Origin of the sequence: Microbacterium sp. Be9 (assembly GCF_011754135.1) — a bacterium.
In the GTDB taxonomy this organism is placed as follows: domain Bacteria; phylum Actinomycetota; class Actinomycetes; order Actinomycetales; family Microbacteriaceae; genus Microbacterium; species Microbacterium maritypicum_A.
Genome location: NZ_WNWT01000006.1, coordinates 224,259 through 279,865, shown reverse-complemented (window position 1 = coordinate 279,865; position 55,607 = coordinate 224,259). Strand labels below are relative to the sequence as shown.

Here is a 55,607-nt window from a genome sequence, read left to right as displayed (position 1 = left end):
ATGTTGAGGCACAGCACCGTGAGCATGATGAGGATGCCGGGGAAGAAGGTCGCCCACCACGCGCCGCTCATCAGCAGATTGCGGCCGGCGGCGATCACGTTACCCCACGACGGCTCGGGGTCGGGAACCCCGGCCTGCAGGAACGACAGCGAAGCCTCGAACACGATCGCGTCGGCGACGAGCACGGTCGCGAACACCAGCACGGGGGCCATGGCGTTGCGCGCCACGTGGCGGACGATGATGCGCGGGGTGCCCGCGCCCATCACGCGCACGGCCGAGACGTAGTCCTCGCCGTACTGGTCGAGGATGTTGGCGCGGACGATGCGGGTGAGCTGCGGCACATAGAGGAACGCGATCGTGAGCACGAGCACGGGGAGCGACTTGCCGAACACCGCCACGAAGACGGCGGCGAGCGCGATGCCGGGGAACGACATCACGACGTCCATGACGCGCATGAGCGTCTCGGAGATCCACCTCGGGGCCGTGGCGGCGATCGTCCCGAGCACGCAGGCAGCCAGCAGCGCGACGAGTGTCGCGCCGATGCCGATCACGAGCGAGTAGCGGGCACCGAAGACGAGACGGGAGAAGATGTCGCGGCCCTGACGGTCGGTGCCGAACCAGTGCTCCGCGCTCGGCGGCTGCACCGGAGTCCCGGACGCCAGCGGGTCGAAGGGCGCGATGAGCGGTGCGAAGATCGCCGCCAGCCCGATGATCGCCAGCACGGCGATGCAGATGATCGATCCAAGGGACAGCCGGCCCCAGCGGAGACCGGGAACGGAGAGACGTTTCGTGAGTTTGCGTCGCATGTCACACCGCCCGGATTCGAGGATTGATGAGCACGTACAGGAGGTCGACGATGATGTTGATCACGACGAAGGCGAGCGCCACGGCGAGCGTCACACCCTGCACGAGGTTGGGTTCGTTGTTGGTGACGCCGTTGAGGATGAGCGTTCCCATTCCCGGGATGGCGAAGATGATCTCGATCACGACCGCACCGCCGAGCAGGTAGCCGATGCGGAGTCCGAGCACGGTGACCGGGGTGATCAGGGCGTTGCGCAGCACATTGCGACCGACGACGATCACTCGCGGGATGCCGGCGCCCAGGGCGGTGCGCACGTAGTCGCGGTCGAGCTCCTCGACCATCGAGGTGCGCACGACGCGGGAGAGCTGACCGATCACCGGCACGGCGAGCGCGATGGCGGGGAGGGTCATGCGGGCGAGCCATCCGGAGGGGTCGCTCCAGAAATCCGGGAGCGGCCCGGAGGCCGGCAGCAGGTTCAGCCCCAGGGTGAAGACCTGGATGAGCAGGATGGCGAGCCAGAACGACGGCGTGGAGAGCGCCGCGACGCCGAACACGCGGATCACCTGATCGGGCCAGCGGTCGCGGTAGACGGCGGCGAGGACGCCGATCACGAAGGCGACGATCACCGCGATGAGGAGCCCGAGGAAGGTGAGGGCCAAGGTCACCGGGAAGGCGCGGGCGACCTCGTCGATCACCGGGAGACTGCGTGCGGAGTAGGTGCCGAGGTCGCCCTGCACGAGTCCGAGCAGGAAGTTCACGTAGCGGACGAACAGCGGGAGGTCGAGGCCGTGGTCCTCGCGGTACGCCTCGAGGGCTTCGGGCGACGCCGTCTCGCCGAGCGCGGTGCGCGCCGGGTCTACGGGGGAGAACGACATCACGAAGAACACGAGGAACGTGATGCCGAGGATCATCAGCGGCAGCTGCAGCAGTCGCCGGCCGATGAGGCGGAGCGTGTGGGACACGTGCCGCTCCTTCCGGGGGTATGGGAGAGACAGGGGGCGCACTCGTCGGGTGAGCGCGCCCCCTGGTGCGGGCTACTTCGCCGCCACGCCGACGTCGAGGAACGACAGTCCGGTGGTGGGGACGGGCTGGAATCCGACCAGCTCCTGGCTGCTCCATGCGGTCGGCAGCTTGCGGTGGAACAGCGGGTAGAGCACGGCCTGGTCGGAGAGCAGGTCGTAGGCCTCGTCCCAGGTCTTCTGCTGCTCCTCGCCCTCCTGCTGGACGGCGGTGTCGAGGAGCGTGCGCAGCTGGGCGTACTCGGGAGAGTCGGCCCAGTTGGTGCGGGTCTGAGTCCAGACGTTCTCGCCGTACCACCAGTTCATGAGCAGGTCGGGGTCGACGCCGAAGACCGAGGGGTCGCCGGGGGCCACGGCCACCGTGTAGTCGCCGGAGTCGACCTTCTCGTACATCGACGCGGACTGCCCGATGTCGAGCGTCGTGTCGATGCCGATCGCGTCGAGGGACTCCTTGATCAGCGGGGCGACCTCCTTGACCCATCCGGTGTCGGTGGTGAGCAGGGTGATGGACAGGTCGGAGACGCCCGCGTCGGCGAGCAGTTCCTTCGCCTTCTCGGGGTCGTAGGTGTAGACCGTGGAGGCCTCGTGGTAGTTCGGGTAGGTCTCGGGCAGGAACGAGGTCGCGGGCGTGGCGTTGCCGAGCATGCCGGTGCCGATGATCTTGTCCATGTCGAGGGCGTAGTGCAGGGCCTGGCGCACGCGGACGTCGTCGAACGGCGCCGCCTTGGTGTTGAACATCATGAACAGCAGGCCGAACGACTGCACGCTGTCGACGTCGGCCGAGGAGGCGAGCGCGTCGACGTCGATGTACGGCACGTCCTCGATCGCCTGCACGGTGCCCGTGGACATCGCGGTGACGCGAGCGGAGGCGTCGGAGAGCAGGTTCCAGTTCATGCCGGCGGCGAGCGCGGGGCGCGGCCCGTTGTAGTCGTCGTAGCGCTCGAAGACGAGCTTGTCCTCGGGAACGGCCGACACCAGCGAGTACGGGCCGGAACCGACGGGGTTGGTGGCGAAGCCCTCGGGGTCGGCTTCGACGACCGACTTCGGGACGATCTTGACGACACCGAGGCGGTCGTTGATCAGCGAGAACGGGTAGTCGGTGGTGATCCGCACGGTGTCGTCGTCGACCGCGGTGACGGTGTCGATGAAGTCGACGAACGACAGGAAGAGCGAGTTGTTGTTCGGGTCGAGCACGCGGTCGTAGCTGAAGACCACGTCGTCGGCGGTGACCGGATCGCCGTTCTGGAAGGTGGCGCCTTCGCGGAGGTCGATCTCGTAGGTCGTGTCGTCGATCTTCGTCGGGAGGTCGGCGGCGAGGGCGGGGGCAGATTTCTGGGTGACGGGGTCGAGGTCGACCAGCCCCTCGAAGATGTGCCAGTTCGCCGAGACCGTGACGGCGCCCGACGCGACCATCGGGTCGAAGCTGCCGTTCAGCGTGTACGAGATGCCCGCTTCGATGATGCCGTCGGGGTCGATCTCGCTCGCGGCTGCGCTCTCGTCGGGAGTGCTGGTGGTGCCCGCGCCGCAGCCGGCGAGGGCGACGGACGCGGCGACTGTGCCGGCGACCGCCATCGCGAATCGACCCGCGCGGCGGCGGGTGATGTGTCGGTTCATGTGTGCTCCAGGGTGGTGGGGGGAACATCTTGAGGACATCTGATGTCTGATGTACTCTAAACACAGGTTCGATCAGATCACAAGAGTGAGATGATCGGAGCGTTTCTGCCAGGCACGAGAGGGAGCCCCATGAAGTCCACCACGAGTAGGGCGTCACGCATGCGGCGCTCGACCACGGCGGATCAGATCAAGCAGCTCATCCTGACCCGGGGGCTCACGCCGGGCGACCCGCTGCCGACCGAGGCGGAGCTCTGCGAGGAGCTCGACGTCTCGCGATCCTCCGTGCGCGAGGCGATCCGCACGCTCTCGACCCTCGACATCGTCGATGTGCGTCACGGCCACGGCACGTATGTCGGACCGATGTCGCTGGACCCGATGGTCGAAGCCCTCGTGTTCCGCGGGGTGCTGTCGCCGGAGGGATCCCTGCAGGCGCTGCGGGAGGTCGTCGAAGTGCGCCTGGCGCTGGATCTGTCGATGGCCGAACGCGTGGTGGCCGCCGCTCAGGACGACCCCGACCCCGAGCTCGACGCCCTGGTGGCCGACATGGTCGCCAAGGCCGAGCGCGGGGAGCACTTCCTCGACGAGGACCGCGCGTTCCACACCCGCCTCTTCGGCGCGATCGGCAACCGCCTGGTCGGTCAGCTGGTCGGCGCCTTCTGGGATGTGCACACGGCCGTGCTCCCCCAGCTGGGCATCCCTCAGCCCGACGACATCCACAAGACGGCGAAGGCGCACGGCGACATGCTCGACGCCGCACGTTCGGGTGATGTCGAACGCTATCGGCAGGCCGTCATCGAGCACTATCAGCCGCTGCAGCGTGTGCTCGCGAGCGCGGCGGAGGAATCCCAGGGCTGAGGTCGCCGGCCGGATCCCTCCTCCGACTCGACAGCCGTGCCCCTCCGACTCGATAGAGTTGCCTCCGCACTGCACACCACGAGGGGGATCCGCCCATGTCCGTTGGACTTCTGGCCGTCGTCGACGACATCCTGAGCGCAGCGATGAAGGCGTCGGCCAAGGCGGCCGGCGTCGTGATCGACGACGCCGCGGTGACTCCGCAGTACGTGCAGGGCCTCACGCCCGCGAGGGAGCTGCCCGTCGTCGGCAAGATCGCCCTCGGGTCGCTGGCGAACAAGTTCGTGATCATCATCCCGGCGGCGCTGCTGCTGACCGCGTTCGCGCCGTGGGTGCTGCCGTATCTGCTGATCCTGGGCGGGGCGTACCTGTGCTTCGAGGGCGCCGAGAAGGTGCTCGAGTGGTTCGGCGTGCAGCACGGTCACGCCGACGAGGGTGCGCGTGATGAGAGGAAGCTCGTGCTCGGCGCGGTGCGCACCGACCTGATCCTCTCGACCGAGATCATGCTCATCTCGCTCGCGAGCCTCGAGAAGGGGCTCGACGTCTGGGCGACGCTGGCGATCCTCGCTGTGATCGCCCTCCTCATGACGGGTGTCGTCTACGGCGCTGTCGCACTGCTGGTGAAGATCGACGACATCGGCCTGAAGATGGCGAAGAACCCGGTGCAGCGTGTGCGCCACACCGGCACCAGGATCGTGCGCTCGATGCCCGCGGTGTTCCGCTTCATCAGCATCCTCGGCACGGTCGCGATGCTCTGGGTCGGCGGCCATCTCGTGCTGGTGAACCTCGGCGAGGTGGGGTGGCATTTCCCGGTCGACGTGCTGCACGCCGTCGAGGAAGCGCTCCATGGCCTCGGTCCGGTCGTTGTCTGGATCGTGGACACCATCATCTCCGCGATCGCCGGTCTCATCCTGGGGCTGCTCGTCGTCGGGATCGTGCTCGGCATCGCCCGCCTGTTCGGCAAGACCCCCAGCTTCCACGAGGGCGAGGCATCCCCCGCCGACGTGCACGTCTGAACATCGAGACACGACTGTCCGCACAGGCCAGAACACGAATCCACGCCGGCGCACTCACGCCGCGATGTCGTACCGGGCTCGGCCGCCGAGCCTCGGCCTGCGCTCGGGGTCGACGTGCAGCGGCGGAATGAGCCACACCCGCGCCGCGAACCCCCGTCCCTCGATCCTGATCTCCCAGTCGTTGTCGTGGATGCGATGATGGCAGCTCTCGCAGAGCAGCACTCCGTTGTCGAGATCGGTCGGTCCGGCATCCCGCTGCCACCAGCGCAGGTGATGCGCCCTGGTGAGTTGCGGGGGCAGCCCGCACATCACGCAACCGCCGTCGCGTTCTACGAGCGCGAGTCTCTGGGCGGGGGTGAACAGCCGCTTCTCACGCCCCCAGTCGAGGATCTCGCCCTCACCGCCGAGCACGACGGGGATGATGCCCCCACCCGCCGCCATCCGACGACATGAGGCGATGCTGACCGGCCCATCGAGGCCGTCGACCGTCGCGAATCCGGTGCCGGCGGTCAGGTCGTCGAGCCCCACGCGGACGACGACGGTCGCACCGAATACCGGAAGCCCGCCGTTGTCGCATCCGCTCGCATGCGCGCAGATCTCGACGAGCGCATCGGCCTGGATCATCGCGACCGTACGACGGTCGGCATCGGGCGCTTCGGGGTCGAGCACGTGCGCCCGCGCCTGGAACGTGGCGGTTACGTATGCCTGGATCGCCGCCTTCACGGGAGTGCCGGACGCGATGTCGGTCTGCAGGGTCAGGTGCAGCGACCCGTCGCGCTCGAACATCGTCAGCGAGCGCCGCGACCGGGCCTCACCTTCGCGCGGAGCCACGCCGTCGGGGTCGAGCCAGGCCTCGGCGTGCACGACGAGCTTGCGCACGTCATCGAGCGACAGCCCTGCCGCACGTTCGACGAGCAGTCGCTCGGCATCGACGATCCGCTCGATCCCGGCCTTCACACGCGCCCGGTCGAGCAGGGCAACGATCAGCGCCACGGCCGCCGCACTGAGCTCGCCGGCACCGATCGCCCGCTGCACCTCGGGGTACCGCGGGGGCAGCTTCTCGCCGATGAGGTTCGCCCGCGGCGCGGTCGCCTCCCCCACCTTCACGAGCCGCACCGCATCGCCCGTCGATCCGCCGGTCGTGGCGGCGATCATGGTCGCCGAGTTGCGGAATCCCTGCTGCTTCGCGAGACCCGCAGACCCCAGTTCCGGACGCGATTCCCGCGCGATGCCCGCCGCGATCTCGGCATGGATGCCGTCGAGCCGACGCTGTACCAGTCCCATCGCCCGGTGCGCATCGAGCAGCTGCGCGCGGCTCAGATCGGCCGCGTTCGTCGCATCGCCCCACGCGTCTTCGAGGTACGTCATCGCCTCGAGGAGCGGGTTCAGATGCGGGTTCGCCATACCTCCATCTTAGAAGATATGTTCGAATCTCAGGAAAGCCTGTGGATAACTCCGCGCCTCGTCATTGCCGTAGTCTCATCGCCATGTCCGCGTCCCCGAAGCTGCGCAGCACGAAGCGCGATGCCGACCGCTGGTTCCGTGAACAGGGCCTTCCGACGTTCGTTCCGCTGCGCCGCTGGTTCACCGACCTCCCCCGCCGTGTCGCGCCACTGATCGCGTGGGTCGCGGTGGCCGCGTACCTCTTCCAGGACGGGCTCGAGGTCGTCTTCGACTTCGCCCTCGACGACGACTCCACGGAGTGGGAGATCCTGCTCGTCCTCTTCGCCGTCGTGATCTTCCTGCTCGCGATCGGGCTCGCGTGGGCCGCCTACTACCTCGTGCGCACCCTGCTGCGTCGCCTCCCGGTGGGCATCGGCACCGCGGTCGCGCTCGTCCTGATCGCCTCGTGCCTCGCCTTCACGATCGCCTACGGCTACATCGCCCAGCCCGACGCGACCGTCGGGCCGGTCCTCCGCACGATCCTGGTGCTCGGCCTCTGCATCCTGGTGACCGGCATGGGCGGTGGCGCGATGATCTCCTGGGCCTCCCGCCTCGCGGTGCGCAACGCCTCGGCGATCGGCCACATGGCATCGATCGCCCTCCCGGTGATCCTCATGCTCGTCGTGTTCTCGTTCTTCTCTGCCGAGGTCTGGCAGATGGCGTCCGCCCTCTCCTGGGGATCCATCGCCCTGCTCGGCCTGGTCGTCGCAGTGCTCGCGGGGATCGTCGTGCTGCGGGTCAGCGCCTCCGAGATCGACGATGACGCTCAGGCGCCGAGCGCCGAACAGCGCGCCACCCTGCTCATCGGCACGCCCGCCGAAGGCCGCCCCGCCACCCCCGGCACTCCGGGACGGCTGCGCGCACCGCAGCGCATCAACATCCTGCTCGCGATGACCGTGGCGCAGCTGGTGCAGGCCCTGTTCTTCGCCGGGCTCCTCGCGGCGCTGCTGATCGTGATCGGAGGCATCGCCGTCCCCACGGGCGTCGTCGGCATCTGGCTCGGACCCGGCAGCACCGCACAGCCCCTCGCGGTGCAGCCGCTGGAGTTCTTCGGGGCGAAGCTGCCGCTCACGGTCAACCTGCTCAAGGCGGCCACCCTGCTCTCGGTGATCGCCGCCCTCCCCTTCGTGTTCTCCGCCGTGAGCGAGGCCCGCTACCGGGAGCGCTTCTTCGACCCGATCATGGCCGACATGCGGCGTGCGATCCTCGTGCGCGAAGCCGTGAGCACGACGACTGCGCGCTGAGCTCTGTAACTGTTCGGTCGCAGCACGCCCGGACGGCGTCCAGCGAGGATGTCAGCTGCGGAGGTTCTCCGCGGGGCGCAGACGCGCGGCGCGGATGGAGGCCAGTCCGCCTCCCCCGGCACCGACGATCAGGCCGACAGCGATGGCGATCGGAAGCAGCACGATGTCGAACACGGGGGCCCATCGTTGGCTCACGGTGGCGACGAGGATTGCCGCCATGCCGAGCACGAGACCTGCAGCCCCTCCGACGACACCGACGATTGCGGATTCGAGGGTGATGAGTTCCCCGATCTGTCGGTCTCGGGCTCCGAGCGCTTTGCGCATGCCGATCTCACCCCGGCGTGCGTTGACAGCGAGGAGCGTGGCGTTCATGAGTGCGGCGATCGCGACGATCAGCGCGAGCAGCGTGAACGCGGTGAGGGTGGCCTGCACCCCTTGTTCGACCTGTCCTCTCAACTGTGCAGAATCGGTCGGCGCAGCGACGACGATCCGGTCCGGCTCGTACGGGTTCAGTGCCGAAGGCAACTGCTTGGCGACCTGCTGCGCTGCGCCGGAGGAAGTCACGGCCAACATCGTCACGTCGACGGCCCCTTTCGCCGTGATGTCGTCGCGGGGTCCGACGACCACTTCACCGCGGAGCAGGGGGAGGCGCGCGGACGTGGTGATGATGCCGGCGACGACATAGGTGATGCCATCAACCGAGATCGTGGGGGCGCCGTCGATGCTGCTGAGTTGCATGTCCTTCGCGAGAAGATCTCCGACGTAGGCCTCACCGGCAGCCAGAGGTCCCTCATGCCACGGTGCCTCGTCGACCGTGAGACGCGCAGCACCGACGATATCTCCGATGGCGACGTGCGGCCGGATCTGGCGTGCCTCCGCGAACGTCGAGACCGTGCTGACGTTGAGATCGATGACGACCGCAGCCGCATCCACTCCGCTGAGTCGCTCGATCGCCTGCGGAACCTCCTCGGGCGGAAGCGAGTTCTTGGCCCCCGTCGACCACGTCGCCGAGACCTCACGATTCAGGTGGGCATCGAATGTGGCGGATACCTGCGCTCGCGCCGATGCCGCAAGCCCGAGAGTGGTGATCGTCAATGCCACGGCGATGGCGACGGCGAGCCCCTGTCCGATCGATTGATACCTTCTCGACGTCACGGATGCCCAGGCGTCGCGAAGCATGTCGGCGAACCGGATGCGCCCGGTGAGCCGCGCCCGCTCATCTTCTCTCGTGCGGGACGTGCGGGCATCATTCGAAGGAGAAGCCGGCGGCCCGTCCGCAGGGGCTTTCGATGCCGTACTCGCTCCGCTGCCGGACTGTCGCTCGTCGGACACGATCGCACCGTCGGCGATGTGGACCACACGACGCGCCCGTGCCGCGACCTCGGCCGAATGAGTGACGACGACGACCGTCGCCCCATCGCGATTGATACGTTCGAGCTCATCGAGAACCCGAGCGGCGTTGACCGAGTCGAGGTTACCGGTCGGCTCGTCGGCGAGAATCAGCTTCGCATCCCCGGCGATCGCACGGGCGATGGCGATGCGTTGACGCTGCCCGCCCGACAGTGTCGAGGTGCTTTGGAAGGCGCGGTCTGCGAGGCCGACAGAGTCGATGGCGCCGAGAACGCTCTCACGCCGCTCCACACGGGGCACGCCCCGGTAGAGCAGGTTCAACTCGACACTGTCGACGGCCGGCCTGGCCTCGAGAAGGTGGAAGGCCTGGAACACGAATCCGATCTTCCGTGCGCGCACGCTCGCCGCGCGGCGACCGTCGCCGGCACGAGCTTCCTCGCCGTCGAGAACATAACTACCCGCCGTCGGGTCGTCGAGAAGCCCCAGGATGTTCATCAGCGTCGTCTTGCCACCGCCCGATGGCCCGACGATCGCAACGAACTCCCCCTGGTCGATTTCCAGGTCGATGCCGCGAAGCGCATCGACCTCGGGCCGACCCGCCGAGGAGTACGTCCGACGCACTCCCCGCAACTGAATCAGCGACACGTCAACCGACTCGAACCAGTTCGCCGGCCTTCAGGGCACCTTCGTCGCGCGGCTCGACGGCTACCTCGCCCTGCAGTGTGCCCAGGACTGTGACCGGCACCTCGAGGAGCGTTCCGTCGGCCTGCTGCTTCGTCAGAACGTTCTTGTCGGGCCCTCGATCCGACACCGCGAGAACCGGGACGATCAGCGCGTCCTCGGCCACGATCTGCTTGATCACCGCCACCCGCGCCCGCCCCGACGACCCCGGCAGCGCTGTTTTCGGAACCACGGCGAAAGTGACCTCGGGTGCGGCCTGTTCCGCATCACCGTTCGAGCCCGATCCCTCTGAGTCTTCGGCCGAGTCAGAGGGGCGGATGTCTCCCACGATGCCCTCGACCTCAGTGCCACCGATCGAGATCACCGCCGCGTCTCCTGCGACCACATCCCCGAGATCGGTGACGGGAACCGTGATCGTGACCACCAGATCCGCCGACCCGAGGATGAAGTCCGGCACACCCTCCGCCGCCACACGCTGCCCGACCTGAACACCTTTCACGACCTGCGCGGACGCAGAAGGCATCGCCAGAATTTCGGCGACAGGAACATACCCCTCGGCAGCCGGCGCCTTCTCGCTCGGATCCGCCGCCTTCTCGCCCCCCTCCGAGCTCGTCTTCTCCGCCGCGGCACTGCGAGTGGGGGCCTCATAGCCATTGTCCTGATACCAGCGCTTCACCGCCGCAGCCGTCTCGCCTCCGAACCGCCCATCGGCGTTGAGCTGGTACGACCGCGCCACGAGTGCAGCCTGCAATGCCTCGACATCCGGGCCACGATCCCCGACGCCCATGTCGCGGTAGAAGGAGAAGGCCGACTGCACACCGAAGAGAGGGCGCCCGTTGACCTCGGTGAGAACCTGCCCCGAAGAAGCGGTCGCACCCGTTGCCAGTGGGCGTCCGGTGACGACGGTGAGCGACGCTTCCGCGACAGGGAGCACCGTCACCGGAGTCTGCGTCGACGGCCCCGCCTGCCCAGTGAAGCCAACCTCTCCAGCCAGCGAACCCTGCGTGACCTCCGCGAAGACCGGCCCGGGGGCGGGCGCCTTGGCGTTGGCCTCCTGCTGCGCCGAAGACTGGAACTGCGCAGCAAACCAGAATCCCGCCCCAATCAGCGCCACGATCAGCACCACAGCGATCACGGCCATCCAACGGGACCGTCTCGCCGTCTCCGGCACACCTACTTCATCCATCGGACTCTCATCACTCACTGATCGGCCAAGGCTCGTTACCGAGCCAACTCTCGCGCCGCCTCTCTAGGGCGCGGCTGGCGCGTTCTCCGCCACGATCGTCAACAGCTTCTTCTTCCGTTCGATCGCGTCCGCACGGATCCGATCGAGCTTGTCCCTGTTCTCCGCGACGAGCTTCTCCTGCTCCTCCCAATTCCGCTCATACCAGAGCGAGGCCCACCCACTCGACTCCTGGCACTCCGCATCAGCAACAGCCGCAGCAAGCTCCTCCGCCGAAGGCGCGGACGACGACCCGGTCACCGCACCCCACACCTCTGCCACCTCATAAGGAGCTCCTTCCCAAGGTTGCTCTTGAGTCACCGCGTAATCCACCCGTGGGGTCAGACACTCCCGCCAGGCTTTCACCGCCTTGACCACATCCGGATCCTGCTCCACGATGTCCCAAGCCTGGGCGGATAGCTCAGCGTTGTAGTTCAGCCCGTCGGCGGTGGATGCGAAGTCCTTGTCTTTCGCGCGGATCTTGTCAGTGCAGGCCACGAGCGCGTCATCCAGTTCCTGATTCGGAAAGTACGAATCCACTGTCTCTGTGTATGTCAACCACAGCTCAGCGCTCTCCGGATCATCCAGCCGCGCGAAATGGTAACCCCACTTCTTTGCCAGTTCCAGATTGAACAGCCGCAGACCCACCCGGTTGAAGTCTTCCGCACGGGGGAAGTCGGTATCCTGCCACGGCACCGGCCACTCATACCCCTGCGCACCCAGACAATCCGAGATCAACAACTGCTCCGCATAGTTGTCCAGGTCCGGGGAATACACGACGAACTCATCAAGAGGCATCTTCCAAGCCGCTTGATTCCTCACCCCCGCATCCGCCTCACTGTCGGACGCGGTACACCCCACCAGACCCCCGGCAACCGTGACCGCAAGGACGGTCGCCATGACCAGGCGGCCACCTACGCGCGGAGAAGTCACCGGCATAGAGCCGAACCAACGCTACTGAGGGTGCCGCTGAAGTATCCCGACTCGATCTCGTCGTTGTAGCTACCCACATTGCCGAAGCCCTGCCCCCGGAGGATAAGGAGGCCCTTCCCTCCTGTCTGGTTCTGTCCTTTGTAGAGGTAGGAGTTCTGGGAGCGACCGTTGTTGAAGGTGGAGGAGATGACGTCTCCGTAGGACCTCCAGCCGATGGTCATGACGTCCACGCAGTTCGCGAACTTGTGCGTAGACGGCTGCTGCCAAGCATCATTCCCATAGTTGTAACCCGAGTAACTGCACGTGTAACCGGATGGGCAATCACCCGGCGCGGCTGCGGCAGGGCCCGCCAAGGCGAGAACTCCCGCAGCGGACAGGACGAGTGCCATCAGCGCGCTGGCTGCTCTTCTGCGCCGGGTTGGGCGACGCGCGAGTTCCACGTGAGATCCTCCGATGCATCCGCCTACTAAAACAATACCTTCTACACAGTAGACATGGTTCGTGTGCGCGTCTGTAGGCCGTTCGGGGGACAAGCGCGGTGCCCGCACGTCGCCCCCGTAACTGTTCGGCCGCAGCACGCCCAGCGCCCGTTCCTCCTGCTAGCGTCGGCGATGCGCACCCGAAGCGCCGAAGAAGGATGCGCACCCGAAGCGCAGAAGAAGAGAGAACGCCCGCCGATGACAGCCGTGCGAATCAGGGACGCCGAGACCGCCGATCTCGAGATCATCACCGCGATCCACAACCATGCCGTGCTGCACACCACCGCGATCTGGAACGAAGAGGCGGTCGACCTCGCCGACCGCGTCGCCTGGCTCGCCGATCGCACCGCCCGCGGCTACCCGGTCATCGTCGCCGTCGACGACACGGGGGTGCTGGGCTACGCGTCGTACGCGCAATGGCGTCCGCACAGCGGCTATCGCCACACGGTCGAGCACTCGGTCTACGTCCTCGACGGCCAGCACGGTCGCGGCATCGGCACCGCCCTCATGTCGGCGCTCGTCGATCGTGCGCGGGACGCGGGGATGCACGTGATGATCGCCGGGATCGAAAGCGGGAACGCCGCCTCCATCGCCCTGCACGAGCGCCTGGGCTTCGTCGAGGTCGGACGCATGCCGCAGGTCGGTGCCAAGTTCGGACGCTGGCTCGACCTGAGCATGCTGCAGCGGGTGCTCGACGACCGCCCCGAACCCGACGCCGGATCCCGACCATGAACCTGCTGCAGTGGTTCGTCGACGCCTTCAACTCGCAGTGGATGCTGCCCGGCGGGCAGACACTCCTGGTGCGGGAGGTCGTGGGCAACGCGTTCGGTCTCGCCAGCGCGCTCGGCGGCATGCGACGCAAGGTGTGGGCATGGCCGGTCGGCATCATCGGCAACCTGCTGCTGCTCACCGTCTTCCTCGGCTCCGCTCTCAGCCCCGATCCGTCACTGCCGCACCTGCTCGGCCAGGCCGGGCGGCAGATCATGTTCATCGCGGTCGCCATCTACGGATGGGTGCGCTGGCGGAACCTCGACGGCGGACGCGTGGTCCCGCGCTGGGCGCCGACGAGCGCCCGCATCGGCATGGTGCTGGTGATGATCGTCGGCACGGTCGCCCTGACCCCGCTGTTCCGCCTGCTGGGATCGTGGGAGCCGGTGTGGGCCGACGCCTGGACGTTCGTCGGCTCGCTGCTGGCCACCTACGGCATGGCGAAGGGCTGGACCGAGTTCTGGCTGGTCTGGATCGCTGTCGACGTCGTCGGGGTGCCGCTGCTGTTCAGCTCCGGCTACTACGCCACCGGCTTCATGTACGTCTTCTACGGCGTCTTCACCGCGATCGGCTTTGTGATCTGGTGGCGGGCGCAGCGCACCGCCGCGCATCCGATCGAGATCCTGCCGCCCGACCCGAGCCCGCGACGGCCGGAGGAGGAAGAGCTCGCCTGAGCTCCCCTCCCCCCGGACGCCCCCCTCCGCCGCCTCGATGTCGCCCCTCCTCGACACGAGGCCGTCTTCAGTCCCGGCGCTTCGCCGTGCGCGTCGTCTTCGCTGTCAGCGCCATGGCGTCGGCCGCCCACGCCGTGAGTCGTTCGAGCGGCCCCTTGCCGACCGTGCGCGTCCAGATGAGCGCGCCGGCCATCATGAGCAGTGAGAGCGCGATCCACGGCAGCACCGGGTTGGGCAGCCAGGTCGCCGCCCCCGCCAGGATGAGGATCGCCTGGACGACGTAGCCGGTGAGCGGAACCGCGCCATAGGCCGCCAGCGGGAGAACGGCCCACCGCGCATACCGGGTCACCAGCAGGCACAGGCCGAGGACGGCCACCGCGAAGCCGCCGGATGCCAGCACCTCCAGCACGCCGCCGGAGTGCGCCGAGACGCTGATGACCGCTTCGAGCATCTTCGCGGGCGGGTCCTCCGAAGCCACGCGATCGATGTACGACTGCCCCTCTTCGATGCCGGCGCCGTCGTCCGTGAACAGCGAGGCCTTCTCGGGCGAGAAGCAGACGACGACGCCGTCACTGGTCTGGCACGCCAGTCCGGAGACGTCGACCTCGTCCCCGGGGATCATGCTCATCGAACCCGAACCCGAACCCGAACCGGACGTGGAGCTCGACGACGCGACTTCCTGCGGCGGCGACGTGAGGAGCGCACCCAGCGCGTAACCGCCGATCGCGATCAGTCCTCCGCAGACGAGCATGACGACTGCCGTCTTCACCCGGGTCAGGTCGAGGCGTCCGATCACGAGACCAGCGCAGAGCAGCGCAGCCCAGACCGTGATCGGGTAGGTGCCGAACAGCACCAGCGACAGCCCCGGGCCGCCCAGATCCGGCGAGAGCGTGCCGATCAGGGCGAGCAGCGGCGGACCGAGGATGGCGAGCGCCGCCCCCGCGATCACCAGCACTCTGGTGCGCAGGTGCACCGTGAACGCCGCCAGGATGTACAGCACGCCGTAGAGCGTGAGGATCACGGCGATTCCCGAGCCCAGCAGCTCGACCACGAGCCCGATCACGAAGATCGCCGCCCCGCGACCGACCAGGCGCAACCGGATCTTCCGGAGCTCGTCCGGTGACGCGGTACGGGCACCGCCCGTCATCAGCGCGAGCGAGACCCCGGCCAGCAGGGCGAACAGGATCGAGGAGCGACCGTTGACGATGTCCAGCCATGTCGACGGGTCGGTCAGGGTCAGGTCGGGACCGCTCGCGACCATCAGATGTGCGCCGAACATCCCCACCAGGGCGAGTCCGCGCGCGACGTCGACGCCGACGATGCGGCGCCGACGTGTGGAGGCGCCTCCGCCGCGGCGTGGGCCGTCGCCGGAGTCGGCCGCGGAGGCGTCGGCCGTCGGCGCGGCGGAAGACGGGATGATGTGGGGCGTGCTCACGTGGGACCTCTCGAGGAATCGGCGGAGACCTCAAGCTCAGCACGCGCCTCCGAGGGCGCGCATCCACCCTCAGTACCGCTTCGATCCGTCGAGCGGATGAGCGTCGACGCCGCGCGCTTCCCGCCGGGCGTCAGTGCTGCACGCGCGCCAGGAACTCCGCGGTGGCCGCCTGCTGCGGGGCATCGAACACCTGGGAGGGCGGTCCCTGCTCGACGACGACACCGTGCTCGAGGAACACGATGCGGTCGGCGACCTCACGCGCGAACGACATCTCGTGGGTCGCCATCACGATCGTGGCGCCCTGCTGCTTCAGCTGTCGCACCAGATCGAGCACCTCGCCCACCAGTTGCGGGTCGAGGGCGCTGGTGATCTCGTCGAGCAGCAGCACCTCGGGCTGCGTGAGCACCGCGCGCACGATCGCCACGCGCTGCTGCTGTCCGCCGGAGAGCCGGTCGGGGTACTCGTCGGCCTTGGCGCCGAGGCCGAGCGTGTCGAGCAACGCGCGTGCCTGGGCGCGCGCCTCCGTCTTGCGCATGCCGTGCACGCGCACGGCGGCGAGCGTGACGTTGTCGAGCACGGTCAGGTGCGGGAACAGGTTGAAGTGCTGGAACACGACCCCGATCCGGGCCCGCACCGCGTCGGCGTCCACCCGCGGGTCGGTGATGTCCTCGCCGGAGAGGAAGATCTGCCCGTCGTCGATGCCCTCGATGAGGTTCATGGTCTTGAGGAGGGTCGACTTGCCCGAGCCGGACGCGCCGATCAGCACGACCACCTCGTGCGTGCCGACCGCGAGGTCGATGCCGCGCAGCACGTCATGATCGCCGAAGCGCTTGCGCACACCCCTGGCCTCGATCACGGGCACGCTCATACGACTCCTCCGGCTTGCTCGCGCTTGTTCAGACGCGCGGTGACGACATCGGTCAGGCGGATCATCGGCCAGCTGAGCACGATGAACATGAGGCCGGCGACGACGTACGGTGTGAAGTTGTAGGTCTCGGCGACCATCAGCTGTGCCGCACGGACCGCATCGACGGCGCCGAGCACCGAGATCAGCCCCACGTCCTTCTGCATCGAGACGAAGTCGTTCATGAGGGCGGGGACGACCTTGCGCACGCCCTGCGGGATCACGACGATCCGGAGCGTCTGCCCGTGGGTCAGCCCGAGCGACCGCGCGGCGATGCGCTGCGAGGGATGCACGGCCTCCATGCCTGCACGGAGCACCTCGGCGACATAGGCGGAGTAGGTGAGGACCAGCGCGATCGTGCCCCAGAACATCGGGGGCATGCGCGGGAAGATCATCAGTGCGGGGATGCCGAACCCCACGAGGTACAGCACGATCAGCAGCGGGATGCCACGGAAGAAGTCGGTGTAGGCCGCGGCGATCGCGCGCAGAGGGAAGAACACCGGGCCGCGCAGCGAGCGCATGGTAGCCAGGAGCGTGCCGAGGATCGCGACGCACACCACGGCGATGACGAGCACCAGGAGGTTGACGAGCAGTCCCTGGAAGATCGGACCGATGCTCTCCAGCGCGACCTGCGGATCGAAGAACGTCTGGCTGACGATCGCCCAGCCGGGGGTGTTGACGACGACGACGACGAGCACCGCCAACAGGGCGATGCTGCTGCCGAACGCGATCAGGATGGATCGGGTGGTCGCCCGACGCCGCAGAGCGCGGCGTGACAGCTCGAGTTCGCTCGGCTGCCACTCCGCGTCGACGGAGGTCGAGGTCATTTCAGGACGGGGACGTCGACCGCGTCGCTGAGCCACTTCTGCTGCAGCTCGTCGAGCGTGCCATCGTCGCGCAGGGCGTCGACGGCCTTGGTGACGTCGGCCGTGAGCGCGGAGCCCTTGGGAAGGACGATGCCGAAGTCGTCGCCGCCGTTCGCGTCGGCGAACTGACCGGTCACCACGCCGTCGTCGAGCTGGGCACCGACGACGTAGAAGGCGCCGGGGAGGTCGGTGATCATGGCGTCGATCTGCCCGCCCTTGAGCGCGAGCACCACGTCGTCGACCGAGTTGAAGACGTTGAGGTTCGCTTCGCCGAGCTGGGCCTTGGCGACCGTGTAGCTGGTGGTCCCGCTGGCCACGCCGACCTTGGTGGCCTTGAGCTCGTCGATCGTGGTCGCCGATGCCGCGGGCGAGCCGCCGACCGCGACGACGGCCTGCGTGGTCGTGTAGTACGGCGACGAGAAGTCGACGGCCTTCTTGCGGTCATCCGTGATGGAGAACTGCTGCAGGTTGATGTCCCAGTCCTTGGGGCCCGGTGCGATGGCGCCGTCGAAGGTGGTGCGCACCCAGACGATGTCGTCGGCCGTGTAGCCGAGCTGCTCGGCGACGGCGTTGGCGACGGCGCCTTCGAAGCCCTCACCGTTGGAGGGGTCGTCGTCGACGAACCACGGCTCGTAGTTGGGCTCGCCGGTCGCGATCGTGAGCTTGCCCTCGGTCACGGTCGGAAGGCCCGAGCCGTCTCCGCTGCCGGAGCCGGTGGACGGCGAGCTGCAGGCGGAGAGGGTGAGGGCGACGGCTGCGGCAGCAGCGGCGACGGCTGCAGCGCGGCGGAGGGCGGGAGCGAAGGGCACGATGACTCCAGGGCGAGAAAGGGTATGGAGAAGACGGCGAGGCAGGACGGGTCTGCCTCTGCAGACACGGTCTGCCTCTACAGAGTAGGCGATGCGGCGAGTCGCCAATCGGCGAAGTCGAAACCTGGGGACACGAAGCACGACACCAGCACCTCGTCGGCGTCGAGCGGCCTCGCGGCCTGCCAGACACCGGCCGGCACACGCACCTGCGCCGCCTCTCCGGGGCCGAGCACGATCGCCGTCCCCTCGCCCGGTTCCGCACCGTCTCCGCCGAGGCGGAGTTCGAGTCGGCCCGGCCCGTGCCACAGCCACAGCTCGTCGCTGGTCACGACGTGCCATTCGCTCTTCTCCGATGGCAGGAGGAGGTAGTGGATGCAGGTGGCCGCCGGCCGCTGACCGTTCGGCGTCTCGACGGGAAGCGGGCTCGTCCAGGTGCGGCGGAACCAGCCGCCTTCCGGATGCGGGGCGAGGTCGAGCCGCTCGGCGGTCGCGGGGCGCTGCGTCATGCGGGTGCTCCGGTTTCGGGGAAGGAGTCGACGGCGTAGCGGACCTCGCCGGAGATGATGGTGGCGGCCGTGCGACCCGCCCCGTGCTCGACGAGTTCGACCACGGCATCGGGGCCGGACGGGACGTCGAAGAACGTGAGGTCGGCGAGTGCCCCCACCGCGAGGTACCCGGTGCGGTCGGGACCGACGTCGATCCCCATGGCGTGCGCACCGCCGAGGGTCGCGGCGCCGAGCAGCCGCGCGTGCAGGTCGCGGTCGGTGTACCCCTGCGAGCGGGCGATGCGCGCGAGCTCCGCCACGTCGGCCAGCACGTCGAGCGACGGGCTCGACGACAGCGAGTCGGTGCCGACGGCGATCGGGCTGCCCTCGCGCAGGTACGCGGCGATCGGCGGCTCCTCGAGTCCGATGACGGCGTTCGACCGCGGGCACAGGGCCACCGTCGTGCGACGCTCCCGCAGGATGGCGCGGTCCCTGGCGCTCATGTAGACGCCGTGCGCGATGTGGCAGTCAGGCCCGAGCACGCCGAGCTGATCGACGAACTCGGTGGCGCTGGTGCCGAATCCCGCCTTGCGCAGTTCCTGGAAGCTGGCGAGCCCCGCGGTGTGCCACGCCTGCGGGTGCTCGTGCGCGAACTCGCTCTCGAACGCGGCCTCGCCGAGGTGGATGTGGATGCGTCCGCCGCGCTCGCGCACGATGTCGGGGATCTCCAGCAGCGGCTCGATGTCGAGCGAGTAGGGGGCGTGGGGTGAAAGGCCCGTCCCCGGCGGGGTCGGCAGGGCGTCGAGCGCCTGCTCCACCTGCGCACGCCCGGTACGGGCCCAGTCGGCGTTGGTCCAGCTCATCACCTCCCAGTAGGTGATGCCGTGCAGTCGGGCATCGTGCAGCGCGGTCGCCGCCGCACGATCGGTCACGACATCGGCCACGGCCGTCGTGCCGGAACGCAGCGCCTGCATCGCACCGTCGGCCGCATCCGCCGCCCAGTCGCGACCGCCTTCGTACACCGGGTCGAAAGCGCGCACCCAGTCGTCGAAGCCGTCGTACTGCCCGCGCCCGACCGAGGCCATGCCGGTGTACTGCAGGTGCGTGTGCGCGTTCACGAGCCCGGGGGTCAGGACGCCGGGCCAGTGCACCTCGTCGGCGGCGATGCCTCGTTCGGACAGCGACCGCAGCACCCACTCGCGCTCTCCGACGTGCATGATGCGGCCGTCGCGCACCGCGACCGCGCCGTCGACGATCGGCGGCGCGGTGATCGGCACGACGAGCCCTGCGGAGTAGACGGTCACGGCGGTCATGCGGATTCTCCTCGGAATCGCGGCGAGCGCCATTCGCGCAGCGCGTCGATCTGGGCGGCGCTGCGCAGGTCGATGCGCTCTCCGCGCAGGGCGAGAGCGGCCGTGCCGATGACGGTGTCGGTCTCGGGCGGCAGCGCATGCACCCCGGCGGGCAGACCGTGCGTGAGGAGGTGCTCGACGGCGAAGAGCTGCACCGAGAACGAGAGGTCCATGATCTCGATCGGGTTGCCTTCGCCGGCAGACAGGTTCACGCACCCGCCTCGGGCGATCACGAGCGCACCTTCGCCGGCGCGCTCGACGAACGGAGAGGATGCGCCGCTCTCGCCCGCGAACGGTCGCAGCGTCGCAGGATCGAGGTCGACCTCGTGTGGAACCCCGCCCGCGACCGCGACGATCGCCGCCGCTCGCAGCACCACGGCGTCGACCGTGTGCGGCGCACCGGTGGCCGAGACGACGAGCGCTCCGGGGGCGAGGTCGTGCAGACGCCCGATGCGGTAGCCGTCGTGCGTGGCGCGAAGTGCGCGCACCGGGTCGGTCTCGGTGACGCCGACCTGCACGCCCAGCGCCCGCAGGTGGGCGGCGACGCCCTCTCCTACGGGCCCGTAGCCCACGACCACGGCCGGCTGGTCGCGAAGGTCGATGCCGGCGTCGTCCAGGGCGTCGGCGACCGCGAACACGCAGGACTGCCCGGTGCCGTAGCGGTTGTCGAAGGAGGTCTTGGTGAGGGCGTCGTTCACCGCGATCACGGGGATCTCGAGCAGCCCCTCGCGCTCCATGAGCCGCAGCGGCGTGAGTCCGCTCGTCGTCTCCTCCGCCGCACCCCGCAGCTGCCGTGCGAGACCCTCTTCATGAGCGAGGCGGATCAGGTGCGAGCCGTCGTCGAGCAGCAGGTCGAAGCCGCGGCGCAGGAACGACACCGCGGCAGCGCGCTCCGCAGCACCGGAGAGCGAAGGATCACCGTCGACGGGGATGCCGCGGGAGCGCAGCACCTGGGCGACCTCGACGTCGATCTCATCGGGGTGGGCGTACACGGCGACCGCAGCACCGGCATCCCGCAGCAGCAGGGCGAGCTGGGCGGTTTTGGGCTCGAGCACCATCGCGATGCCGATGCGCACACCCTTCACCGTGCCGGCCTCGCGCAGGCGTCGCGCGCGATCGGTGGCGACGGGCATGTGACGTCCGGCCGCATCGACACGGTCGTGAGCCGTCTCACGCGCCGGGAGAGCCTTGCCGTCGAGCAGGATCTCGGGCGTCGCACCCGGTGCGAAGACGACTCCGTGGCCGACCGTGCCGGTGCTTCCGAGATGCGCACCGAAAGCGGGCAGCAGTCGACGCAGCTCGTCGGCCACGGCATCCGTTCCCACGACGGAGAAGTCGCGACCGGCCACGAGCAGGTTGGTCTCGCGGGCGAAGCGCCGCACCAGACGCTGGGCTGTCGCGGTCTCGTCGGTCACCAGTCAAGGGTAGAGCCCGCCGGGTGTGCCGACTGCCAGAGCGGAGGCTGTCGCACCCGAATGTGTCGGCGCGTGTCGGCGACCCTGGATTCCCCGGCGCCCTTCGCCTTTCATGGAGCCCATGACCCGTCAGATCCGCTTCAACGCCTTCGACATGAACTGCGTCGCCCACCAGTCGTCCGGCCTGTGGCGGCACCCCGACGACCGGTCGCGGCAGTACAACACCATCTCGTACTGGACCGATCTGGCGAAGCTGCTGGAGAGCGCGACCTTCGACGGCATCTTCATCGCCGACGTGCTCGGCACCTACGACGTGTACGGCGGCACGAACGAGGCCGCGATCCGCAACGGCGCGCAGGTGCCGGTGAACGACCCGATCCTGCTGGTGAGCGCGATGGCGGCCGTCACCGAGAACCTGGGCTTCGGCATCACGGCGGGCACCGCGTTCGAGCACCCCTATCCGTTCGCCCGTCGCCTCAGCACACTCGACCACCTCACGCAGGGCCGTGTCGGCTGGAACGTCGTGACCGGTTACCTGCCCAGCGCCGCGCGCAACATGGGCCAGGAAGACCAGCTCGCCCACGACGACCGCTACGACCACGCGGACGAATACGTCGAGGTGCTCTACAAGCTCTGGGAGGGCTCGTGGGAAGACGACGCCGTTGTCGAAGACCGGGAGCGCGGCATCTTCACCGACCCGGGCAAAGTGCACCCGATCGGGCATGAGGGCAAGCACTTCAGCGTTCCCGGCATCCACATCTCCGAGCCGTCGCCGCAGCGCACGCCGGTGATCTACCAGGCCGGCGCGAGCCCGCGGGGCGTGAAGTTCGCGGCCGAGAACGCCGAGGCGATCTTCGTCGCCGCGCCCTCGAAGGAGGTGCTCGCCGGCACCGTGAAGCGCATCCGCGATGCCCTCGAAGCGGCGGGCCGCGACCGGTACGACGCCCGCATCTACACGCTTCTCACCGTGATCACCGCCGCGACGAGCGAGGAGGCGACGGCGAAGCACGCCGAGTACCTCTCCTACGCGAGCCCCGAGGGCGCGCTCACGTTCATGTCGGGATGGATGGGCGTCGACCTGTCGCAGTACGCCGAGGACGAGCCGGTCGGGAACGTCGAGTCCAACGCGATCCAGTCCGTGCTGCAGCACCTCAAGGAAGAGGCCGACCTCGGTCGCGAGTGGACGGTCGGCGACTTCGGACGCCACAACGCGATCGGCGGCCTCGGGCCCACGATCGTCGGATCCGGCACTGAAATCGCCGACGAGCTGCAGTCCTGGGTCGACGAGACCGACATCGACGGCTTCAATCTCGCCTACGCGGTCACCCCCGGCACCTGGCAGGACATCATCGAGCACGTGATCCCGGTGCTGCGCGAGCGCGGCGCCTACCCCGAGGAATACGCACCCGGGACGCTCCGCAACAAGCTCCACGGCCGTGGCGACCGCGTGCAGGACACGCACCGCGCCGCGAAATACCGGGTCGGCACGTTCGCCAAGGCGTAGCCGCTCTCGAATCGCGCACGTGGTCGCTTCCGCGGCGAATCGGCGACCAGGTGCGCGATTCGACGGCCGTGGGTCAGTCGTCGCTGCGGGCGAAGATCCCACGCAGGACGAGGAAGACCACCACGGCCACGACCGCGACGATCGCGAGCTTGAAGATGAACGCGAGGACCGAGAACAGGGCGCTCACGATCCACCACGCGATCACGACGGCGAGGATGACGCCGAGGATGGTCCAGAGGTTCTTGGTCATACCTCCAGCCTACGGAATCACCGCCGGGGGATCTCCTCGAGGGAGCGGTAGACCGGCAGCCCGCGCTGCTGCGCGATCTCGACGTCCTTGTCGGCACCGGACGACTCCCCCGGCAGGCGCAGCACGGCGTCGCAGTGCTGCAGCAGGCGGTGCGCGGTCTCGTACATGACGTCACCGGCATCGGCATCGGCATCGGAGTCGGCCGGCTCGAGCGTGCGCAGGATCGGCAGCGCGACCCACTCCCCGATCATCGGCACGTGGCCGAGGCGGAAGATCGGGCCCGAGACCTCCTCCAGGCGCGCGAGGTTCCGGGCGATGAGGTCGGGGTCGCCGTTCGTCCCGGAGCGATAGGGGCCGGCGATGAGGATCAGGAGTGGCTTCGTCATGGAGATGACTGTAGTCTGAATCATGCACAATCGTGCAACTTCGTGAGGGAACAAATGCTCGCTGCGCAACGCAAGGACCACCTGCTCGACCTTCTCGCCCGCGACGGACGCGTCGTCGCGAAAGCGGTGGCCGACGAGCTCGGAGTGTCGGAAGACGCCATCCGCCGAGATCTCCGCGAACTCGCCGAGGAGGGGAAGCTCCAGCGGGTGTACGGCGGCGCCCTGCCGATCCCCGAGCCCGAACGACCGGTGCGCGACCGGCACGGCCTCGCGACCGAGAGCAAGGAGCGGGTGGCACGTGCGGCCGTCGCGCGCATCCGTCCCGGAGCGACGATCGTGCTGGACGCCGGGACCACGACCCTCGCGATGGCTCGGCTGCTCCCCTCCGGCGCCGGCATCACGGTCATCACCCCGAGTCCGGTCGTCGCGCTCTCCGTGGCCGAACACTCCGACGCCCGTGTGGTCATGATCGGCGGGGAACTCACCCGGCACTCCCTGGTCACCGGCGGAGGACTCGCGATGGAGGCCATCCAGCACCTCGCCGCCGATGTGTTCTTCCTCGGCGTGACCGGCGTCGATCCCGTGCACGGTCTCACGACGGGTGAGCTCGACGACGCGGTGACGAAGCGGGCACTCGCTTCGCGGTGCACGGAGACCGTGGTGCTGGCCAGCGAAGAGAAGGTCGGTGCCGCCGCTCGCTTTCCTGTCCTCCCGTTCGAGGCGATCACCGCGATCATCACCGATCCGCTCGACGCGAATCCGATCGTCGAGCGGCTCGCCGCACTGATCAGCGCTCGGGAGTGACCGACGATCCCGCCCCGGGGAGACGGTCGGCGAGCAGGTCGTGCAGGTGCCCCGCGGTACCGAGCAGGGCGACGCTACGGCGCGTGAGGTCGGCCAGCCTCTCCGTGAGGATCCGCTGGACTTCGGAGGTGCGACCGTGCGTGCGCACCTCGTCGAGGATGCGGGCGATCGCCGGGATGCCGTAGCCGCCGGAGCGAAGGGCGGCTGCGACTCGCGCCTCGGTGATCGCGGCGGAGCCGTACGAACGCGTCGACGCGGTGCCACGAAGCGGATGCACGAGCCCCTCGCGCTCCCAGTGACGCAAGGCCGACGGACGGATGCCCAGCGCCTGGGCGAGTTCGCCGATCGTCATCGCGTCCTCCTCGGCGAACACGTCGTCGGCCTCGGCCACGGCGACATCGAGTCCGCTCAGCGCCTCCCGCACCCGAGAACGCTCACGGGAGAGGTTCGCGTGCAGATCGTCGATCCGCTCGGCGGCTCGCTCGAGCGTCCCCTCGATCAGGTCCGGCATGAGCCGGCGGGCGGGCACCGGGCCGAGCGCGGCTGCCATCGCGCGGTACGCCTGCAGGGCCGTGACATGCGGCATCCGATACCGGCGATACCCGTTCGCACCGCGCTCTGCCGCGGGGATGACGCCGAGGCGCTCGAGATCGCGCACCTGCTGGGTCGAGTAGCCGACCAGCCGTCCGAGCTGCACCGTCGTGAATGTCGCCTCTTGAGGGTTCTGCACCTTTTCCCCCTTCGCTTACGGACAGAAGTCCACATAAGCACTTCCACCTCACCATTGAAGGATGGAAATGCAGAAGATCATCGAGACGGTCCGTGGCTTCGACGGTGTCCTCGTCGTCGCGCCCGGGCCCGGCAGCGACTTTCCGGAGCTGTCATGGGGAGACGCCTACCTCTATTACGCACCCGATGGGCGGATGCCGGAGCGCACCCAGCCATACGGGACGATCATCACGAAGGACTACCCGGAAGACACCTCGTCCGCCTTGGACGCTCCAGGACGCTTCCGGGTGAACATCCACGTCGGGCGCGCACAGACCGAGTCGATCGTGGATGCTGACGCCGATCCGACCGAGGCCGACGTGTTCCACCGGCATCCGCTCTACGGCACGTCCGGTTGGGTGTGCGTGATCAACCCTGCGGAACGGACGGCGGATGCGGTGCTCACCCTTCTTCGCGAGGCGCACGAGGCCGCACGATCACGCATCGAACGCCGAGCGAGGTGAGCATGACGACCCCACAGGGCATGACCGACGCAGACCGCCGCACCGTCGCGGTGTGGGCCGCTGACTGCGCAGAGCGGGTGCTGCCCTTGTTCGAGGCCGAGGCGCCCGACGACGCTCGGGCCCGGGACGCCATCGCCAGGGCACGGGCGTTCGCGCGGGGCGAGCTCACGGCTGCGGGCGAGATCCGTCGACGTTTCGTCGCCGGCCGGGCTGCCCACAGCGCCACATCGCCCGCCGGAGTCGCCGCGGCCCGCTCGGCAGCCCAGGCCGCAGGAGTCGCACACATGGGCGCGCACGCGCTCGGAGCAGCCGCCTACGCCGCGAAGGCCGTCGAGCTGGCCCACCCGAATGCTCGCGGAGCACGTGTCGAAGAGGTGCGATGGCAGCTCCGCATGCTCTCCGTCGACGCCGCCACCGCACTCCGACGCCTGCCGCCCCTCGGCACCGACTCCGCCGGCCCGCTCGGCCCCGGGCTGCTCGACTCCGGCACCCTCGGCGAAGTGATCCGTGAGATCCAGGCTGCTCTCGCCGACTGACTTCTTCGAGTCGGAGTATGGCGAGGCGACCGCTTCAGCCCGGATTCAGCGTGGAGCCACCACACTGGAGGGATGCGGATCCTGGTGGTGGACGACGAGGTGCGTCTCGCCGAGGGCGTACGCCGCGGCCTCGAGGCCGAGGGCTTCGCCGTCGACGTGGCACACAACGGCGTCGACGGACTCTGGCGCGCACGCGAGACGCGGTACGACGCGATCGTGCTCGACCTCATGATGCCCGGCATGAGCGGCTGGAAGGTGTGCGAGGCGCTTCGGGCCGAGGAGAACTGGACGCCCGTGCTGATGCTCACGGCGAAGGACGGCGAGTGGGATCAGGTGGAGGCGCTCGAGACCGGCGCCGACGACTACGTCACCAAGCCGTTCTCGTTCGCGATCCTCGTCGCACGCCTGCGGGCCCTCGTGCGCCGCGGTGCCGTCGCCCGTCCGGCCGTTCTGGAAGCCGGCGATCTCCGACTCGACCCCGCCGCGCACCGCGTCTGGCGCGGGGAGACGCCCGTGACCCTGACCGCACGGGAGTTCTCGGTGCTCGAGTACCTCATGCGTCATCGCGGCCAGGTGCTGTCGAAGCGGGCTCTCATCGACGGCGTCTGGGACGACGACTTCGACGGCGACCCCAATATCGTCGAGGTCTACGTCGGACACCTGCGCCGCAAGCTCGACAAACCGTTCGGGCGCGAGGCCATCGAGACCATCCGCGGGGCGGGCTATCGGCTGGCGGCTGACGGTGGCTAGCCGCGGCTGGCGCTCAGTGCGCGGCAGGACGACGCTCGGCGCCACCGTCGTCGTCGCCGTCGCCCTGCTCATCGGCGCCTTCTCGTTCTACGGCGTGCTGAGCGCGAGCATCCACGGCAGCACCGAACGCGCCGCGGAGCAGCGGCTCAGCGAGCTCGCCGAACGTGCCGGTGGGCCGGGCGGCAAGGGCGTGGACGCGCTCGACGACGAGATCCTGCAGATCCTCGGTCCGGACGGGTCGGTACGCGCGGCGAGCGAGGAGGCTCGCGACAAGCTGGGTTCGACGCCGCTCCCCGCCGATGACGACCCGCAAACGACCACCGTCGACGGCGACACCGTCGTGGTGGTCTCGGAAGACATCGACGGCGATCAGACGCTCGTGCTCGCCGTCTCGATGGATGACGATGCCGAGACCCTCGCGACGGTCGCGACGCTGCTCGCCGTCGCGGTCCCCCTGCTGCTGCTGCTCGTGGCCGTGACCACCTGGCTCGTGGTCGGTCGCGCGCTCCGCCCGGTCGAGCGCATCCGCGAAGAGGTCGACGGCATCACCGCCGAGCGCCTGCACCAGCGGGTGCCGGTGCCGGAGACCGCGGATGAGATCGCCGCACTCGCGACCACCATGAACGGCATGCTCGACCGACTCGACGCGGCGGCCACCGCGCAACGGCGCTTCGTCTCGGACGCCTCGCACGAACTGCGATCCCCGCTCGCGACGATCCGTCAACACGCCGAGCTCGCCCAGGCCCACCCCGACGTGACGAGCATCGGCGAACTCGCCGATGTCGTGTCGGAGGAAGGGCTGCGTCTGCAGGGGATCGTCGAATCGCTGTTGCTGCTCGCCCGTCTCGACGAAGGCGCGGGCACGCTTGACGAAGCGGTCGACCTCGACGACATCGCTCTCGGGGAAGTGCGTCGGCTCCGCGCAGCGGGGATCGACGTCGACGGCTCGGGCATCCACGCCGCGCGCGTGCACGGCGACCCGCGGCTGCTCGGCCAACTGATGCGCAACCTCGCCGACAACGCTGCGCGCCACAGCCGAGGACGCATCGCGATCGGGGTGATCCCGTCCGACGGCCACGTGTTCGTCACGGTCGAGGACGACGGCACCGGGGTGCCGGCCGAGGAACGCGAGCGCATCTTCGAGCGCTTCGTGCGCCTCGACGAAGCCCGCAGCCGCGACGCCGGAGGCAGCGGACTGGGGCTCGCGATCGCCCGCGGCATCGCCACCCGCAGTCGGGGAACCCTCACGGTCGACGACTCCCGTTGGGGCGGCGCACGCTTCGTCCTCACCCTCCCCCTCAGCACCTGACCGGCCGGAAGTCCGGTTCCTGAAGAGGTCTTCAGGACGCTTCAGGATGGCTTCAGCGCCTGCGCGGCACCATCGAGACATGGACGACAAAACACCCACTCCCGACCAGACGCCAGCTTCCGACCAGACCGCACAGGGCACCCCGGATGCGCAGACCGTACCGGTGACCCCGACTCCGGATGCGGCTGCCACGGCAGCAGGTTCCGGGCAGCACCCGACGTTCCCCACCGCCGAGCCCGCTCCCGCGGCTCCCGCGCCGAAGCCCGGGCGCAAGCGCGCACTGCTCATCGGCGGGGGCATCGCGGCAGCCGTGGTCCTGGCGGGCGGCGGCATCGCGGTCGGTGCCGCGATCGGCGACGAGTTCGGCGACGACGACCGCTCCTCCATGTCCGACGGTCCCCGCCACGACGACGCGGATGACCACGCCCCGCGTGAGGGCAACCGCGGCGACGACCGCGGCGACGCCCCCTCGAACGGCCGCGGCCCGGTGACAGGCATCGGCACGGCATCCGCCGACGAACTCATCGCGATCGCGGATGCGGCACGCGGAGCCGCCGACGGCGAGGTCACCTCGATCGATGCGAAGCGCGACGGCACATGGGAGGTGCAGCTCACGACGACCGCGGGCGATGAGACCGAGGTCCGTGTCGACAAGGACCTCGCCGCATCCGTCATCTCGACCGATGTGGCCGACGGCGATGACACCGGCCCCGCGCTCACGCTCGACGACGAGACGATCCGCGCCCTCGTCTCGGCGGCACTCGCCGAGGCCGAAGGCATGATCACCGACCTCGATGTCGACGGCGACGACGTGAGCCCCTACGACGCCTCCGTCCTCACGTCGGACAACCGTTCGATCGACATCGACTTCGGCGTCGACTTCGCGGTCGTCGGAACCGACACCGACTGAGCTGTTCGAGGGGGGGGGACCGAGTCGTTCGAGGAGCAGCCCCCTGCGGCCTGTCGGGCGAACCCGATGCGCCCGACTCGAGATGATGCCGCCGCCCCGCCCGAGCGGCGGCATCGTCGCATCCGGACTTGGTCGAAGCCGATTAGCATTCAAGGATGACGAACTCCGCACCGATCGACGACATCTCCATCGGCGGTGAGGTGATCCGCCTCGGGCAGTTCCTCAAATTCGCCGGCCTCCTCGATTCCGGCGGCGACGCCAAAGAGGTGATCATCGACGGATACGTCACCGTGAACGGCGAGGTCGATCGCCGACGCGGGCGTCAGCTGCGCGACGGCGACCTGGTGACCTTCGAGGGACGCACGGTCCGCGTCCGCCCCTGACCGAACAGCGAAATGCGGTGGATTCCGAAGAACCCACCGCACGTGTCAGCGGCCGATTCAGCCGATGACGGTGTTCGTGTCGCTGATCTGCGACATCGGACCCGAGAGGTCCTGATAGACGTAGGCGCGGGTCTGCAGAGTGGTTCCGGGGGCGACGTCACCGACCTCGGCCGTGATGACCGCCGTGCCGGTCTCGCCCGGCTCCAGCTCGCCGAAGGAGGCGAAGACATGGCTGCTGCTGACGATTGGCTCGCCGAGGGACGATTCGGCACCGGTCACGGTCAGACCGTAGGCCGTCGGGATCGCCGTGGAGATCAGGCGAGTGAAGCTGGAGCGGTTGGTCGCGGTGACCGTGATGCGCACCTTCTCTCCGGCCTGGACCACATCGACGTTGTCGTCGAGAGTGACCTTCGCGGCCGATCCGAAGGTCTGCTCGGACTCCTGGCCCAGCGTGCCGTCGGCAAGTCGCACCCAGCCGATTCCCGCCTGGCCGACGCTCGTGTCATCGCTCGGCGCGAAGGGGTAGTTCACGGCTCCGTAGTTGTCGACCTGGGCTTCGGCAGCGTTGGCGGCCGGTGCGCCGATGAGCGCGACACCCGCGGCCACGGCGATGGTGATGCCGGTAGCGGCGATTCGGTTCTTCAGTTTCATGGTGTTCCTCCGGTTGATGTCCGGCCAGGATCCGGCCGGCAACATTCAACATTTCACTGCCGTGATGGAGGTGGCCGCGTTCAGGGAATCTGTATGCCGATAGATCGGAATGCGTGGGCTTTCGGAAGAGGTGCGGAGCGGTCGACTATCGCGCTTCCGACGGCAGGACCCGCCGCACGGTGACGACGACCAATGCGATGAGGAGCCCGATGATCGCCACGTCGGCGGCGATGTACGCATAGTGCGCCCAATTCGTGCCCGGCGCCTCGGCCCCGGCGATCACCAGATCGCTGCGCCGGTTGAGCACCGGGCGGATGACGGCGATCTCGAGAAGGAACACCAGCCAGATCACACCGAGGATCACCAGGGTCGTGCGTCCGGCCTTCGCCCGGGCACTCACGGCTGTGAGCACGACCAGGACGACACCCGCGAGCACGTTCAGCGCGGTGAAGACGAGTCGACCGATGCCGAGACCGATCGGGATCGTGACGCCGGGCGCGAGGAACTTCAACGGGGCTTCGAGGAAGGAGATCGCGATGATCGCCCCGAGCAGGAACGCCGGCAGCAGCAATTGCAGAGCCGCGTTCGTCCGTCCATTGGAAGTCATGAAGCCCCTCTTCTCCCGCCGATCGCCGCCCTCCCTCCGACGCTACTGCGGCAGGTCGAGATCGCAGACGGTATCGACCAGAGAAAAGACGGCATCGACGGGAGAGAGACGTAGGCGCTCACAGCCACTCGATCACCTGCTCCGCGAGGATGCCGACGCCGATGACGGTCATGGCGATGCCCGCGATCCGGGTGACCACAGAGCTCGCACGCGGCCGGGTGCGCAGGAGACGACGGGCGAGCAGCCCCACTGTCGTGTAGACGATCGCGATGTTGAACAGGTGCAAGCCGCCGAGGGCGAGCATCTGTGTCGTCGACGGCCAGCCGTGCGGGCTCGTGAACTGCGGCAACAGGGCGAGCAGCAGCAGGAGCCCCTTCGGGTTGATCCCGCTCACACCGGATCCCCGCAGGAACTGCCCCCACCCCCCGGTGGCGACCGGTTCGCCGCTCTCCGCGATCGGCGCAGGGCGTGTGGCCAGCGACGTCGCACCGAGGAAGATCAGATAGAGCGCGCCGATCACGGTCAGGGTCGTGAGGGTTACCGGATACGCGGTGACCAGCGCTCCGAGACCGAGCGCGACGGCGACGATCACGACGGTGTACCCGGCGATCATCCCGAGGATGGAAGGCGCGATCGAGCGGGCGCGCAGGCCGGCGGAGATCGCATACGCCCAGTCCGCTCCGGGGGTCAGCGCCAGCATCACGGCGACCACCCAGAACTGCATGACCAGAGCGATATCCATCGGTCCTCCTCAATCCGAGGAAGAGACTACGAAGGATCACGCGAAAGGTGCTCCGATTCTTCGGGTGATCGCGCCCTTCACCTGCAAGAATTGTCACCATGGACGCACTTGACCGGGAGATCCTCTCCCTGCTGCAGGATGACGGACGGATGAGTGCGACGCACCTCGCCTCCCAGGTCGGGTTGAGCCTGTCCGCGTGCCATCGCCGACTCAAGGAACTGGAGCAGTCCGGAGCGATCGAGCGATACCGCGCGGTCGTCGCGCCCGCAGCCGTCGGCCTCACGTTCGAGGCCATCGTGTTCGTGACGATCGGACGCACCGACAAGGACACGATCGTGGCGTTCGAGGAGGCGGTCGTGGCGATCCCCGCGGTGGTCGAGGCCCAGCGCCTGTTCGGCGACCCCGACTACATGCTGCGCATCCTCACCCGCGACATGAGTGCCTACCAGGAGCTCTACGACAACACCCTCGGGGCCCTGCCGGGCGTGCAGCGGCTCACTTCGACCATGGTCATGAAGCGCCTCGGAGCGGACCGGGCGGTGCCGATCCCCTGAGGCGGGTGCGGTCAGACGGGGGCCTGGCAGATGCGTTCCACGAGCTCTTCGGGCGCGGCATCCACGGTCACCGCGATCCCCTGCTCGTCCGGCCCGAGGGGCTCCAGCGCCTGCAGCTGCGACGCCAGCAGCGCAGGCGGCATGAAGTGGTCCCGGCGCGCGGTGGTCTGCGCGACCACCCGTTCTCGGGGCGCGTCGAGGTGCACGAAGACGACGGCCGGGGCCGAGGCGCGCAGCCGGTCACGGTAGCTGCGCTTCAGGGCCGAGCAGGCGACGACGACCGCCGGATCTGCGGCGAGCGCCGCCCCCACCCGGTCGAGCCACGGCCATCGGTCGTCGTCGTCGAGCGGAGCACCGGCTGCCATCTTCGCGATGTTCTCCGGCCCGTGCAGATCATCCGCATCGATGAATGCGACACCCATCCGACGCGCGAGTTCCCGCCCCACCGTGGTCTTGCCCACCCCGGACACCCCCATGACGACGATCGGCCGAGACTCGCTGGTCACCAGTCGTGCACCGTTCCATCCGCCAGACGGTTGTACGGCAGATAGGCCCGCTCATACGGGTACTTTCCCGCCTCGTCGACGTCGAGCTCGACGCCCAGGCCCGGCTTGTCGCCCGGGTGCAGCAGGCCTTCGCGCCAGGTGAAGGACTGCTGGAACACCCTGTCGGTGCGCGAGCCGTGCTGCATGTACTCCTGGATGCCGAAGTTGTGGATGGCGAGGCCGAGGTGCATCGCCGCCGCCATGCCGACCGGCGAGATGTCGGTGGGCCCGTGCATGCCGGACTTGATCTGATACATCGCCGCGTAGTCGAGCGTCTTCTTCAGCGGGCTGATGCCGCCCATGTGCGTCACGGCGCCGCGCACGTAGTCGATGAGCTGATCGCGGATGATGTCCTTGAAGTCCCAGACGGTGTTGAAGATCTCGCCGATCGCGAGGGGTGTCGTCGTGTGCTGACGCACGAGCCGCAGCGCCTCCTGGTTCTCGGCGGGGGTGCAGTCCTCGAGCCAGAAGAGGTCGTACGGTTCGAGTGCCTTGCCGAGCTTCGCCGCCTGGATGGGCGTCATCCGGTGGTGGCCGTCGTGCAGCAGGGGGATGTCGGGGCCGAACTCGTTGCGCACCGCCTCGAAGACGCCCGGCAGGTGGTTCAGATAGGCGCGGGTGTCCCAATCCTCCTCGACCGGCTTCGCACCCCGCCGGGCCGGCTCGTGGTCGTAGCGGGCTTCCCCACCACCGGTGTCTGCAGCCTGCGAGGCGATGCCGTAGATGGCCTTGAGCCCGGGAACACCCGTCTGGATACGGATCGCCCGATACCCCTGGTCGAGGTGCGCGCGCACGGAGTCGAAGAGTTCGGGCAGCTCTTTTCCCGAGGCATGACCGTAGGCGAGCAGGCCGGAACGCGATGCCCCGCCCAGCAACTGGTAGACCGGCATCCCCGCCTTCTTGCCCTTGATGTCCCAGAGTGCCATGTCGACCGCGGCGACGGCGGCCATCGTGACGGGGCCTCGCCGCCAGTACGCGCTCCGATAGAGGAACTGCCAGGTGTCCTCGATGCGGTCTTCGTCGGCGCCGATCAGCAGCGGGACGACGTGTTCGGTGAGGTACGCGACGACGGCGAGCTCACGCCCGTTGAGGGTCGCGTCGCCGAGGCCCGAGACGCCGTCGGCGGTCGTGAGCTTGAGGGTGACGAAGTTCCGGTCCGGGCTGGTGACGATGACCTCAGCCTTGACGATGCTCATGCGAGGGTCCCTTCGGGAGTGAGGTGGTCGATGACGGTGCGCGTGCGGTCGCTCTCGGGCACGGCGCCGATGGTGCGCGCGACGGCGGCCGTCGCGGTGTCGGTCGGGTCGAGTTCGAGGAGCGAGCGGATCCAGGTCTCCAGGGCGTGCACCTGTGCTTCGTCGACGGCGAGTCCGTCTTCACGCCGTCGGCGCACGGGAGCCACGAGCCGTAGCGCCACCTTGATCGGGCTGTCGCGGCGGATCTGGTCGAGTCGATGGGCGATGCGCGGGTTCGCGAAGCGGACGCGCAGGTCGTCGAGCCATCCGTCGAGCTCTGCGGCAGGCAGATCGACCGCGGTCCGCTGGGCGGCCCAGAGCGCTTCGGTGTCGCCACGGAGGTCGCGGTCGTCGAACGCCTCGGCGATCGTCTCGTATCCCCGCAGACGACCGGCGGCCGCGAGGAAGCTGTGGCCGGCGTTGAGCAGGTAGAGCTTTCGCGATTCGTACGGACCCACGTCGGCCACGAATCGTCCACCGCCCTGCGCCCAGTCCGGTGCGCCGCCGGGGAACTCTCCGGCGAGGATCCACTCCGTGAACGGCTCGGTCACGACGGTGGACGGATCGTCGAGGCCGGTGAGCTTCCGCACGGCATCGATGTCGACTGCCGTGACCGCCGGGGTGATCCGGTCGACCACGGTGTCGACGAACGACGCGGTGTCCGAGATGCGCGCAGCCTCGGTGCCGGCGGCCTTGAGCACCGCGTCGCGCAGCACCCGTCCGTTCCGCGGCAGGTTGTCGCAGCTCACGACCGCGATGGGTCCTGCGTCGGTGTCCGCCCGAGCGACGAGGCCGTCGGCGATACGTCCGGGCACCGCGGAACCGGCGGAGTACCCCGCCTCGGTGACGGTGACGGTCAGCACGGCGACCTGCGGATCGGCGAGCACGGCGAGCCAGGACGCCTCATCCGATCCGGGGACCGCGCGCACGATCGACTGCACGGTCGTCGCCCGATCCCCCTCGGCCGAACGCTCCAGCACGGTATAGACGCCGTCGTTCCGTGACAGCAGTTCCGCGGCCTCGGGGGTGCGTCCGGTGAAAGCGGCGATGCCCCAGCCGTCGTCCGCGCCTGCGCGGTCGTTCGCCTGCTGGGTGTACCAGGCCTGATGGGCGCGGTGAAAGGCGCCCATCCCCAGATGAGCGGCACGGACCGGGGGATGCTGCGTGCGCGCCGGCCCGGTCACGATCCGATGCCCGCGGCACCGGCGCACGCGCGGAGGAAGGCGAGGTCGTCGACCAGTCGCTCTTCCAGCGGAGCATCCGTCGAGAAGTCCTCCAGCGTAACCCAGCCGTCGTACCCGACCTCGGCGAGAGCACGGAAGTAGTCCGGCACACTGGCGATGCCCTCGCGCAGCGGCGCCCACACCGACTCCCAGCGCACATCTCCATCGAGCCCGGTCTGCCCGGTGCGCTGCCAGACCGCGTTCTTCACGTGCACGTGAGCGAGGTACTCGCCCAGAAGCTGGAGCCCGGCACGAGTATCCTCCTGACCTTCGATCACGAGATTGCCGAGGTCGTGGATCACGCCGATGGTGCGCGGATCGATGCCGTCGACCAGCCGGAGGGCGGCCGACGCCGACGACGAGATCGTCTGGTGGTGCAGCTCGACCAGCACCTTCACGCCGAGTGTCCCCGCCTGTTCCGCGGCCCACGCCAGGTCGTCCCTGGTCTGCGCGAACACCGAGCGATAGTCCTCGGCGTCGTTGAAGGGGATGCGCACTCGCACCTGACGCGCACCGAGGTCTGCGGTCGCCCGGAGCGTCCGCAGCACGTCGTCCCGGTCCGGCGCGAGCGCATAGCCGCCGATGCCGCTGAACTCCAGCCCGGCCTCGCGGGTGATGCGGGCGATCTCGGCGACCGCCCCCTCGAGCCCGGTGAGCGGCCAGGTCGCACGGTTCCCGGCCCAGAACCCGGGCGGATCCGCCTCGTCCTGGTCGGTGATGCGCCACTCGATGCCGTCGTAGCCGATCGCGGCGATGCGGCGGGCCGCTTCCGCGGGCTCCCAGTCGGGGGTCGCCGCGGTGAACACGGAGAACTTCATGCGATGCCTCCTGTCCGCACGTTCGTGTCGTCGACGGTGCCGTCGATCAGGTCGGCGATGCGCACCGGCGAGCCGGTGGTCGCCGAGACGTAGATGCCGCGCACGACGGCGAGCGCCCGCAGCGCCTCGGGCACCCCGACGCGGGAAGCCCGCCCGTCGCGGATGCTCTCGACGATGTCGGCGTACTGACGGGCGTGGCCCTCGGCGAATGCCTGCGGGTTGCGGTCGTCGCCGAGTCGATGCCCCTCCGGCACCCAGTCGGCGCTGCGGTCGGTCGGCTCGCCGTCGATCCACAGCCGGGCGAGCTGGTCGTTCTCGATGATGCCGGTCCCCTGCGCACCGTGCACGGCCAGCCGCACCGGCTGCTCGGGGAAGGCCGCGGTCGTGGCGTGCAGCACGGCGAGCGCCCCCGATTCGAAGCGCACCGTGACCACGGCGACGTCTTCGACCTCGACCCGCTCGTGTGCGAGCAGCGCGGTGTGGGCGAACACCTCGACCGGCATGCCGAGGAACCACAGCAGCAGATCGACGGTGTGCACGCCCTGGTTCATGACGGCGCCTCCGCCGTCGAGCTCCCAGGTGCCTCGCCAGGCGCCCGAGTCGTAGTACTCCTGAGAGCGCCACCAGGGCACCGAGGCCACCGCGCTCGTGATCCGTCCCAGGCGTCCGGAGTGGGCGGCGTCGGCGACGGCCACGGCACCGGGGTCGAAGCGGTGCTGGCTGATCACCGAGATCCGGATGCCGCGCGTCTCCGCGTCCCTGGCGATCTCCGCTAATCGGCGGCCGCGCTCCATCGACACGTCGAGGGGTTTCTCCAGCACGACGTGCATCCCGCGGGCGACCGCCCGTTCGGCGAGCTCGACATGGGAGCCGCTCGGGGTGCAGATCACGACCATATCGACATCGGCGGGGATCGACTCGATCTCGGCGTGGGCCGACGGTCGCGCGCCGCCCAGCTCGTCGACGACGAGGTCGGCCAGCCGTGCGGTCGCCGCCGGCACCTCGTCGACGACGGCGACGATGCGCAGGCCGGGAGTGCTCGCGATCGCTCGGGCATGATTGACGCCGATGATGCCGCATCCGACGATCGCGACGTCGAGGATTGCGTCGGTCATGAGAGGGTCACTCCGATCTCGTCCGTGAGGGTGCGCAGGGCCCGACCGGCGCGGCCGAAGGCCTCGGGGCCGGAGAACCCGCCGAGGGCGTTCACGTCGGCGAGGTGCGGTTCGAGCGAGGCGAACCCCGCATAGCCGTCGTCGCGCAGGGCGGTGAGGGTCTCGCGCAGCTCGCCGTCGCCCTCGCCCACCGGGACCACCTCGCCGGTCGCTGCGAGCGCATCCTTCAGCTGCAGATACTCGAGGTGCGGTCGCAGCATCGCGTAGCCGTCGGTGAACGGACGGACGCCGACCTGCACGAAGTTGGCGTTGTCCCAGGCGATGCGCAGCCGGTCCGAACCGACCGACTCGATCACGTCGAGCACGCGTGCGGGGATGTCGCCGTAGATGTCCTTCTCGTTCTCGTGCACGAGGGTGACCCCGGCCGCCTCGGCGGTGCGCGCCAGCGCCGCCATGCGCACGAGCACGTCGTCGCGGATGTCTTCGGCCGAAAGGTTCTCGTCGCGGAAGAACGAGAAGATGCGGATATACGGGGTCTCCAGGACGTCGGCGGCACGGATCGCCCGCTGCAGTCGACCGACCTCGTGCTCCACCGGTAGGGACACGTCGACCTTGCCGATCGGCGAGGCGACCGCCGAGACCGACATGCCGCGTTCGCGCACGACGGCCGCGAGCTGCGTCAGCTGAGACTCATCGAGATCGACGATGTTCACCCCCCACGCGCTGCGCACCTCGATATGCCGCGCGCCGAGCGCCTGGAGCACGGCGATCTGCACGGCCGGATCGGGATCGATCTCGTCACCGAATCCTGAGAGCTTCCACGGGGTCATTTCACTCCTCCTGCGGTGAGACCGCCTACGAGATAACGCTGGAACACGAGGTACAACACGACGACGGGGATGGCGCAGATGAGCGAGGCCGCCATCATCTGTCCGTACAGCGGCACCGCCCCCGTCTCCTGCGTCGCGCCGAAGATCTGCAGGGCCACCGCGGCGGTCCGGCTGTCGCGGTTGGTCATGACCGAGGCGAACAGCACGTCGTTCCACCCCTGCAGGAAAGCGAAGATCGCGGAGACCACGATCCCGGGCCAGCTCAGCGGCAGCACGATGCGGGTGAGGACGCGGAAGTTGGAGGCGCCGTCGATGCGGGCGGCTTCTTCGAGCTCGCGCGGCAGCCCGCGGATGTACGTCACCATCACCCAGGTCGAGAACGGCAGCGCGAAGGTGAGGTAGGTGACGAACACCGACCAGTGCGTGCCGATGGTGGGGATGCGCAGCACCGACGACAGCGTCGAGAACATCACGAACACCGGCAGCAGCATGAGGGTTCCCGGAACCGACTGCAGGCCGAGCAGACCCCGAAGGATCGTGACGCGTCCGATGAAGGTGAACCGCACCAGCACCCAGGCCATCGACACGGCCACGGCCGCGCAGACGACCGCGACCGCCCCGCAGATCAGCAGGCTGTTGGCCAGACCTCCGGCGAGATCGACACTGCGCCAGACCTTGATGTAGTTGTCGAGACGCAGCTCGGTCGGCCAGTACGCGCCGCCGGCGACCGCGACATCGGCGTTGATCGAGGCGAACAGCATGTACGAGACCGGCCCGAAGACCAGCAGACACAGGACGACGTTCGCGGCGACGAGAAGCGGACGCGGCAGCAGGCGGTCGACCTGGCTGTGACCGCCCGGGCGGCTCCGGCGCGGGTTGACCTGCGCGATCGTGGTGGTGACGCTCATCGCTTCGCGTCCTCTCCGGTGTCGAGGCGCACAGCGCGCAGGTAGACGAACAGGGGGATCGCGACGATCGCGAGAGAGGCGACCGCCATCGCCGCGGAGAGCCCGAACCGGAAGCTCTGGAACGCCGTGACGTAGGTGAGGACCGGCAGGACCTCGACATCGACGGGGGCCGGGATCCCGAAGAGCACGAACGGCATCGTGAAGGCGTTGATGCTGTGCAGGAACGTGAGGATGAAGGCCAGCAGGATCGATCCGCGCAGGTACGGCAGGATCACCTTGCGCAGCTTGATCCCCCAGCCGGCGCCGTCGAGCGCCGCCGCCTCGTGCACCTCCGCATCCACCGCCTGGAGACCGGCGAGGGTCAGCAGATACACGAACGGCCAGCTCACCCAGAGCTGCGTGATCACCAGGGTCCAATAGCTCTGCGGTCCGTTCAACCACAGCCCCGGATCGACGCCGAAGACGCCGAAGGCCTCGTCCACGACGCCCTCGGGCTGGAACATCGCCCGGAAGACGGTCGCCACGACGAACGCGGGGAGGATGTACGGGATCAAGTACACCGAGCGCACCAGCCCACGGCCGCGGAAGGCGTTCTGCGTGGCCAGCGCCGCCGTGACGCCGAGGGGGATCGCCGCGACCGACACGATCAGTGCGTAGCTGACGCTCAGCCAGATCCCCCGCACCAGCGGAGAAGTGGAGAACGCCTCGACGAAGTTTCCCAGGCCGACGAACGGCGCCTGCAGCCACTGCCTGATCGTGTACTGGTCGAGATCGAGCATCGAGATCCAGAAGGCCAGCAGCAGCGGCACCAGGATCAGCAGCGTCATCAGCACCCCGCCGGGGAGCAGCATCCACAGCGGGCGGGGCCGCTCGCTCGGCGGCGTGTCGTCGGTGCGTTTCCGACGCGTATCGGTCGCGATCGCCATGTGCGCGTCCTCGCGTCGCTACTTGGACTTGTCCAGCGCGGACTGCGAACTCGCCTGGGCCTCGGCGATCGCCGCGGCGATGTCGCTCTGGCTGAGCGTTCCCCCCTGCAACGCGGGCAGCGACTGCACGACGACGTTGGTCAGCGCGAGCTGCGTGTCACCCCAGGCGCCCGTGAACGGAGTGGCGACCGACTGCGAGGCCGCCTGCACGTTGGCGCTCAGATCGGGGTTGTCCTTCTCGACCTGTGCGGCCGCCTCCACCCCCGTCGGCAGCTCGCCGAACGTGTCGAAGTAGTCGAGCTGCGACTCGGTGCTGGTGAGCATCTCGATGAACGCGAACGCGAGGTCCTGGTTCGGCGAGTACTGGGCGACCACGAGGTTGTCTCCCGAGAGGATGCTGGCCGCTTCCTCGCCGCCCTTGGGGAGTTCGGTCTCCCCCGGCGGGATGGTCGGGAGGAGGGCGTAGGCGTAGGAGTCGGCGACGGGGGAACCCGCGAACGTGGGCTTCGAATTCGCCGAGGTCATCGGAAGGAAGGCGGCCTTGCCCTCGGCGAAGGCGGCGACGGCCTGGGCGTTCTTCCAGCCGATGGCTGCCGGGTCGACGAGTCCGTCCTGGTACCAGCCGAAGTAGGTGTCGTAGGCGGCGGCCACGGCGGGATCGTCGATCTCCGCCTTCTTGGCCTCGACATCGATCAGCGGATTGCCCGCCTGCACGCTCATGCCCCAGACGAACTTCCAGGGGTCGAAGCTGTCGGCGTATCCGATCGCGAGACCGTGCACGTCTCCGGATTCGATCTTCTCGGCGGCGGCCGTCAGCTCGTCCCACGTCGTGGGCGGTTCGTCGATGCCGGCAGCGGCGAGCAGCTCGGTGTTGTAGGCCATCACGAACGGGCGACTCACGAACGGGACGGCGATCTCGTCGTCCTCGCTGGGGCCGGAGATACCGAGGGTGGACGGCACGAAGCGGTCGCGGCCTCCCACCTTGTCCCAGTCGGCCTCGGTGAGTTTCACGAAGGCGCCCGTCGCGTACGCGGTCGGGGTGAAAGTGGTGCCGAGTCCGTAGACGTCGGGACCCTGTCCGGAGAGCACAGAAGTCTGGATCTTCGTCAGCTCGTCGTTGGCGCTCGCGAAGGTCTCGAACTCGACCTTCGCTCCGGTCTTCTCCTCGAAGGCATCGGAGACCTTCCCGAACCACTCCTTCTGCTGCTCGGGGTAGAGACCGTTCGCGGCCATCATCACCGTGAGCGTCTGGCCGGTCCCGTCGACGGTGCCACCGGCGTCGCCGTCGTCCGTGCCGGCGGTGGATCCCGAGCATGCGGTCAACGCGATCGCTGCTGCGGCCATCGCCCCGAGGGCGATCAGGGGTCGAGACTTCATTGAACTCTCCTTCGAGACAGTGAGTGGACGTGACTGCGTCTTCGCCAAGGTAGGCAAGCGTGGCAATTGTTAGCAATTCATTGCCAGTAATTGCCATCTTGTGATTCTGTTGCCCCATGTCGTCCCCCACACCGCCTTCGCACCGGCCGACGCTCGCCGATGTGGCCGATGCCGCCGGCGTCGCGATCTCCACGGCGTCGCGCGCCCTCGCCGTCCCCGGCCGTGGCAACCCCGGCACCCGCGACCGCATCATCCGCGTCGCGAAGGACCTCGGCTACACGCCCACCGCCGCCTCCGGCACCGCATCGACGCCGTCGACCCGCATGGTCGCCGTGCTGGTCTCCGACGTCACGAACCCGTTCTACTTCGGGATCATCCGCGGTACCCAGCAGGCCCTGCGGGTGGCGGGCTACTCGCAGATCCTGGTGCACACCGAGGAGTCGCCCGAGATGGAGGAGAGCACCCTCGAAGAACTGCGCAGCTCCTACGACGGAGCGATCCTGACCGCGTCCCGCCTGTCCGACGAGCGGCTGGCCGAGCTCAGCACCGAGCTCCCCCTCGTGGCCCTGAACCGTGCCGTGCCCGGAGTGCCGTCGGTGTTCATCGACACGCCGCTCGGCTTCGACCAGGCCGTCGAGCACCTCGCCTCCCTGGGGCATCGACGCATCTGCTACGTGGCCGGTCCCCCGACCAGCTGGGCGAGCAATCTCCGCTGGCGGGCCGTGGCGGCCGCGTGCGAGCGCCTCGGGATCGAGCACACGAAGGTGGGGCCGTACCAGCCCCGCACGAAGGCGGGAGCGGCGGCGGCGGATGCCGCGCTGAACACCGGTGCGACCGCCTGCGTGGCTTTCAACGACCTCCTCGCGATCGGCATGCTGATCCGGCTCAAGGAACGCGGCGTGCGCGTTCCGGAGGACATGAGCATCGTCGGCTGCGACGACATCTTCGGCGCCGACTTCTGCAACCCGCCACTCACGACCCTCACCGCTCCGATCGAGCAGGCCGCACGCCTGTCCGTGTCGATGCTGCTCGACCGCCTGCAGAGCGAGCGCATCGGAGCGGGCGCGCTCAACCGACGGCACATCGCCGCACTGCCCACCCACCTGACCGTGCGGGAGTCGACCGGCTCCGCACCCCGCCGCACCCCTGGAGGAGACTCATGAACACTGCGCTCAGCCCGCACGCCGACCGACTCCTCCCCGCCGATCCCGGCGTGCGCGAGCTCGCCCGCCGGCTGTACGACGCGGTCGCTGCGGCACCGATCCTGTCGCCGCACGGGCACGTCGACGCCGCGCTGCTCGCCGACGACGAACCGTTCTCCGATCCTGCGACGCTGTTGATCACTCCCGACCACTATGTGCTGCGCCTGCTCCACGCCGTCGGTGTGCCCCTCGGCGCGCTGGGTCGCGGAGCCGCACCCGCCGATCCGCAGGAGGTGTGGCGGGCGTTCTGCGCGAACTGGGACGTCTTCCTCGGAACGCCGGTGCGCTACTGGTTCGAGTCGTCGCTGTCCGAGGTGTTCGGGGTGACCGAGCAGCCGAGCGCGGGCAATGCCGATGAGCTGTACGCACACATCGACGCGCAACTGCGAATCCCCGCATTCCACCCACGGGCGCTGTTCGAGCGCTTCCGCATCGAGGTGCTCGCGACGACCGACGACCCCGCCGACGACCTCGCCGCGCATGCACGACTGCGCGACGATCCGTCCTTCCGCGGACACGTGCTTCCGACGTTTCGCGCCGACCGCTACATGGACCCGTCGGCTGAGGGATGGTCGGCTGCACTCTCGGAGCTGTCGGAAGCTGCCGGCACCGATGCCGGGAACTACGCCGGGTTGCTCGACGCGCTGCGCCGCCGACGGACCGCATTCCGGGCGGCGGGCGGCACGGCCACCGACACCGGTGTGCTCGACGCCGGCTCGCAGCCGCTGACGAGTGCCGACGCAGAGCGCATCCACGCCGCCGGGCTCCGGGGGGACGTCACCGCGGAAGCCGCGACGGCATACCGCCGCAACATGCTGTACCGACTCGCCGAGATGTCGTCTGAGGACGGACTCGTGATGCAGCTGCACCCGGGCGTGATCCGCAACCACCACCGAGACACGCTCGCGCGCTTCGGCCCGGACAGCGGACACGACCTGCCCGACGTCGCCGCCTTCACGCGTCCGCTCACCCCGATCCTCAACGACTTCGGCACCGACGAGACGTTCCGGATGGTGCTGTTCACGGTCGACGAGACCGCGTTCAGTCGAGAGATCGGTCCACTCGCCGGCTTCTACCCGTCTGTGTACGCCGGTGCACCGTGGTGGTTCCTCGACACCCCCGACGCCATCTCCCGCTACCGCCGATCCGTGACGGACAGCGCCGGTTTCACGAAGACCAGCGGGTTCGTCGACGACACCCGGGCCTTCTGCTCCATTCCCGCGCGCCATGACATGTCCCGGCGGCTCGATGCGGGCTACCTGTCCACTCTCGTCGCAGAGCACCGCCTCACCGAGGAGCAGGCCTTCGCGCTGGCGCACCGCTTCGTCGACGATATCCCCCGGACGACCTTCCGACTGCCCAGTGCTCCCGCCTGAGCCTCACGAAGTGGAGGTCTCCGTGACACGACGCACGACGTACTCGACGACATCGCCCTCCGGGATCGCGCGGGGTCGGAAGCGCACCCCGGTCGGCACCCGCGGAATCATGCGATCGACGCGGAAGATACGCCAGTCGTCTCGATCGAGGTCCCACGCGAGCAGGTACCAGACCGGCCCCCAGCTCACCAGCCGCTGCGGTTCGGTATGCCGCGGCTCTTCGCTGCCACCCGGCTTCGTGTAGCCGAAGCGGAGCCGTTCGTGACCGCGGATCGCCGCGGCGACCGTGCTGAGTGCTGCGAGATCGAGTGGGGGTTCGGCTCCGGGAACCACGCTGGTCGCCTTCCGGATCGCGTCGACACGGCGGCGGAGGCGGGCGGGCATCACCTGTTCCAGCTTGGCGAGGGCGGTGAGCGAGGTCTCTTCGACGCCGAGCCGCCAGGTCGCCGCCGCCCCCAGGCCGACCGCGACGGCGACGGCTTCGTCATCGTCGAGCAGCAGCGGAGGCATCGCCGCCCCCGCAGCCAGCCGGTACCCACCGGCGACTCCGGGACGCGCATCCACGGGATAGCCGAGCGAGCGGAGCTTGCCGACGTCGGCGCGCACGGTTCTCGTGCTCACACCCAGTCGGTCGGCGAGTGCGGAACTCGTCCAGTCCCGTCTGAGCTGAAGCAACGACAGCAGTTCCAGCAGACGGGCCGAGGTCTCGAGCATGTCTGATCCTCTCAGCAAATGCGGAAGCTGGTCTTCCGCATTGCCTGCGAGCGTGAACAGCATGACCCAGCACACCTCCCTCACCCCTTTTCGCATCGACATCCCGCAGGGCGCCGTCGATGACCTTCACGATCGCCTGACCCGTACACGGTGGCCGCTTGCCGTGCCCGGTCGAGACGATCGCGCCGACTTCCGTCGGGGCACCCCGCTTCCGTATCTGAAGGAGCTCGCCGAGTACTGGCGCGACGGCTTCGACTGGCGGGCGCAGGAGGCGACCCTCAACATGCACGAGCAGTTCACGACGGTCATCGACGGCCAGACGTTCCACATGCTCCACGCGCGGTCGGCGAACCCGCAGGCCACGCCGCTACTCCTCAGCGACAGCTGGCCGGCGTCGTTCGTCGAGTACCTGCGACTGATCCCGTTGCTGACCGACGAGTTCCACGTGGTCATCCCGTCGCTGCCCGGCCTGGGCTTCTCGAACCCGCTGTCCGGTACCGGGTGGGACCTCGCACGGACGGCGGAGGCCTACGCCGAGATCATGACACGCTTCGGCTACGACCGGTTCGTAACCCATGGCACCGACGTCGGCACGGGCATCACCGGACGACTTGCGGGGATCCACCCCGACCGCGTCATCGGCACGCATTTCGCCAGCGACCGCGTATGGCTCGGGCTGGTCGGCAACATGTTCCCCGCCCCCGATGGCCTGTCAGAGGAAGAGCTCGCCCAGCTCGAGGCCGCACACGTCGCGAGTGCGGCAGAGCGCGGCTACATCGGCATGCACAACCATCGACCGGACACGATCGGACCGGCGCTCACGGACTCGCCCGTCGGTCAGCTCGCGTGGATCGTCGAGAAGTTCGCCCGCAGGATCGACAGCGGCCACCGGGCACCGGACGTCGATCGCGACCAGCTCCTGACGAATGTCAGCCTGTACTGGTTCACCCGCAGTGGCGCTTCCGTCGCGCAGTTCTTCTACGAGTCGGAGCACGCCGAGGTCGGCTTCGCCATGCCCGCGGGGGTACCGGCCGGCTGGGCTGTCTTCGACGCCCATCCGCTCATCCGGCGCACGATGGATCCGACCGGTGCGATCAGCCACTGGAGCGAGTTCACCGAGGGCGGGCACTTCCCGGCGATGGAGGAGCCGGAGCTTCTCGCCGAGGACATCCGGAAGTTCTTCCGCAGTCTCGCCTGATCGACACCGCACGTCCGCACGCTGCGATCAGAACGCGACGGCGCTGATCGACGCGTGCGGGCGCCGTTCGTCCTGTACCCGCGCATCGCTGTCGAGCACGGAGAACCCCGCGCATTCGAGCAGCGCCGACATCCCGTCCACCGACCAGTAGTGCGCCGTGGTGACCGCGTGCGGGAAAGGTTCGCCGTCCTTCCCGTCGAAGAACCCGATCAGCAGGTGACCGCCCTCGCGGATCGCGCGCCGAGCGGCCGCGAGCAGGGACGGCAACTCATCCGGAGCCGCATGGATCAGCGAGTACCAGGCGAGCACGCCACCGAGTGAGCCCGCCGGGACGTCGGCGTCGGTCAGTGACGCCACCCGATACGGCACCTGCGGGAACCGTGCGGAGGCATCGTCGACGAATTCCGGCACGAGGTCGATGCCCTCGGCGTCAGCGCCTCGATCGACGAGGAAGGCGGTCCAGTGCCCGGGTCCGCAGCCGACATCGAGAATGCGCCCGTCGATGCCATCCGCCCAGCGTCCGATGCGCTCCCGGTCGATGTCATCCATCTGCCCGATGTCCCCGAACAGCTCCGTGTACTCGGTGGCACGCGCGGCATAGCCGTCTCGGATGCGCACGTCGCTCCCGGAGTCATTCGCCAAGGCTCGCCCCTCCCTGTCTGCTCGCGATCGCTTCCCTCCACGGTATCCGGCAACTCTTCACCGAAGGGATGTAACGACTGTTACATTCTCACTGTGACGAATCTCGATCGTTGGCTCGTGCTCCTGGTCCAGGTGCCCGCAACTCCCTCGAGGCACCGTGTCGCGGTCTGGCGAGAGCTGCGCCAGTTCGGTGCGGTCCCTGCGGGGCAGGGAACCTGGGTGGTCCCGGAGGTTCCGGCGTGCGTCGCGGGAGTCGAGCGCGCCCGCGCCCTCGCTCAGCGCGGCGACGGCGCCATCCTCGTACTCCGCACCCAGGCAGACGGGGGCGACACCGCCGCGCTTCGAGAACTCTTCGATGCTGCGCGGGCCGATGACTGGACGGAGTTCATCGCCGACTGCAAGAAGTACGAGGCCGAGATCGCGCGCGAGATCGACAAGAAGAAGTTCACTCTTGCCGAGCTCGAAGAGGAGGAGCAGAGCCTCGATCGCCTGCAGCGGTGGCATCGCACCATTCGCAGCCGCGACGTGTTCGGATCCCCTTCATCCAAGGAGGCCGACCGTGAACTCGCCACATGTGTCGCCGAGCTCGCGCGGTTCACGGACCTCGTCTACCAGGCCGTTCACGCGTGAGCGAGCCGGCGGTCGCCGCGCGGACGATCGCCCCGCTCTACGCCGCGGGGTTCGTCACTGCGTTCGGCGCCCACAGCATCGCGGCCGGCATCGGGGCGACGGGGCAGGACATTGGTCTCGACCTCCTGCGGATGGGCGCGCTCCTGGCTGTCTACGACCTCGCCGAGGTGTTCCTCAAGCCGGTTTTCGGTTCGCTGGCCGACCGCATCGGCGCCAAACCCGTGATCGTCTTCGGGCTCCTCGCCTTCGGGATCGTGTCGCTCGTGGGGCTGTGGTCGTCGAACACCATCGCCCTCGCCGTCGCGCGGCTCGGGCAGGGCGCGGCGGCGTCGGCATTCTCGCCGGCCTCTTCTGCAACGGTCGCACGGCTCGCAGCCCCGGGCGCGAAGGGGCGATACTTCGGCAGATACGGTTCCTGGAAGGGACTCGGCTACACGCTGGGTCCACTCATCGGCGCCGCACTGATCTTCACGGGTGGCTTCGCGCTCCTCTTCACCATTCTGAGCGCCGTCGCGATCCTGACCGCGTTCTGGGTGGCGGTCACCCTCCCCCGCCTCGATCCCCTCCCGCGCCCGCGTTACACCGTCGCAGACCTCGTCCGCCAGACGACCGAGCGGGGGTTCCTCGTGCCTACCCTGGCCCTGGCAGCCTCCACAGGGGCACTCGGCGCATCGATCGGCTTCCTCCCCGCCATGGCGAGCGGCCAGGACGCGCCATTGCTCGCGAGCATCGCGCTCGCGTCCGTCCTGGCACTGAGTTCGACGCTCACTCAACCCTGGGCGGGAAGACTGCGCGACAGCGCCCATATGAGCGATCGAGCGGGGATGGCGCTGGGCCTTGCGACCATCACCACCGGCACCATGACGGCCGCACTCGTCCCCGCACTGCCCGGGCTCTACGTCGCCGCGGGACTTCTCGGAATCGGGATCGGCTTCGCCACACCATTCGCGTTCGCACACCTCGCCGACACCACACCGCACGAGCGTATGGGCCGCACGATGGGCACGGCGGAGCTCGGGCGCGAACTCGGGGATGCCGGCGGGCCCGTGCTCGTCGGCGGCATCGCGGTCGCTGCGACACTGCCGATCGGACTCGCCGCGCTCGCACTCGTCGTCGCGGCGGCCGGAGTGTCGACGCGGATGCTCCCACGCTTCCCGGAAACGACCCGGGATCCCCGTCGACCGCGCGACTGAGGCCATCCTCGACGCGAGGACAGCCGACCGATACTGTCTGGTCATGACTACGACCGACGCACCGCTGCGCTCACCTCGTTGGCACCTTCTCGGCTCGCTGCCCTTCGCCGCAGCCGCGCTCGTCCTCGTGAACGGGCTCTACATCTTCCTCGTCGCCCTCGGCAACATCACCGACTACGGCACGAACTTCGACTTCGTGCAGCATGTGCTGGCGATGGACACCACGAACTTCGGTCAGGATGCCGGAAAAGGTCTCGACCCTGACGTGATGTGGCGGGCGATCGACAATCCCGTGCTGTGGAACATCGCGTACATCGGCGTGATCATCTGGGAGTCGCTGAGCGCGATCGTCCTGATCGTCGCGGTCGTGTTCTTCGTGCGCGGATTCCTCGGCCACGGCTTCCACGCCGCCCGCGTGTGGTCGTCGATCGGACTCGTGATGATCATCCTGCTCTTCGTGGGCGGATTCATCTCCATCGGCGGCGAGTGGTTCCAGATGTGGCGCTCCACGTCGTGGAACGGGCTCGACCCCGCCTTCCGCAACTCCGTGATCGCCGGCATCGGTCTGGTGCTGCTGCACCTCCCGTCACCCCGATGGGATGACGCTCCGCCTCGGCGCAACGCCGCCCGATAGGCGCGTGGGCCCACGGCGTCCTCACGAACGCCGTCGCCCCAGGGCCCAGAGCCCTCGCACGATTCCCACCGCGACGGCGCCGATGATCCCGCCGATCGTGTTCCACACGATGTCCTGCACGTCAGGGACACGCCCAGGGATCGCGGCCTGGACACTCTCGATCGCGAACGACGCACAGAAGACGAGCACGGGCGCGAGCATCCAGAGCCGCCGGCTGAGCGCAAGCGCCACCGCGGCTCCGAGAGGGACGAAGAGCAGTGCGTTGAGGGTGCTCTCCACCTCGATGAAGGTCATCGGCTCGACCAGAGGCGCCGCGAAGACATGGGCGAGGTCCATGAAGAGCGCACGAGCAGGGCTCGCGAACCGGCGCGGCGTCAGCGTGACGGCGACGACCGCCAGAGCCGCGAGGCCCGCGACGAGGAACCGCGGGCCGGACGACGGGCGAGAGTGAGCGGAGTGAGCCATACGCCCACCTCACCGCATCCGATGTTGCGTGAGCGTATGCGTTTCGGTCGGTAGCATTCGGGGGTGGAGAGCGAACCGCGATGGAATCTGACCGTCGGGCTCTGGCTCATCTACACGCCGGTCCCCTCCGGATTCGGCGACGGCGTGGTGGGTCGGGGCTGATACCTGACCGGGGCGCTGCACCGTGACTTCCGGGAAGGGCGGGCCGAAGGGTACGACTGGAAGATCGAACCCGACGGCTCCTGGAGCATCGCAGAGCGCCTCGTCGTCTTCGCGATGAGCGAGAACGGCGACTACCTCGCCTGGGACACCGGTGCCCGAGACGACGACGGCGAACTGCCGATCTTCCACACGTCTCGCTTCAACTCACTGACGCGCATCGGTGACGACCTCTATGAAGCGATCGAATGGCTTCGTCGAGGCGACCGCGAACCGGATCCCATCGACTTCACTCTCCTCGCTCCCACCCGCTGTGAGCGACGGAGCCGACGCTCAGTTGAAGTCGCCGCCGGGGGCCATGTCCATGAAGCGCGAGTAGTGCCCCTGGAACGCGACGGTGATCGTGGCGGTCGGACCGTTACGGTGCTTGGCCACGATCAGGTCGGCCTCGCCCGGACGCACGTCTTTGTCGTACACCGAGTCGCGGTGCAGCAGGATGACCATGTCGGCGTCCTGCTCGATCGAGCCCGACTCTCGCAGGTCGCTGATCGCGGGCTTCTTGTCGGTGCGCTGCTCGGGACCACGGTTCAGTTGCGAGAGGGCGATGACCGGAACCTGCAGCTCCTTGGCGATGAGCTTGAGGCTTCGGGAGAACTCCGAGACCTCCTGCTGACGCGACTCGACGCGCTTGCCCGAGGTCATCAGCTGCAGGTAGTCGATGATGACCATGCGCAGTCCTTCGCGCTGCTTCAGTCGACGACACTTCGCCCGGATCTCGACGAGGGTCATGTTCGGGCTGTCGTCGATGTAGAGCGGCGCGTCGTTGATGCGCCCTCGGGTGGCGGCGACGGTGGTCCAGTCGCGCGGGTCGAGGTTTCCCTTTCGCATGTTCTGCAGCGGGATCGCGCCCTCGGCGCTGAGCAGACGCATGGCGATCTCGCTCTTGCCCATCTCGAGGGAGAAGAAGACGGAGGGGAGGTTGTGGCCGATGGATGCGGCGCGCGCGAAGTCGAGCGCGAGCGTGGACTTACCCATGGCGGGTCGAGCGGCGACGACGATCATCTGCCCGCCGTGGAGGCCGTTCGTCAGTTCGTCGAGCTCTTTGAAGCCGGTCGGCACTCCGGTCATCGATCCGTCGCGGCCGCTGGCGGCCTCGATCTCCTCGAGCGCGGCGTCGACGGCGATCTGCAGCGGGACGTAGTCTTCGGCGGTCTCGGATCCGGTGATCGAGTAGATCTCGGCCTGCGCGTTGTTGACGATGTCGGTCGCATCGCCCTCACCGGCGTACCCGAGCTGCACGATGCGCGTGCCCGCATCGACGAGCCGGCGCAGGATCGCGCGCTCGGAGACGATGCCCGCGTAGTAGCCGGCGTTGGCCGCCGTGGGGACGATCGACGTCAGCGTGTGCAGGTAGTCGGCACCGCCGGCGCGGCCGAGCTCGCCTGTCTTGATGAGCTCGTCGGTGACGGCGACGACATCGGTGGGCTCACCGTGCGAGTACAGCGAGAGGATGGCCTCGAAGATGAGCTCGTGCTTCGGGATGTAGAAGTCGGCACCCTTGAGCGTCTCGATCACATCGGCGACCGCATCCTTCGACAGGAGCATTCCGCCCAGCGCACTCTGCTCGGCGAGAAGGTCGTGGGGAGGCGTGCGCTCCGGCGCGCGCTTCGCGCCCATGCGCTCCTCTGAGATGTCAGCGATCGACACAGTCTTCCCTTCGATGCGACGTTTCCGATGCGATGTTCTGATGAGACGCTTCGACGGCGGGGCCCGTGCGGCCTTCGGCCCTCACACCGCTCTGAACAGCAAAACAGCTGCCTCCGACATTCGGTCGCTCGCCCACGCTACGAGCGACTGTTTCCACATGCAAGACGGCCTGTGGATAACTCTGTGGAGAGCGTGCGAACAAACTCGGAGTGTCTGTGCACAACGGGTGTGGATAACCCCGTGGAGGACCGGGATACGAAACTTTTTAATTCCACTTGAACTGGCTTTTATCGTTTCCCCAGCCTGTGGATGGAAATCAGTTTAAATCGGGCATTGAAGGTTGCCCTCCGCGGGGATGGGATGTGTAGAACTTGGGGAAAGTCAAGCCGAGATTTCTCCGGGCGCGTCACACCCGGACATCCCCGGAAACGCGCGGAGAACCCTCTAGACACGACGTCCGTGCGCGAGTATCGTCAGCCCCAATCGACGCAACGGCGTCGACGTACGTTGCCTTCGGAGGGGGAGGTCGACGTGGACGTTCGGGCCACCCGACGCGGCATACCTGCCGCCGTCTTCTGGGGTGGCATCGGCGTGCTCGCCTGGGCGACGCTCACGGTTCTCCTCGCGGGCGGATCCGCGCACGCGGACGAACAGGACGGCCCGCTCGACGGACTCACCTCGCTCGTCAGCGACACGGTGTCGGCCGTCACGGCCCCCGTGACCCCGGTCGTCACGCAGGTGGTCGCCCCCGTGGTGACACAGGTGGTCGCGCCCGTGCAGCAGGCCGTCCCCGCCGTGGTCGCCACCGTGACCGAGCCGATCGTGAACGCACCCGTCGTCGGTCCGGCCGTCGCACCCGTTGTGAACACCGTGACCGAGACCGCGACCGCGGTCGTCACCCCTGTCACCGATGCCCTGACCGACGCACCGGTCTCTCAGATCACCGATCCGATTCTCGACGCGGTCTCCCGCGTCCCCGTGGTCGGCGGACTCGTCTCCGACCTCGGTCTGATCTCCGCGGTGGGAGATGTGGTCGGCATTGTCGACGACACCACCGCTCTTCTCGGGAACGTCACGGACCAGACGGTTCCGCCTGTGCTCGAAGCGCTCAACCCGACGACGCCGCCCGAACCCGGCGAAGGCCCCACGGACGTCGCCGAAGCCCCGGTCACTCCGACGGCCGCCCCCGCGACGGAGAGCTCCGCAGCGACCCCGGCGGTCTCGCCGACAGCTGTGCCGTCGACCGTGTCCCCGTCGTCTGGCGCGCTCACCACCGCGATCGGCGCCACCACCGACGACGCCACTTCTGTGCCCACTGCTCCCCCGTCGGGGAGCCCGCCAGGCACCACAGTCCCCGCGTCCTCCTCCGCCGGTTCCGGCGGCGGGAGCGGCGCATCCCCCGCGCGCCTCAGCGACGCGAACTCTTCTCCGCTCCGTGCTGGCGAGCGGACATCCGGCGCCTCCGACGACGAGCTTCCCTCGTCGACGGTCGCCGACACCGACGTCTCTCCTGACTGACGGATCGTCACGTCGTTCCCCCGGGAACGACAGATGCCGTGCTGCGCGCGCATGTGATCGCGCGCACCCATCAGACGATCCATCCAGTCAGGAGAACGATCATGCGTACTTTCATCAAGCGGGCCCTCTGGGGCACGCTCATCGCCGGGGGCATCACGCTCCTCGGCGCGACGGCCGCGAACGCGGCTGAGACGACCGGAGACGACGGACTGCTCTCCGGCACACAGGTGGAGACAGCGATCACCGCACCGATCTCGGTCGTGAACAACGCGATCTCGGTGCTGAGCGACGCCGTGTCCACCGCGCCTGCCCCGGCTCCGGCGCCCGCGCCGGTCCCGGCACCCGCACCCGCACCCGCGCCTGCCCCGGCACCCGCACCCGCACCCGCACCCGCACCCGCACAGACGAGCGGTGACTCGGGCACGGCATCCGGCACTCAGGCCGCGGTGACCGTGAACCTTCCCGTCACCGTGTCGAACAACGCGGTGAGCGTGCTGGACACGTCGACGACCAGCGCCCCGGCTGCCACTTCCCCGAGCCCGGCTCCCCAGAGCCCGGCTCCCCAGGCCGAAGCGCCTCTCGTGACCACGAACGGTCTGGACGGTGTGCTCTCGGGCACGCAGGCGCTGCTCGCCGTCAACGCACCGGTCACCGTCACGGGCAACGCCGTGTCGCTGGTCGGCGACACCGAGAGCACCACTCCGAACGGGCAGGGGGCCGCAGCACCGGCCTCCTCCGCTCCCGTGGGTGCGACCACATCCGGTGACGACGGCATCGGCAGCGGCACACAGGTCATCGCGCCCATCACGGCACCGGTGACGGTGTCGGGGAACGCGATCTCGTTGCTCGGTGACACGAGCTCCACGGGAACCGGCACCGCCGGCTCGACCGCTCCCCCCGCTCCCGCCACGTCGGCGGGAACGTCGGGCGAAGACGCGATCCTCGGCGGCACGCAGGCGACGGCGCCCGTCACGGCACCGGTCACGGTGTCGGGGAACGCGATCTCCGTCCTCGACGACGCCACCGTCACCCGCACCGGCACCGGCACCGGTGGAAACACCACCGCACCGGCAGCCCCCGCCACCGGAGGCAACACCACCACCGGAACCGACAGCGTCCTCGGCGGCACCCAGATCACGGCACCCGTCACCGCCCCCATCGGCGTGACCGGCAACGCGATCTCCGTCCTCGACGACGCCACCGTCACCCGCACCGGCACCGGCAGCAGCACCGGAGGAACCGCCCCCACCACCGGAGGCAACACCACCACCGGAACCGACGGCATCCTCGGCGGCACCCAACTGGCGCTGCCGATCAGCCTTCCGATCACGCTGGGCGGAAACGCCATCTCCGTGATCGGCGAGGCGACGGTGACCGACCCCGGCACGGGAACCGACCCCGGCACCGATCCCGGTACCGACCCCGGAACGGATCCCGGTACCGACCCCGGAACCAACCCGGGAACGACGCCCGGAACGACTCCGGTCTCGACGGCCGGAGCCGCCTTCGCCTCGGGCGCGGCGACGACCGGTCAGGCGTCAGGGCTCGCGATGACCGGCGCTCCGTCGCCGGTCGGACTGCTCGCACTCGCCGCCGTCCTGCTCCTCCTCGGAAGCGCCGGACTCCTGCGACGTCGTCTCGTGACGGCGTAGTGAGGACGCCGGTGGTGCGGCCGTCCTCGGGGGAGGAGACCCGCACCGCCGGTGCGCCGCTGCGTCCACCCCACACGTCGACGGATTCGTAGCCCCCAGCTCACACCGTCGTTCGACGCCGGCGCAGAATGGGCGGATGCCCCGTGGAAACCCCACCCACGGGGCATCCGTCGCGCCTGCGCACAGGCGTTCCAGGAGGTCAGGGGATGTCGTCGACCTCGCCGTACGGGATGATCGCGGCCCGGTATCGCTCGACGAGTTCGCGCCATCCGAAGCCCTCGGTGTACTCGTGCTCGTAGACGGCTTCGGTGAAGTGCCACAGCAGATACGGATGCGCGCCGAGACCGTAGAGCGCGCCGTAGTCGCGGTTGACGAAGGCGGTGCGCTCCTCGGGCGTCAGCACCCGGTCGTCGGCGACCGCGTCGGGCCCCGCTCCCCCGGCGAGCCACCCGTCGACGAACCCCTCGGTGTCGGCGACGTAGGCGTTCACGTTCGCGGTGCTCATCTCGACGGCGCGGATGAACTTGTTCATCATGTACCGGCTCACGATGCGGCCCTCCAGAGGAAGAACGGACTGGAGGCGAAGCGCGAGGTCGTGGCCTCCGCGAGTTCGGCCGGGCGCCCCTGCATGGCGGCGAGCGCGGCGACGATGTTCACGTACTGGTACGTGACGTTGCCGGCGGCCATGATGCGGTCGAACCGGCATCCGGCGATCGCCCCGTCGAGGTCGCCGTCACGCATCCACCCGACCGCCTCGGCGTCGAACTCCGGATCTGGCGAGCCGTTGAAGGTGCGCGGGCCACCCACGTCGGTTGCCATGTGCCCCGAGGTGAGCAGGCCCACTCTGGCGTCGCTGTCCCAGGACTCGACCGCGGTGCGCAGGTGGTGTCCGAGAGCGGCGAAGCGGGCGGCGGTCGGCAGCGGAGGCAGGATCGAGTTCGCGTGGATCGGCACGATCGGCAGGTCGAGCTCCGGACGCACGTACTGCAGCGGCAGCACGAAGCTGTGGTCGAGCCGCCACTCGTGCGAGACCGAGAAGTCGATGGTCTCGGGCAGCACCTCGCGGCCGGTGATCTGGGTCGCCAGCTCCGGGTTGCCGGTCAGTTCGGCGTACTCCATCCCGAAGGTGCGCACCTCGTTCTCGTAGGTGCCGTGGTACGAGGCGGCTTTGCCGACGATGAAGGCAGGTGAGTTATCGGAGAAGAACTGCCGCACGTGGTCGGTGCCGAGCACGATGAGAGTGTCGACCCCGGCATCCGAGATCGCCTCACGGATGCGACGGAAGTTCGCCTCGACCGTCACGAGATCGTCGGGCATCGGCTCGCGCATCGCCCGCCACAGCAGCGGGTTGTGCGGGGTCGCTGCGGCCATCACCAGTTCAGCCACGTTCGGCTCCTTCCTTCGCGCTCACAGTCGGAACAGCGTGCGTGCGTTGTCGAGCAGGATCTTCCGGCGCGACTCCTCCTTGAGCCCGAGCTCATCGAACTCGGCCATCCAGCGGTCGGCGGTCATCACGGGCCAGTCCGACCCGAAGAGCACCCGGTCGGAGATCAGCGAGT

General features: G+C 68.7%; 59 protein-coding genes (2 of these 59 cut by a window edge). 22 read left to right on the top strand and 37 right to left on the bottom strand.

All coding sequences use genetic code 11. The features are described 5' to 3' along the window. The 3 genes from GLO27_RS12245 to GLO27_RS12235 form a co-directional block, all read right to left on the bottom strand. Positions 1 to 806 carry the start of a dipeptide/oligopeptide/nickel ABC transporter permease/ATP-binding protein gene (locus GLO27_RS12245; RefSeq protein ID WP_167255114.1) on the bottom strand. 1,246 nt of this gene lie to the left of the window's left edge, so the window shows 806 of its 2,052 coding nt (coding positions 1–806); the start codon lies at positions 804 to 806; its stop codon lies off the left edge, out of view. 1 nt (position 807) lies between these two features. After that, on the bottom strand, positions 808 to 1,764 hold the full coding sequence (locus tag GLO27_RS12240; RefSeq protein WP_029260694.1) for an ABC transporter permease: 957 nt from the start codon (positions 1,762 to 1,764) through the stop codon (positions 808 to 810). Positions 1,765 to 1,836: 72 nt separating this feature from the next. Next, complete coding sequence (locus GLO27_RS12235) at positions 1,837 to 3,435, bottom strand: ABC transporter substrate-binding protein (RefSeq protein ID WP_021199490.1); 1,599 nt, start codon at positions 3,433 to 3,435, stop codon at positions 1,837 to 1,839. 129 nt (positions 3,436 to 3,564) lie between these two features. Between GLO27_RS12235 and GLO27_RS12230 the strand changes: the two genes are divergently transcribed. Next, the gene (locus tag GLO27_RS12230; RefSeq protein ID WP_029260695.1) at positions 3,565 to 4,290 is read left to right on the top strand and encodes a FadR/GntR family transcriptional regulator; all 726 of its coding nucleotides are present in this window, start codon (positions 3,565 to 3,567) and stop codon (positions 4,288 to 4,290) included. Positions 4,291 to 4,385: 95 nt separating this feature from the next. Next, a complete protein-coding gene (locus tag GLO27_RS12225; protein ID WP_167255111.1) occupies positions 4,386 to 5,303 on the top strand; it encodes a DUF808 domain-containing protein in 918 nt (305 codons plus the stop codon). A gap of 54 nt (positions 5,304 to 5,357) precedes the next feature. Here the strand turns inward: GLO27_RS12225 and GLO27_RS12220 are convergent, their stop codons facing one another. Continuing rightward, on the bottom strand, positions 5,358 to 6,707 hold the full coding sequence (locus GLO27_RS12220; RefSeq protein WP_243844832.1) for a DUF222 domain-containing protein: 1,350 nt from the start codon (positions 6,705 to 6,707) through the stop codon (positions 5,358 to 5,360). Positions 6,708 to 6,790: 83 nt separating this feature from the next. Here GLO27_RS12220 and GLO27_RS12215 point away from each other — a divergent pair, with 83 nt between their 5' ends. Then, positions 6,791 to 7,990 carry a hypothetical protein gene (locus tag GLO27_RS12215; protein WP_167255109.1) on the top strand — a complete coding sequence of 400 codons (1,200 nt, stop codon included), beginning with the start codon at positions 6,791 to 6,793 and terminating at the stop codon, positions 7,988 to 7,990. 51 nt (positions 7,991 to 8,041) lie between these two features. Here GLO27_RS12215 and GLO27_RS12210 read toward each other — a convergent pair whose 3' ends face one another. From GLO27_RS12210 to GLO27_RS12195, 4 genes are all read right to left on the bottom strand, one after another. Continuing rightward, positions 8,042 to 9,985, bottom strand: a complete 1,944-nt coding sequence (locus GLO27_RS12210) for an ABC transporter ATP-binding protein/permease (RefSeq protein WP_167255107.1) — start codon at positions 9,983 to 9,985, stop codon at positions 8,042 to 8,044. Position 9,986: 1 nt separating this feature from the next. Further along, the gene (locus GLO27_RS12205; RefSeq protein ID WP_208323782.1) at positions 9,987 to 11,207 is read right to left on the bottom strand and encodes a peptidoglycan-binding protein; all 1,221 of its coding nucleotides are present in this window, start codon (positions 11,205 to 11,207) and stop codon (positions 9,987 to 9,989) included. Between the two features lie 63 nt (positions 11,208 to 11,270). Continuing rightward, complete coding sequence (locus GLO27_RS12200; protein WP_029260702.1) at positions 11,271 to 12,143, bottom strand: hypothetical protein; 873 nt, start codon at positions 12,141 to 12,143, stop codon at positions 11,271 to 11,273. A 29-nt stretch (positions 12,144 to 12,172) separates the two neighbouring features. After that, entirely contained in the window at positions 12,173 to 12,565 is a 393-nt protein-coding gene (locus GLO27_RS12195; protein WP_240750627.1) for a peptidase inhibitor family I36 protein, read from the bottom strand. A gap of 288 nt (positions 12,566 to 12,853) precedes the next feature. On the opposite strand from GLO27_RS12195, the gene GLO27_RS12190 reads away from it, so the two are divergent. Both GLO27_RS12190 and pnuC read left to right on the top strand, forming a co-directional pair. Next, complete coding sequence (locus GLO27_RS12190; RefSeq protein WP_167255101.1) at positions 12,854 to 13,387, top strand: GNAT family N-acetyltransferase; 534 nt, start codon at positions 12,854 to 12,856, stop codon at positions 13,385 to 13,387. Further along, positions 13,384 to 14,097, top strand: coding sequence for a nicotinamide riboside transporter PnuC (gene pnuC / locus GLO27_RS12185; RefSeq protein ID WP_021199480.1), 714 nt, complete (start codon positions 13,384 to 13,386; stop codon positions 14,095 to 14,097). The genes GLO27_RS12190 and pnuC overlap by 4 nt, the downstream gene beginning before the upstream one ends. Positions 14,098 to 14,164: 67 nt before the next feature. Here pnuC and GLO27_RS12180 read toward each other — a convergent pair whose 3' ends face one another. From GLO27_RS12180 to GLO27_RS12150, 7 genes are all read right to left on the bottom strand, one after another. After that, positions 14,165 to 15,532, bottom strand: coding sequence for a heparan-alpha-glucosaminide N-acetyltransferase domain-containing protein (locus tag GLO27_RS12180; protein ID WP_167255099.1), 1,368 nt, complete (start codon positions 15,530 to 15,532; stop codon positions 14,165 to 14,167). A 130-nt stretch (positions 15,533 to 15,662) separates the two neighbouring features. Next, on the bottom strand, positions 15,663 to 16,400 hold the full coding sequence (locus GLO27_RS12175) for an amino acid ABC transporter ATP-binding protein (RefSeq protein ID WP_021199478.1): 738 nt from the start codon (positions 16,398 to 16,400) through the stop codon (positions 15,663 to 15,665). Further along, positions 16,397 to 17,263: an amino acid ABC transporter permease gene (locus GLO27_RS12170; RefSeq protein WP_029260707.1), complete on the bottom strand. Its 867-nt coding sequence runs from the start codon at positions 17,261 to 17,263 to the stop codon at positions 16,397 to 16,399. Before GLO27_RS12170 ends, GLO27_RS12175 begins: the two co-directional genes overlap by 4 nt. Then, positions 17,260 to 18,111 carry an ABC transporter substrate-binding protein gene (locus tag GLO27_RS12165; RefSeq protein WP_167255097.1) on the bottom strand — a complete coding sequence of 284 codons (852 nt, stop codon included), beginning with the start codon at positions 18,109 to 18,111 and terminating at the stop codon, positions 17,260 to 17,262. Before GLO27_RS12165 ends, GLO27_RS12170 begins: the two co-directional genes overlap by 4 nt. Before the next feature lie 77 nt (positions 18,112 to 18,188). After that, positions 18,189 to 18,617 carry a cupin domain-containing protein gene (locus GLO27_RS12160; RefSeq protein WP_167255095.1) on the bottom strand — a complete coding sequence of 143 codons (429 nt, stop codon included), beginning with the start codon at positions 18,615 to 18,617 and terminating at the stop codon, positions 18,189 to 18,191. Next, positions 18,614 to 19,909 (bottom strand): amidohydrolase family protein, encoded by a 1,296-nt coding sequence (locus GLO27_RS12155; RefSeq protein WP_167255093.1) that lies wholly within the window; start codon positions 19,907 to 19,909, stop codon positions 18,614 to 18,616. The genes GLO27_RS12160 and GLO27_RS12155 overlap by 4 nt, the downstream gene beginning before the upstream one ends. After that, a complete protein-coding gene (locus tag GLO27_RS12150) occupies positions 19,906 to 21,363 on the bottom strand; it encodes an adenosylhomocysteinase (protein WP_208323781.1) in 1,458 nt (485 codons plus the stop codon). Before GLO27_RS12150 ends, GLO27_RS12155 begins: the two co-directional genes overlap by 4 nt. Positions 21,364 to 21,484: 121 nt before the next feature. On the opposite strand from GLO27_RS12150, the gene GLO27_RS12145 reads away from it, so the two are divergent. Then, positions 21,485 to 22,867, top strand: coding sequence for an LLM class flavin-dependent oxidoreductase (locus tag GLO27_RS12145; RefSeq protein WP_136024745.1), 1,383 nt, complete (start codon positions 21,485 to 21,487; stop codon positions 22,865 to 22,867). Positions 22,868 to 22,940: 73 nt separating this feature from the next. On the opposite strand, the gene GLO27_RS12140 is transcribed toward GLO27_RS12145, so the two are convergent. Continuing rightward, entirely contained in the window at positions 22,941 to 23,117 is a 177-nt protein-coding gene (locus GLO27_RS12140) for a hypothetical protein (RefSeq protein ID WP_021199471.1), read from the bottom strand. Positions 23,118 to 23,134: 17 nt separating this feature from the next. Next, positions 23,135 to 23,503: a hypothetical protein gene (locus GLO27_RS12135; RefSeq protein WP_021199470.1), complete on the bottom strand. Its 369-nt coding sequence runs from the start codon at positions 23,501 to 23,503 to the stop codon at positions 23,135 to 23,137. 54 nt (positions 23,504 to 23,557) lie between these two features. Here GLO27_RS12135 and GLO27_RS12130 point away from each other — a divergent pair, with 54 nt between their 5' ends. Beyond that, positions 23,558 to 24,307, top strand: coding sequence for a DeoR/GlpR family DNA-binding transcription regulator (locus GLO27_RS12130; protein ID WP_029260715.1), 750 nt, complete (start codon positions 23,558 to 23,560; stop codon positions 24,305 to 24,307). Here the strand turns inward: GLO27_RS12130 and GLO27_RS12125 are convergent. Then, a complete protein-coding gene (locus GLO27_RS12125; protein WP_167255091.1) occupies positions 24,291 to 25,037 on the bottom strand; it encodes a MerR family transcriptional regulator in 747 nt (248 codons plus the stop codon). The two genes, GLO27_RS12130 and GLO27_RS12125, sit on opposite strands and share 17 nt — an antisense overlap. 67 nt (positions 25,038 to 25,104) lie before the next feature. Here GLO27_RS12125 and GLO27_RS12120 point away from each other — a divergent pair, with 67 nt between their 5' ends. From GLO27_RS12120 to GLO27_RS12095, 6 genes are all read left to right on the top strand, one after another. Next, positions 25,105 to 25,539 carry a DUF6194 family protein gene (locus GLO27_RS12120; protein ID WP_243844831.1) on the top strand — a complete coding sequence of 145 codons (435 nt, stop codon included), beginning with the start codon at positions 25,105 to 25,107 and terminating at the stop codon, positions 25,537 to 25,539. A 2-nt stretch (positions 25,540 to 25,541) separates the two neighbouring features. After that, positions 25,542 to 26,075, top strand: a complete 534-nt coding sequence (locus GLO27_RS12115; RefSeq protein ID WP_167255087.1) for a putative immunity protein — start codon at positions 25,542 to 25,544, stop codon at positions 26,073 to 26,075. Between the two features lie 72 nt (positions 26,076 to 26,147). Beyond that, on the top strand, positions 26,148 to 26,825 hold the full coding sequence (locus GLO27_RS12110) for a response regulator transcription factor (protein WP_167255085.1): 678 nt from the start codon (positions 26,148 to 26,150) through the stop codon (positions 26,823 to 26,825). Continuing rightward, positions 26,818 to 28,134 carry a HAMP domain-containing sensor histidine kinase gene (locus GLO27_RS12105; protein ID WP_167255083.1) on the top strand — a complete coding sequence of 439 codons (1,317 nt, stop codon included), beginning with the start codon at positions 26,818 to 26,820 and terminating at the stop codon, positions 28,132 to 28,134. The genes GLO27_RS12110 and GLO27_RS12105 overlap by 8 nt, the downstream gene beginning before the upstream one ends. A gap of 79 nt (positions 28,135 to 28,213) precedes the next feature. Continuing rightward, the gene (locus GLO27_RS12100) at positions 28,214 to 29,044 is read left to right on the top strand and encodes a hypothetical protein (protein ID WP_167255082.1); all 831 of its coding nucleotides are present in this window, start codon (positions 28,214 to 28,216) and stop codon (positions 29,042 to 29,044) included. Positions 29,045 to 29,199: 155 nt separating this feature from the next. Further along, on the top strand, positions 29,200 to 29,427 hold the full coding sequence (locus GLO27_RS12095; protein ID WP_021199452.1) for an RNA-binding S4 domain-containing protein: 228 nt from the start codon (positions 29,200 to 29,202) through the stop codon (positions 29,425 to 29,427). A gap of 57 nt (positions 29,428 to 29,484) precedes the next feature. Here GLO27_RS12095 and GLO27_RS12090 read toward each other — a convergent pair whose 3' ends face one another. From GLO27_RS12090 to GLO27_RS12080, 3 genes are all read right to left on the bottom strand, one after another. Further along, positions 29,485 to 30,078, bottom strand: coding sequence for a hypothetical protein (locus tag GLO27_RS12090; RefSeq protein WP_021199451.1), 594 nt, complete (start codon positions 30,076 to 30,078; stop codon positions 29,485 to 29,487). 145 nt (positions 30,079 to 30,223) lie between these two features. Further along, complete coding sequence (locus tag GLO27_RS12085) at positions 30,224 to 30,685, bottom strand: hypothetical protein (RefSeq protein WP_031207144.1); 462 nt, start codon at positions 30,683 to 30,685, stop codon at positions 30,224 to 30,226. A 118-nt stretch (positions 30,686 to 30,803) separates the two neighbouring features. Continuing rightward, complete coding sequence (locus tag GLO27_RS12080; protein ID WP_021199449.1) at positions 30,804 to 31,427, bottom strand: LysE family translocator; 624 nt, start codon at positions 31,425 to 31,427, stop codon at positions 30,804 to 30,806. A 98-nt stretch (positions 31,428 to 31,525) separates the two neighbouring features. Between GLO27_RS12080 and GLO27_RS12075 the strand changes: the two genes are divergently transcribed. Beyond that, positions 31,526 to 31,981, top strand: a complete 456-nt coding sequence (locus GLO27_RS12075; protein ID WP_021199448.1) for an Lrp/AsnC family transcriptional regulator — start codon at positions 31,526 to 31,528, stop codon at positions 31,979 to 31,981. Between the two features lie 11 nt (positions 31,982 to 31,992). Here the strand turns inward: GLO27_RS12075 and GLO27_RS12070 are convergent, their stop codons facing one another. From GLO27_RS12070 to GLO27_RS12030, 9 genes are read right to left on the bottom strand one after another with little or no spacing between them, the layout of a single operon-like run. Then, positions 31,993 to 32,487 (bottom strand): gluconokinase, encoded by a 495-nt coding sequence (locus GLO27_RS12070; RefSeq protein WP_292777082.1) that lies wholly within the window; start codon positions 32,485 to 32,487, stop codon positions 31,993 to 31,995. Next, positions 32,484 to 33,722, bottom strand: coding sequence for a D-mannonate dehydratase ManD (gene manD / locus GLO27_RS12065; protein ID WP_167255080.1), 1,239 nt, complete (start codon positions 33,720 to 33,722; stop codon positions 32,484 to 32,486). The genes GLO27_RS12070 and manD overlap by 4 nt, the downstream gene beginning before the upstream one ends. Continuing rightward, entirely contained in the window at positions 33,719 to 34,945 is a 1,227-nt protein-coding gene (locus tag GLO27_RS12060) for a mannitol dehydrogenase family protein (RefSeq protein ID WP_292777078.1), read from the bottom strand. Before GLO27_RS12060 ends, manD begins: the two co-directional genes overlap by 4 nt. Continuing rightward, the gene (locus tag GLO27_RS12055) at positions 34,942 to 35,802 is read right to left on the bottom strand and encodes a sugar phosphate isomerase/epimerase family protein (protein WP_021199444.1); all 861 of its coding nucleotides are present in this window, start codon (positions 35,800 to 35,802) and stop codon (positions 34,942 to 34,944) included. The genes GLO27_RS12060 and GLO27_RS12055 overlap by 4 nt, the downstream gene beginning before the upstream one ends. Beyond that, positions 35,799 to 36,917: a Gfo/Idh/MocA family oxidoreductase gene (locus GLO27_RS12050; protein WP_021199443.1), complete on the bottom strand. Its 1,119-nt coding sequence runs from the start codon at positions 36,915 to 36,917 to the stop codon at positions 35,799 to 35,801. Before GLO27_RS12050 ends, GLO27_RS12055 begins: the two co-directional genes overlap by 4 nt. Beyond that, the gene (locus tag GLO27_RS12045; protein WP_021199442.1) at positions 36,914 to 37,747 is read right to left on the bottom strand and encodes a TIM barrel protein; all 834 of its coding nucleotides are present in this window, start codon (positions 37,745 to 37,747) and stop codon (positions 36,914 to 36,916) included. The genes GLO27_RS12050 and GLO27_RS12045 overlap by 4 nt, the downstream gene beginning before the upstream one ends. Continuing rightward, positions 37,744 to 38,655: a carbohydrate ABC transporter permease gene (locus GLO27_RS12040; RefSeq protein ID WP_021199441.1), complete on the bottom strand. Its 912-nt coding sequence runs from the start codon at positions 38,653 to 38,655 to the stop codon at positions 37,744 to 37,746. The genes GLO27_RS12045 and GLO27_RS12040 overlap by 4 nt, the downstream gene beginning before the upstream one ends. Continuing rightward, positions 38,652 to 39,581, bottom strand: coding sequence for a sugar ABC transporter permease (locus GLO27_RS12035; RefSeq protein ID WP_021199440.1), 930 nt, complete (start codon positions 39,579 to 39,581; stop codon positions 38,652 to 38,654). The genes GLO27_RS12040 and GLO27_RS12035 overlap by 4 nt, the downstream gene beginning before the upstream one ends. 18 nt (positions 39,582 to 39,599) lie before the next feature. Next, the gene (locus GLO27_RS12030) at positions 39,600 to 40,958 is read right to left on the bottom strand and encodes an extracellular solute-binding protein (protein WP_021199439.1); all 1,359 of its coding nucleotides are present in this window, start codon (positions 40,956 to 40,958) and stop codon (positions 39,600 to 39,602) included. Positions 40,959 to 41,074: 116 nt separating this feature from the next. On the opposite strand from GLO27_RS12030, the gene GLO27_RS12025 reads away from it, so the two are divergent. Together GLO27_RS12025 and uxaC are read left to right on the top strand one after the other, a co-directional pair. Next, positions 41,075 to 42,121 (top strand): LacI family DNA-binding transcriptional regulator, encoded by a 1,047-nt coding sequence (locus GLO27_RS12025; RefSeq protein WP_021199438.1) that lies wholly within the window; start codon positions 41,075 to 41,077, stop codon positions 42,119 to 42,121. Then, positions 42,118 to 43,536, top strand: a complete 1,419-nt coding sequence (uxaC, locus tag GLO27_RS12020) for a glucuronate isomerase (RefSeq protein WP_167255075.1) — start codon at positions 42,118 to 42,120, stop codon at positions 43,534 to 43,536. Before GLO27_RS12025 ends, uxaC begins: the two co-directional genes overlap by 4 nt. Before the next feature lie 3 nt (positions 43,537 to 43,539). Here the strand turns inward: uxaC and GLO27_RS12015 are convergent, their stop codons facing one another. Further along, positions 43,540 to 44,250 (bottom strand): WYL domain-containing protein, encoded by a 711-nt coding sequence (locus GLO27_RS12015; protein ID WP_208323780.1) that lies wholly within the window; start codon positions 44,248 to 44,250, stop codon positions 43,540 to 43,542. 61 nt (positions 44,251 to 44,311) lie between these two features. Between GLO27_RS12015 and GLO27_RS12010 the strand changes: the two genes are divergently transcribed. Then, a complete protein-coding gene (locus GLO27_RS12010; protein ID WP_167255073.1) occupies positions 44,312 to 45,448 on the top strand; it encodes an epoxide hydrolase in 1,137 nt (378 codons plus the stop codon). Between the two features lie 27 nt (positions 45,449 to 45,475). Here GLO27_RS12010 and GLO27_RS12005 read toward each other — a convergent pair whose 3' ends face one another. Beyond that, positions 45,476 to 46,090: a class I SAM-dependent methyltransferase gene (locus GLO27_RS12005; RefSeq protein ID WP_167255071.1), complete on the bottom strand. Its 615-nt coding sequence runs from the start codon at positions 46,088 to 46,090 to the stop codon at positions 45,476 to 45,478. Between the two features lie 93 nt (positions 46,091 to 46,183). On the opposite strand from GLO27_RS12005, the gene GLO27_RS12000 reads away from it, so the two are divergent. Genes GLO27_RS12000 through GLO27_RS11990 form a run of 3 tightly spaced genes read left to right on the top strand, consistent with a single transcriptional unit; the run spans position 46,184 to position 48,547 of the window. Further along, on the top strand, positions 46,184 to 46,720 hold the full coding sequence (locus GLO27_RS12000) for a Chromate resistance protein ChrB (RefSeq protein WP_167255069.1): 537 nt from the start codon (positions 46,184 to 46,186) through the stop codon (positions 46,718 to 46,720). Then, complete coding sequence (locus GLO27_RS11995) at positions 46,717 to 47,913, top strand: MFS transporter (RefSeq protein ID WP_029268004.1); 1,197 nt, start codon at positions 46,717 to 46,719, stop codon at positions 47,911 to 47,913. The genes GLO27_RS12000 and GLO27_RS11995 overlap by 4 nt, the downstream gene beginning before the upstream one ends. Positions 47,914 to 47,956: 43 nt before the next feature. Further along, the gene (locus GLO27_RS11990) at positions 47,957 to 48,547 is read left to right on the top strand and encodes a DUF2165 domain-containing protein (protein WP_167255065.1); all 591 of its coding nucleotides are present in this window, start codon (positions 47,957 to 47,959) and stop codon (positions 48,545 to 48,547) included. Between the two features lie 21 nt (positions 48,548 to 48,568). On the opposite strand, the gene GLO27_RS11985 is transcribed toward GLO27_RS11990, so the two are convergent. Together GLO27_RS11985 and dnaB are read right to left on the bottom strand one after the other, a co-directional pair. Then, positions 48,569 to 49,012 (bottom strand): VanZ family protein, encoded by a 444-nt coding sequence (locus tag GLO27_RS11985; protein WP_021199430.1) that lies wholly within the window; start codon positions 49,010 to 49,012, stop codon positions 48,569 to 48,571. Between the two features lie 492 nt (positions 49,013 to 49,504). Next, positions 49,505 to 50,848, bottom strand: a complete 1,344-nt coding sequence (gene dnaB, locus GLO27_RS11980; protein WP_046398921.1) for a replicative DNA helicase — start codon at positions 50,846 to 50,848, stop codon at positions 49,505 to 49,507. 561 nt (positions 50,849 to 51,409) lie between these two features. Here dnaB and GLO27_RS11975 point away from each other — a divergent pair. After that, complete coding sequence (locus GLO27_RS11975) at positions 51,410 to 52,396, top strand: hypothetical protein (protein ID WP_167255063.1); 987 nt, start codon at positions 51,410 to 51,412, stop codon at positions 52,394 to 52,396. 101 nt (positions 52,397 to 52,497) lie between these two features. After that, positions 52,498 to 54,048, top strand: a complete 1,551-nt coding sequence (locus tag GLO27_RS11970) for a hypothetical protein (RefSeq protein ID WP_167255061.1) — start codon at positions 52,498 to 52,500, stop codon at positions 54,046 to 54,048. A gap of 199 nt (positions 54,049 to 54,247) precedes the next feature. Here GLO27_RS11970 and GLO27_RS11965 read toward each other — a convergent pair whose 3' ends face one another. The 3 genes in view from GLO27_RS11965 to GLO27_RS11955 are tightly spaced (at most 21 nt apart) and all read right to left on the bottom strand, a layout consistent with a single transcriptional unit that may run on beyond the window. After that, a complete protein-coding gene (locus GLO27_RS11965; RefSeq protein ID WP_021199426.1) occupies positions 54,248 to 54,595 on the bottom strand; it encodes a hypothetical protein in 348 nt (115 codons plus the stop codon). Further along, positions 54,592 to 55,434: a hypothetical protein gene (locus GLO27_RS11960; protein WP_051671241.1), complete on the bottom strand. Its 843-nt coding sequence runs from the start codon at positions 55,432 to 55,434 to the stop codon at positions 54,592 to 54,594. Before GLO27_RS11960 ends, GLO27_RS11965 begins: the two co-directional genes overlap by 4 nt. A 21-nt stretch (positions 55,435 to 55,455) precedes the next feature. Beyond that, a protein-coding gene (locus GLO27_RS11955; protein WP_021201493.1) for an amidohydrolase family protein crosses the window boundary here: on the bottom strand, positions 55,456 to 55,607 show its 3' portion. Its footprint extends 712 nt past the window's final position; only the last 152 of its 864 coding nucleotides appear in the window; the start codon falls outside the window, past its right edge; the stop codon is at positions 55,456 to 55,458.

Coding starts and splice junctions, on each gene's coding strand:
- GLO27_RS12235 (WP_021199490.1), bottom strand. CDS start 3,435: ATGAACCGACACATCACCCGCCGCCGCGCGGGTCGATTCGCGATGGCG.
- GLO27_RS12230 (WP_029260695.1), top strand. CDS start 3,565: ATGAAGTCCACCACGAGTAGGGCGTCACGCATGCGGCGCTCGACCACG.
- GLO27_RS12225 (WP_167255111.1), top strand. CDS start 4,386: ATGTCCGTTGGACTTCTGGCCGTCGTCGACGACATCCTGAGCGCAGCG.
- GLO27_RS12220 (WP_243844832.1), bottom strand. CDS start 6,707: ATGGCGAACCCGCATCTGAACCCGCTCCTCGAGGCGATGACGTACCTC.
- GLO27_RS12215 (WP_167255109.1), top strand. CDS start 6,791: ATGTCCGCGTCCCCGAAGCTGCGCAGCACGAAGCGCGATGCCGACCGC.
- GLO27_RS12205 (WP_208323782.1), bottom strand. CDS start 11,207: ATGGATGAAGTAGGTGTGCCGGAGACGGCGAGACGGTCCCGTTGGATG.
- GLO27_RS12200 (WP_029260702.1), bottom strand. CDS start 12,143: ATGGCGACCGTCCTTGCGGTCACGGTTGCCGGGGGTCTGGTGGGGTGT.
- GLO27_RS12195 (WP_240750627.1), bottom strand. CDS start 12,565: ATGGCACTCGTCCTGTCCGCTGCGGGAGTTCTCGCCTTGGCGGGCCCT.
- GLO27_RS12190 (WP_167255101.1), top strand. CDS start 12,854: ATGACAGCCGTGCGAATCAGGGACGCCGAGACCGCCGATCTCGAGATC.
- pnuC (WP_021199480.1), top strand. CDS start 13,384: ATGAACCTGCTGCAGTGGTTCGTCGACGCCTTCAACTCGCAGTGGATG.
- GLO27_RS12175 (WP_021199478.1), bottom strand. CDS start 16,400: ATGAGCGTGCCCGTGATCGAGGCCAGGGGTGTGCGCAAGCGCTTCGGC.
- GLO27_RS12170 (WP_029260707.1), bottom strand. CDS start 17,263: ATGACCTCGACCTCCGTCGACGCGGAGTGGCAGCCGAGCGAACTCGAG.
- GLO27_RS12160 (WP_167255095.1), bottom strand. CDS start 18,617: ATGACGCAGCGCCCCGCGACCGCCGAGCGGCTCGACCTCGCCCCGCAT.
- GLO27_RS12155 (WP_167255093.1), bottom strand. CDS start 19,909: ATGACCGCCGTGACCGTCTACTCCGCAGGGCTCGTCGTGCCGATCACC.
- GLO27_RS12145 (WP_136024745.1), top strand. CDS start 21,485: ATGACCCGTCAGATCCGCTTCAACGCCTTCGACATGAACTGCGTCGCC.
- GLO27_RS12140 (WP_021199471.1), bottom strand. CDS start 23,117: ATGACCAAGAACCTCTGGACCATCCTCGGCGTCATCCTCGCCGTCGTG.
- GLO27_RS12135 (WP_021199470.1), bottom strand. CDS start 23,503: ATGACGAAGCCACTCCTGATCCTCATCGCCGGCCCCTATCGCTCCGGG.
- GLO27_RS12130 (WP_029260715.1), top strand. CDS start 23,558: ATGCTCGCTGCGCAACGCAAGGACCACCTGCTCGACCTTCTCGCCCGC.
- GLO27_RS12120 (WP_243844831.1), top strand. CDS start 25,105: ATGCAGAAGATCATCGAGACGGTCCGTGGCTTCGACGGTGTCCTCGTC.
- GLO27_RS12115 (WP_167255087.1), top strand. CDS start 25,542: ATGACGACCCCACAGGGCATGACCGACGCAGACCGCCGCACCGTCGCG.
- GLO27_RS12110 (WP_167255085.1), top strand. CDS start 26,148: ATGCGGATCCTGGTGGTGGACGACGAGGTGCGTCTCGCCGAGGGCGTA.
- GLO27_RS12100 (WP_167255082.1), top strand. CDS start 28,214: ATGGACGACAAAACACCCACTCCCGACCAGACGCCAGCTTCCGACCAG.
- GLO27_RS12095 (WP_021199452.1), top strand. CDS start 29,200: ATGACGAACTCCGCACCGATCGACGACATCTCCATCGGCGGTGAGGTG.
- GLO27_RS12090 (WP_021199451.1), bottom strand. CDS start 30,078: ATGAAACTGAAGAACCGAATCGCCGCTACCGGCATCACCATCGCCGTG.
- GLO27_RS12085 (WP_031207144.1), bottom strand. CDS start 30,685: ATGACTTCCAATGGACGGACGAACGCGGCTCTGCAATTGCTGCTGCCG.
- GLO27_RS12080 (WP_021199449.1), bottom strand. CDS start 31,427: ATGGATATCGCTCTGGTCATGCAGTTCTGGGTGGTCGCCGTGATGCTG.
- GLO27_RS12075 (WP_021199448.1), top strand. CDS start 31,526: ATGGACGCACTTGACCGGGAGATCCTCTCCCTGCTGCAGGATGACGGA.
- manD (WP_167255080.1), bottom strand. CDS start 33,722: ATGAGCATCGTCAAGGCTGAGGTCATCGTCACCAGCCCGGACCGGAAC.
- GLO27_RS12055 (WP_021199444.1), bottom strand. CDS start 35,802: ATGAAGTTCTCCGTGTTCACCGCGGCGACCCCCGACTGGGAGCCCGCG.
- GLO27_RS12050 (WP_021199443.1), bottom strand. CDS start 36,917: ATGACCGACGCAATCCTCGACGTCGCGATCGTCGGATGCGGCATCATC.
- GLO27_RS12045 (WP_021199442.1), bottom strand. CDS start 37,747: ATGACCCCGTGGAAGCTCTCAGGATTCGGTGACGAGATCGATCCCGAT.
- GLO27_RS12040 (WP_021199441.1), bottom strand. CDS start 38,655: ATGAGCGTCACCACCACGATCGCGCAGGTCAACCCGCGCCGGAGCCGC.
- GLO27_RS12035 (WP_021199440.1), bottom strand. CDS start 39,581: ATGGCGATCGCGACCGATACGCGTCGGAAACGCACCGACGACACGCCG.
- GLO27_RS12030 (WP_021199439.1), bottom strand. CDS start 40,958: ATGAAGTCTCGACCCCTGATCGCCCTCGGGGCGATGGCCGCAGCAGCG.
- GLO27_RS12025 (WP_021199438.1), top strand. CDS start 41,075: ATGTCGTCCCCCACACCGCCTTCGCACCGGCCGACGCTCGCCGATGTG.
- uxaC (WP_167255075.1), top strand. CDS start 42,118: ATGAACACTGCGCTCAGCCCGCACGCCGACCGACTCCTCCCCGCCGAT.
- GLO27_RS12015 (WP_208323780.1), bottom strand. CDS start 44,250: ATGCTCGAGACCTCGGCCCGTCTGCTGGAACTGCTGTCGTTGCTTCAG.
- GLO27_RS12010 (WP_167255073.1), top strand. CDS start 44,312: ATGACCCAGCACACCTCCCTCACCCCTTTTCGCATCGACATCCCGCAG.
- GLO27_RS11990 (WP_167255065.1), top strand. CDS start 47,957: ATGACTACGACCGACGCACCGCTGCGCTCACCTCGTTGGCACCTTCTC.
- GLO27_RS11985 (WP_021199430.1), bottom strand. CDS start 49,012: ATGGCTCACTCCGCTCACTCTCGCCCGTCGTCCGGCCCGCGGTTCCTC.
- dnaB (WP_046398921.1), bottom strand. CDS start 50,848: ATGGGCGCGAAGCGCGCGCCGGAGCGCACGCCTCCCCACGACCTTCTC.
- GLO27_RS11970 (WP_167255061.1), top strand. CDS start 52,498: ATGCGTACTTTCATCAAGCGGGCCCTCTGGGGCACGCTCATCGCCGGG.